Annotated in this window: 51 protein-coding genes and 1 other RNA gene (1 of these 52 cut by a window edge); 22 read left to right on the forward strand and 30 right to left on the reverse strand. The window is 74.4% G+C overall.

All coding sequences use genetic code 11. The annotated features are described in order from the left end of the window. Window positions 1–34 precede the first annotated feature (34 nt). Window positions 35–1207 (reverse strand): kynureninase, encoded by a 1173-nt coding sequence (kynU, locus tag ACWEMJ_RS17025; protein ID WP_452137897.1) that lies wholly within the window; start codon window positions 1205–1207, stop codon window positions 35–37. A 68-nt stretch (window positions 1208–1275) separates the two neighbouring features. Next, a complete protein-coding gene (locus ACWEMJ_RS17030; RefSeq protein WP_452137842.1) occupies window positions 1276–2103 on the reverse strand; it encodes a tryptophan 2,3-dioxygenase in 828 nt (275 codons plus the stop codon). Between the two features lie 175 nt (window positions 2104–2278). On the opposite strand from ACWEMJ_RS17030, the gene ACWEMJ_RS17035 reads away from it, so the two are divergent. Then, window positions 2279–2704: an Lrp/AsnC family transcriptional regulator gene (locus tag ACWEMJ_RS17035; RefSeq protein ID WP_452137898.1), complete on the forward strand. Its 426-nt coding sequence runs from the start codon at window positions 2279–2281 to the stop codon at window positions 2702–2704. Window positions 2705–2716: 12 nt separating this feature from the next. On the opposite strand, the gene ACWEMJ_RS17040 is transcribed toward ACWEMJ_RS17035, so the two are convergent. Then, on the reverse strand, window positions 2717–3034 hold the full coding sequence (locus ACWEMJ_RS17040; RefSeq protein WP_452137843.1) for a barstar family protein: 318 nt from the start codon (window positions 3032–3034) through the stop codon (window positions 2717–2719). Window positions 3035–3152: 118 nt separating this feature from the next. Here ACWEMJ_RS17040 and ACWEMJ_RS17045 point away from each other — a divergent pair, with 118 nt between their 5' ends. From ACWEMJ_RS17045 to ACWEMJ_RS17055, 3 genes are all read left to right on the forward strand, one after another. Then, window positions 3153–3716: a DoxX family protein gene (locus ACWEMJ_RS17045; protein WP_452137844.1), complete on the forward strand. Its 564-nt coding sequence runs from the start codon at window positions 3153–3155 to the stop codon at window positions 3714–3716. A 27-nt stretch (window positions 3717–3743) separates the two neighbouring features. Further along, a complete protein-coding gene (locus ACWEMJ_RS17050) occupies window positions 3744–4262 on the forward strand; it encodes an FxLYD domain-containing protein (protein ID WP_452137845.1) in 519 nt (172 codons plus the stop codon). Between the two features lie 269 nt (window positions 4263–4531). Then, on the forward strand, window positions 4532–6337 hold the full coding sequence (locus ACWEMJ_RS17055; RefSeq protein ID WP_452137846.1) for a glycosyl hydrolase family 18 protein: 1806 nt from the start codon (window positions 4532–4534) through the stop codon (window positions 6335–6337). A 104-nt stretch (window positions 6338–6441) separates the two neighbouring features. On the opposite strand, the gene ACWEMJ_RS17060 is transcribed toward ACWEMJ_RS17055, so the two are convergent. Then, window positions 6442–7005 carry a MarR family winged helix-turn-helix transcriptional regulator gene (locus ACWEMJ_RS17060; RefSeq protein ID WP_452137847.1) on the reverse strand — a complete coding sequence of 188 codons (564 nt, stop codon included), beginning with the start codon at window positions 7003–7005 and terminating at the stop codon, window positions 6442–6444. A gap of 141 nt (window positions 7006–7146) precedes the next feature. Between ACWEMJ_RS17060 and ACWEMJ_RS17065 the strand changes: the two genes are divergently transcribed. Then, window positions 7147–8421, forward strand: coding sequence for an MFS transporter (locus tag ACWEMJ_RS17065; protein ID WP_452137848.1), 1275 nt, complete (start codon window positions 7147–7149; stop codon window positions 8419–8421). A 103-nt stretch (window positions 8422–8524) separates the two neighbouring features. Here the strand turns inward: ACWEMJ_RS17065 and ACWEMJ_RS17070 are convergent, their stop codons facing one another. Beyond that, complete coding sequence (locus ACWEMJ_RS17070; RefSeq protein ID WP_452137849.1) at window positions 8525–9574, reverse strand: DNA polymerase III subunit beta family protein; 1050 nt, start codon at window positions 9572–9574, stop codon at window positions 8525–8527. A 244-nt stretch (window positions 9575–9818) separates the two neighbouring features. On the opposite strand from ACWEMJ_RS17070, the gene ACWEMJ_RS17075 reads away from it, so the two are divergent. Both ACWEMJ_RS17075 and ACWEMJ_RS17080 read left to right on the forward strand, forming a co-directional pair. Then, window positions 9819–11402 carry a dolichyl-phosphate-mannose--protein mannosyltransferase gene (locus ACWEMJ_RS17075; protein ID WP_452137850.1) on the forward strand — a complete coding sequence of 528 codons (1584 nt, stop codon included), beginning with the start codon at window positions 9819–9821 and terminating at the stop codon, window positions 11400–11402. 274 nt (window positions 11403–11676) lie between these two features. Then, window positions 11677–12264, forward strand: a complete 588-nt coding sequence (locus ACWEMJ_RS17080; RefSeq protein ID WP_452137851.1) for a TMEM165/GDT1 family protein — start codon at window positions 11677–11679, stop codon at window positions 12262–12264. 19 nt (window positions 12265–12283) lie between these two features. On the opposite strand, the gene ACWEMJ_RS17085 is transcribed toward ACWEMJ_RS17080, so the two are convergent. Then, window positions 12284–13522 (reverse strand): peptidoglycan-binding domain-containing protein, encoded by a 1239-nt coding sequence (locus ACWEMJ_RS17085; RefSeq protein WP_452137852.1) that lies wholly within the window; start codon window positions 13520–13522, stop codon window positions 12284–12286. A gap of 95 nt (window positions 13523–13617) precedes the next feature. Then, the gene (locus ACWEMJ_RS17090) at window positions 13618–14571 is read right to left on the reverse strand and encodes an AraC family transcriptional regulator (protein WP_452137853.1); all 954 of its coding nucleotides are present in this window, start codon (window positions 14569–14571) and stop codon (window positions 13618–13620) included. 103 nt (window positions 14572–14674) lie between these two features. Between ACWEMJ_RS17090 and ACWEMJ_RS17095 the strand changes: the two genes are divergently transcribed. After that, on the forward strand, window positions 14675–15199 hold the full coding sequence (locus tag ACWEMJ_RS17095; protein WP_452137854.1) for an anthrone oxygenase family protein: 525 nt from the start codon (window positions 14675–14677) through the stop codon (window positions 15197–15199). Window positions 15200–15208: 9 nt separating this feature from the next. Here the strand turns inward: ACWEMJ_RS17095 and ACWEMJ_RS17100 are convergent, their stop codons facing one another. The 4 genes from ACWEMJ_RS17100 to ACWEMJ_RS17115 form a co-directional block, all read right to left on the reverse strand. After that, complete coding sequence (locus ACWEMJ_RS17100; protein WP_452137855.1) at window positions 15209–16354, reverse strand: methyltransferase domain-containing protein; 1146 nt, start codon at window positions 16352–16354, stop codon at window positions 15209–15211. 4 nt (window positions 16355–16358) lie between these two features. Continuing rightward, window positions 16359–16517 (reverse strand): hypothetical protein, encoded by a 159-nt coding sequence (locus ACWEMJ_RS17105; protein WP_452137856.1) that lies wholly within the window; start codon window positions 16515–16517, stop codon window positions 16359–16361. A 143-nt stretch (window positions 16518–16660) separates the two neighbouring features. Beyond that, window positions 16661–17503 (reverse strand): helix-turn-helix domain-containing protein, encoded by an 843-nt coding sequence (locus ACWEMJ_RS17110; RefSeq protein WP_452137857.1) that lies wholly within the window; start codon window positions 17501–17503, stop codon window positions 16661–16663. Beyond that, window positions 17500–18252: a DUF6879 family protein gene (locus ACWEMJ_RS17115; RefSeq protein WP_452137858.1), complete on the reverse strand. Its 753-nt coding sequence runs from the start codon at window positions 18250–18252 to the stop codon at window positions 17500–17502. Before ACWEMJ_RS17115 ends, ACWEMJ_RS17110 begins: the two co-directional genes overlap by 4 nt. A gap of 149 nt (window positions 18253–18401) precedes the next feature. Between ACWEMJ_RS17115 and ACWEMJ_RS17120 the strand changes: the two genes are divergently transcribed. The 4 genes from ACWEMJ_RS17120 (at window position 18402) to ACWEMJ_RS17135 (ending at window position 22093) form a co-directional block, all read left to right on the forward strand. After that, on the forward strand, window positions 18402–19034 hold the full coding sequence (locus ACWEMJ_RS17120; RefSeq protein ID WP_452137859.1) for an RNA polymerase sigma factor: 633 nt from the start codon (window positions 18402–18404) through the stop codon (window positions 19032–19034). Continuing rightward, entirely contained in the window at window positions 19031–20065 is a 1035-nt protein-coding gene (locus tag ACWEMJ_RS17125; RefSeq protein ID WP_452137860.1) for a CU044_5270 family protein, read from the forward strand. The genes ACWEMJ_RS17120 and ACWEMJ_RS17125 overlap by 4 nt, the downstream gene beginning before the upstream one ends. A 47-nt stretch (window positions 20066–20112) precedes the next feature. Then, a complete protein-coding gene (locus ACWEMJ_RS17130; protein ID WP_452137861.1) occupies window positions 20113–20427 on the forward strand; it encodes an antibiotic biosynthesis monooxygenase family protein in 315 nt (104 codons plus the stop codon). A gap of 214 nt (window positions 20428–20641) precedes the next feature. Continuing rightward, window positions 20642–22093, forward strand: a complete 1452-nt coding sequence (locus tag ACWEMJ_RS17135) for an alpha/beta hydrolase (RefSeq protein WP_452137862.1) — start codon at window positions 20642–20644, stop codon at window positions 22091–22093. Window positions 22094–22106: 13 nt separating this feature from the next. Here ACWEMJ_RS17135 and ACWEMJ_RS17140 read toward each other — a convergent pair whose 3' ends face one another. The 6 genes from ACWEMJ_RS17140 to ACWEMJ_RS17165 form a co-directional block, all read right to left on the reverse strand. Beyond that, window positions 22107–22943 carry an ECF transporter S component gene (locus tag ACWEMJ_RS17140; RefSeq protein ID WP_452137863.1) on the reverse strand — a complete coding sequence of 279 codons (837 nt, stop codon included), beginning with the start codon at window positions 22941–22943 and terminating at the stop codon, window positions 22107–22109. Further along, the gene (locus tag ACWEMJ_RS17145; RefSeq protein ID WP_452137864.1) at window positions 22940–24544 is read right to left on the reverse strand and encodes an ABC transporter ATP-binding protein; all 1605 of its coding nucleotides are present in this window, start codon (window positions 24542–24544) and stop codon (window positions 22940–22942) included. Before ACWEMJ_RS17145 ends, ACWEMJ_RS17140 begins: the two co-directional genes overlap by 4 nt. Then, window positions 24541–25680 carry an energy-coupling factor transporter transmembrane component T gene (locus tag ACWEMJ_RS17150; protein WP_452137865.1) on the reverse strand — a complete coding sequence of 380 codons (1140 nt, stop codon included), beginning with the start codon at window positions 25678–25680 and terminating at the stop codon, window positions 24541–24543. The genes ACWEMJ_RS17145 and ACWEMJ_RS17150 overlap by 4 nt, the downstream gene beginning before the upstream one ends. A gap of 2 nt (window positions 25681–25682) precedes the next feature. Then, complete coding sequence (locus ACWEMJ_RS17155; RefSeq protein WP_452137866.1) at window positions 25683–26360, reverse strand: SCO2322 family protein; 678 nt, start codon at window positions 26358–26360, stop codon at window positions 25683–25685. Then, window positions 26357–27814, reverse strand: a complete 1458-nt coding sequence (locus ACWEMJ_RS17160) for a prenyltransferase/squalene oxidase repeat-containing protein (RefSeq protein WP_452137867.1) — start codon at window positions 27812–27814, stop codon at window positions 26357–26359. Before ACWEMJ_RS17160 ends, ACWEMJ_RS17155 begins: the two co-directional genes overlap by 4 nt. 233 nt (window positions 27815–28047) lie before the next feature. Further along, window positions 28048–28713: a TetR family transcriptional regulator gene (locus ACWEMJ_RS17165; RefSeq protein ID WP_452137868.1), complete on the reverse strand. Its 666-nt coding sequence runs from the start codon at window positions 28711–28713 to the stop codon at window positions 28048–28050. Window positions 28714–28947: 234 nt separating this feature from the next. Here ACWEMJ_RS17165 and ACWEMJ_RS17170 point away from each other — a divergent pair, with 234 nt between their 5' ends. Genes ACWEMJ_RS17170 through ACWEMJ_RS17180 form a run of 3 tightly spaced genes read left to right on the forward strand, consistent with a single transcriptional unit; the run spans window position 28948 to window position 32130 of the window. Beyond that, window positions 28948–30267, forward strand: coding sequence for a glycosyltransferase family 4 protein (locus ACWEMJ_RS17170; protein WP_452137869.1), 1320 nt, complete (start codon window positions 28948–28950; stop codon window positions 30265–30267). A 46-nt stretch (window positions 30268–30313) separates the two neighbouring features. Next, window positions 30314–31054, forward strand: a complete 741-nt coding sequence (locus ACWEMJ_RS17175; RefSeq protein ID WP_452137870.1) for a class I SAM-dependent methyltransferase — start codon at window positions 30314–30316, stop codon at window positions 31052–31054. Then, complete coding sequence (locus ACWEMJ_RS17180; RefSeq protein ID WP_452137871.1) at window positions 31051–32130, forward strand: prenyltransferase; 1080 nt, start codon at window positions 31051–31053, stop codon at window positions 32128–32130. The genes ACWEMJ_RS17175 and ACWEMJ_RS17180 overlap by 4 nt, the downstream gene beginning before the upstream one ends. Before the next feature lie 151 nt (window positions 32131–32281). Here ACWEMJ_RS17180 and ACWEMJ_RS17185 read toward each other — a convergent pair whose 3' ends face one another. From ACWEMJ_RS17185 to ACWEMJ_RS17200, 4 genes are all read right to left on the reverse strand, one after another. Next, entirely contained in the window at window positions 32282–33232 is a 951-nt protein-coding gene (locus ACWEMJ_RS17185) for a hypothetical protein (protein WP_452137872.1), read from the reverse strand. A 205-nt stretch (window positions 33233–33437) separates the two neighbouring features. Then, on the reverse strand, window positions 33438–34406 hold the full coding sequence (locus tag ACWEMJ_RS17190; protein ID WP_452137873.1) for an N-acetylmuramoyl-L-alanine amidase: 969 nt from the start codon (window positions 34404–34406) through the stop codon (window positions 33438–33440). Between the two features lie 7 nt (window positions 34407–34413). Continuing rightward, a complete protein-coding gene (locus tag ACWEMJ_RS17195) occupies window positions 34414–35775 on the reverse strand; it encodes a hypothetical protein (protein ID WP_452137874.1) in 1362 nt (453 codons plus the stop codon). A gap of 225 nt (window positions 35776–36000) precedes the next feature. Continuing rightward, window positions 36001–36660 (reverse strand): class I SAM-dependent methyltransferase, encoded by a 660-nt coding sequence (locus ACWEMJ_RS17200; protein WP_452137875.1) that lies wholly within the window; start codon window positions 36658–36660, stop codon window positions 36001–36003. A gap of 202 nt (window positions 36661–36862) precedes the next feature. Here ACWEMJ_RS17200 and ACWEMJ_RS17205 point away from each other — a divergent pair, with 202 nt between their 5' ends. Then, window positions 36863–37942, forward strand: coding sequence for an alcohol dehydrogenase catalytic domain-containing protein (locus ACWEMJ_RS17205; RefSeq protein ID WP_452137876.1), 1080 nt, complete (start codon window positions 36863–36865; stop codon window positions 37940–37942). Window positions 37943–38067: 125 nt separating this feature from the next. On the opposite strand, the gene ACWEMJ_RS17210 is transcribed toward ACWEMJ_RS17205, so the two are convergent. The 4 genes from ACWEMJ_RS17210 to lanL all read right to left on the reverse strand — a co-directional run bounded on the left by ACWEMJ_RS17210 (window position 38068) and on the right by lanL (window position 43604). Next, complete coding sequence (locus ACWEMJ_RS17210; protein ID WP_452137877.1) at window positions 38068–38220, reverse strand: hypothetical protein; 153 nt, start codon at window positions 38218–38220, stop codon at window positions 38068–38070. 566 nt (window positions 38221–38786) lie between these two features. Then, window positions 38787–38930 (reverse strand): VenA family class IV lanthipeptide, encoded by a 144-nt coding sequence (locus ACWEMJ_RS17215; RefSeq protein ID WP_452137878.1) that lies wholly within the window; start codon window positions 38928–38930, stop codon window positions 38787–38789. Window positions 38931–39105: 175 nt separating this feature from the next. Then, on the reverse strand, window positions 39106–40935 hold the full coding sequence (locus ACWEMJ_RS17220) for an alpha/beta hydrolase family protein (RefSeq protein ID WP_452137879.1): 1830 nt from the start codon (window positions 40933–40935) through the stop codon (window positions 39106–39108). Continuing rightward, the gene (gene lanL, locus ACWEMJ_RS17225; RefSeq protein WP_452137880.1) at window positions 40932–43604 is read right to left on the reverse strand and encodes a class IV lanthionine synthetase LanL; all 2673 of its coding nucleotides are present in this window, start codon (window positions 43602–43604) and stop codon (window positions 40932–40934) included. The genes ACWEMJ_RS17220 and lanL overlap by 4 nt, the downstream gene beginning before the upstream one ends. 558 nt (window positions 43605–44162) lie before the next feature. Between lanL and ACWEMJ_RS17230 the strand changes: the two genes are divergently transcribed. Genes ACWEMJ_RS17230 through ACWEMJ_RS17240 form a run of 3 tightly spaced genes read left to right on the forward strand, consistent with a single transcriptional unit; the run spans window position 44163 to window position 46939 of the window. Continuing rightward, a complete protein-coding gene (locus tag ACWEMJ_RS17230; RefSeq protein ID WP_452137881.1) occupies window positions 44163–44999 on the forward strand; it encodes a Nif3-like dinuclear metal center hexameric protein in 837 nt (278 codons plus the stop codon). A gap of 37 nt (window positions 45000–45036) precedes the next feature. Continuing rightward, window positions 45037–45780: a zinc ribbon domain-containing protein gene (locus tag ACWEMJ_RS17235; RefSeq protein ID WP_452137882.1), complete on the forward strand. Its 744-nt coding sequence runs from the start codon at window positions 45037–45039 to the stop codon at window positions 45778–45780. Window positions 45781–45784: 4 nt separating this feature from the next. After that, window positions 45785–46939 carry a bifunctional RNase H/acid phosphatase gene (locus ACWEMJ_RS17240; RefSeq protein ID WP_452137883.1) on the forward strand — a complete coding sequence of 385 codons (1155 nt, stop codon included), beginning with the start codon at window positions 45785–45787 and terminating at the stop codon, window positions 46937–46939. A gap of 26 nt (window positions 46940–46965) precedes the next feature. On the opposite strand, the gene yaaA is transcribed toward ACWEMJ_RS17240, so the two are convergent. Then, window positions 46966–47766 carry a peroxide stress protein YaaA gene (gene yaaA / locus ACWEMJ_RS17245; protein ID WP_452137884.1) on the reverse strand — a complete coding sequence of 267 codons (801 nt, stop codon included), beginning with the start codon at window positions 47764–47766 and terminating at the stop codon, window positions 46966–46968. Between the two features lie 141 nt (window positions 47767–47907). On the opposite strand from yaaA, the gene ACWEMJ_RS17250 reads away from it, so the two are divergent. The 3 genes from ACWEMJ_RS17250 (at window position 47908) to rnpB (ending at window position 51282) form a co-directional block, all read left to right on the forward strand. Beyond that, on the forward strand, window positions 47908–49362 hold the full coding sequence (locus tag ACWEMJ_RS17250) for an RNB domain-containing ribonuclease (protein WP_452137885.1): 1455 nt from the start codon (window positions 47908–47910) through the stop codon (window positions 49360–49362). A 42-nt stretch (window positions 49363–49404) separates the two neighbouring features. Continuing rightward, window positions 49405–50868: an MFS transporter gene (locus ACWEMJ_RS17255; RefSeq protein ID WP_452137886.1), complete on the forward strand. Its 1464-nt coding sequence runs from the start codon at window positions 49405–49407 to the stop codon at window positions 50866–50868. Window positions 50869–50881: 13 nt separating this feature from the next. Further along, an RNA gene (rnpB, locus tag ACWEMJ_RS17260) (RNase P RNA component class A) lies at window positions 50882–51282 on the forward strand. Between the two features lie 285 nt (window positions 51283–51567). Here the strand turns inward: rnpB and ACWEMJ_RS17265 are convergent. From ACWEMJ_RS17265 to ACWEMJ_RS17280, 4 genes are all read right to left on the reverse strand, one after another. Next, on the reverse strand, window positions 51568–52536 hold the full coding sequence (locus ACWEMJ_RS17265; protein ID WP_452137887.1) for a hypothetical protein: 969 nt from the start codon (window positions 52534–52536) through the stop codon (window positions 51568–51570). Between the two features lie 213 nt (window positions 52537–52749). Then, on the reverse strand, window positions 52750–54135 hold the full coding sequence (locus ACWEMJ_RS17270; RefSeq protein ID WP_452137888.1) for an ABC transporter substrate-binding protein: 1386 nt from the start codon (window positions 54133–54135) through the stop codon (window positions 52750–52752). A 67-nt stretch (window positions 54136–54202) separates the two neighbouring features. Further along, window positions 54203–55087 (reverse strand): carbohydrate ABC transporter permease, encoded by an 885-nt coding sequence (locus ACWEMJ_RS17275; RefSeq protein WP_452137889.1) that lies wholly within the window; start codon window positions 55085–55087, stop codon window positions 54203–54205. Continuing rightward, on the reverse strand, window positions 55084–55978 hold the 3' portion of the coding sequence (locus ACWEMJ_RS17280) for a carbohydrate ABC transporter permease (RefSeq protein WP_452137890.1). It continues 17 nt past the right edge of the window; 895 of the gene's 912 nt are visible here — the last part of the coding sequence; its start codon lies beyond the right edge, outside the window; its stop codon occupies window positions 55084–55086. The genes ACWEMJ_RS17275 and ACWEMJ_RS17280 overlap by 4 nt, the downstream gene beginning before the upstream one ends.

Raw genomic sequence — 55978 nt, forward strand, 5'->3', positions numbered from 1 at the left:
GGCTCCCCGCGCGGGGAGCCGGCCGTCCGGCGTGTCAGGTGACCTCGCCGCGCCGGGCGAACCGGTCCTCGCGCCACTCGCCGGAGGCCAGCACCTCGCGCAGCGCCGCCGCCGCGTCGTGCACGTCCGTCCGGGACAGGTACAGCGGGGTGAAGCCGAACCGCATCAGGTCGGGCGCCCGGAAGTCGCCGATCACGCCGCGGGCGATCAGCGCCTGGACGATCCGGTAGCCCTCCGGGTGCCGCAGCGCCACCTGGCTACCGCGCCGCTCGGGCTGCCGGGGCGTCACCGGCACCACGTCCAGGTCGGACGTCAACTCCAGGAACAGGTCGGCGAGTTCGAGGCTCTTGGCGCGCACCGCCGCCGGATCGGCCAGCTCCCACACGTCGAGCGCGGCCTCCAGGGCGGCCAGGCCGAGCACCGGCGGCGTGCCGGTGAGGAAGCGGGTGACGCCCTCGGCGGGACGGTAGCCCGGCTCGAAGTCGAACTGCCGGGCGTGGCCGAACCAGCCGGTCAGCGGCTGCCGGGCCGCCGCGTGGTGCCGCTCGGCGGCGTACAGGAACGCGGGCGCGCCGGGTCCGCCGTTCAGGTACTTGTAGCCGCAGCCGACCGCGAAGTCCGCGCCCGCCGCGTCCAGTTCGATCGGCAGCGCCCCGGCGGTGTGGCACAGGTCCCAGACGGCGAGCGCGCCCGCGCGGTGGATGCGCTCGGTGACGGCTGCCATGTCCAGTAGTTCGCCGGTGCGGTAGTCCACGTGCGACAGCAGCACCACGGCGGTGTCCGCGTCCAGCGCCTCGTCCAGCCGGGCCGCCGAGTCGATCAGCACCGGGCGGACGCCCGGGTGCAGGCCGGCCAGGCCGTCCGCGATGTACAGGTCGGTGGGGAAGGCGCCGCGCTCGGCGACCAGCGCGCTGCGGCCGGGGCGCAGCCGCAGGGCCGCGCCGAGCACCTTGAACAGGTTGACGGAGGTGGAGTCGCAGACCACCACCTGGCCGGGGGCGGCGCCCAGCAGGTGCGCGCCGAGGCGGTCGCCGAGCCGGCCGGGCTGGTGGAACCAGCCGGCGTCGTTCCAGGACCGGATCAGGCCGGTGCCCCACTCCTCGGCCACCACCTTCGCCAGGTGGCCGGGGGTGCGGCGGGGCAGCGCGCCGAGCGAGTTGCCGTCCAGGTAGAGCACGCCCTCGGGCAGCGTGAACTGCTCGCGCATCGGGTGCAGCGGGTCGGCGGCGTCGCGGGCCGCGCAGTCCGCGCGGGTGGGGACGGCGGTGTGCGTTGTCACAGTTCGTTCCTGACTGACCACAGTTCGGGGAAGACGTCCTGGTCGGCGGAGTGCTTGAGCCAGCTCAGGCCGCTGGAGCCGCCGGTGCCGGGCTTGCCGCCCATGGTGCGCTTGACGGCCGAGTAGTGGCGCTGGCGCCAGCGGGTGACCCGCTCGGCGGTGTCGAGCAGCGCCTCGCCGAGCCGCGCCAGGTCGGCGAGCGCGGGGTCGGTGTAGACGGCCCGCCAGGCCGCCTCGACGGCCTCGTCGTGCTCGCGGCGGGCGGCGGCGGGGCCGGCGGGTATCTCCAGGCCGCGCCGGGCGAGGACGGCCAGCGCCTCGTCGTAAAGGCTGGGGGTGCGCAGCTCGGTGAACAGCTCGTCGTACTCGGCGGGGGAGTCCTGGTACATGGTCAGCAGGCGTTCGCTCTTGTTGCCGAGCAGGAACTCCAGCCGCAGGAACGCCGAGGACTGGAAGCCGGACGCCTCGCCGAGCACCGGCCGGAAGGCGTTGAACTCGTTCGGGGTCATCGCGGCCAGCAGGTCCCAGGAGGAGACCAGCACGTCCTGCACGTGCTGCCCCCGGCGCAGCGCGGCCTGCGCGCCGGTCAGGTCGTCCTCGCGCAGCGCGGCGCGGGCGGTCGTCCACTCGCGGTGCAGCAGGTCGAACAGCAGCTCCATCACCTGGGTGGTGACGATGAACGTGTACTCGGAGGGCTCCGCGCTGCGGGGCTGCTGGAGCGAGTGCAGCTCGGTCAGGCGCACGTACTGGGCGTACGGGGTGGACGCGTCGGGTGCCTGGTCGCTGCCGAACCGCAGGTGGGGCCGGTGGGTCTGCCGGGTCATGGCCGGTACCTCCTGGTCGCGCCCGCCCCGGGGTGCGGCGGACGCCACCATTGTGCGGCGCGGCGGCCTGCTCTTGAATGGGCGTCGTAGCCCGATCGGCGGCCGCTGCCTGTCGTTCGAAAGGCACTTCGGGCGAATCGCCTGACGAACACAAAGGAGCCCGATCTTGGACGCGGTGGACCGGCTGCTGCTGGCCGAACTCCAGGCCGACGCGCGGCTGTCGTACAACGAGCTGTCCCGCCGGGTGAACCTGTCGCCGCCGGCGGTGGCGGAGCGGGTGCGCCGGCTGGAGTCGGACGGCGTGATCACCGGCTACCACGCGCACCTGGACCCGGCGAAGGCCGGGGCCGCGGTGATGGCGCTGGTGACGGTGCAGTGCTACGGGCCGCGCTGCGTGCTGCGCGACCCGGAGGTGGCGCACTGGCCGGAGGTGTTCCAGCTGCACCGGGTGACCGGCGGCGCGTGCTGCGTGCTGCTGGTGGGCGTCCCCGACATGCCGGCCTTCGAGCGGCTGACCGACCGGCTGGGCGGCTACGGGCAGCCGACCAGTTCGATGATCCTGTCCAGCCCGGTGCCGTGGCGGGCGATCCAGGCGTCCTGAGCACGCGGGCGGTCAGCGCAGCCGGACGGTGACGCCGCCCTGGCGCAGCACGTCGAGGACGGCGTCGAAGTAGGAACGTTCCTCCTCGTCGGGGCCGATCACCCGGCGGGTGAGCGCCTGGGCGGAGACCAGGGCGTCGCGCCAGATCAGCACGAACGGCGGCTCGGGGGTGTAGCCGCCGCGCAGCACGTCGGCGAGGGCGTCGAGGTTGCTGCCGTAGTAGCCGCGGGGGGCGTGCACGGCGCGGCCGAGTTCGGCCCACAGGGTGGGTTCGTCGGTGACCCGGCGGCCGTGCAGGACGTACTCGGGCGGCTGCGGTGCGGTGGGCATCGGGAGTCTCCCTGCGGGTGGGTCGGGTCGCCCGGATGGGTTCGCCGGGTCGAAGGGCGGCGGTGCGCGCGCTGGGATGGGCCCTACACGTCTTCTCCTCCACCCCAGGGGCAACACCATGACCAGTCTGCACCGCACCGATCTCGGCTTGTTGGCACTGCGCACGGTGGTGGGCGGTGTCCTGTTCGCGCACGGCGCCCAGAAGCTGTTCGGCTGGTTCGGCGGCGGCGGCCTGGAGGGCACCGCGCAGGCCATGGAGCAGATGGGCTTCGAGCCGGGCGAGCGCAGCGCGCTGGCGGCGGCCCTGGGCGAGGCGGGCGGCGGCGCGCTGCTGGCGGCGGGCCTGGCCACCCCGGTGGCCGGGTCGGTGGTCGCCGGGACGATGGCCGGCGCGATCGCCGTGCACTACCCGGCGGGCTTCTTCGCGCACGGCGGCGGCTACGAGTACCCGGCGCTGCTGGGCGCCTGCGGCCTGGCGCTGGCGGTGTCCGGCCCGGGCTGCTACTCGCTGGACGCGGCCTCCGGGCACACGCTGGGCCGCCCATGGATGGGCGTGCTGGCGTTCGCGGCGAGCGCGGCGGGCGCCGTCGCGGTGGTGTCGCGCCGTCAGGACGTGCTGCGCGGGCGGGAGGCCCGGGCCGCCGACGAGGCGACCGGCGAGAACGGCACCGGGCTCTCCTGAGCACCGCGACGGGACAGGGAGATTCACATGGAGCGACGGTTGCGGACGGCGGCGGCCTGGACGGCGGCCGTGCTGCTGGGCTCGGCGGCGCTGGCGGGCTGCACCTCGAACGGCAAGCCGTCGGCGGAGGTGTCCTCGGCCTTGCAGAACGCGACGTCCGCGCTGGCCTCGGCGGCGGCGTCGGCGACCGCGAAGATCGGTTCGGCGGCGGCCTCGGCGGGCGAGTCCGCGCGGGCGGCGGCGTCCTCGGCGCTGGCGGACGTCAAGGGCGGGCTGAACGCGACCGGTGACGTGGCGCTGGGGTCGGCGACCACCGACGCGGACGGGAAGCTGTCGGTGCCGCTGACGGTCACCAACCACGGCTCCCAGCCTGGCAAGTACACGATTCAGGTCAACTTCGACGACGCCTCGGGGAACCTGCTGGACGCCACCGTGGTGAACGTGCCGGAGGTGGCCGCGGGGGCGACTGCGCAGGCCACGGCGCGGAGCAACCGTTCGCTGAACGGTCCCGTGACGGCTGTGGTGGCCAACGCCCTGCGGTACTGACCGGACACCGAACCTTAAGCGTGGCGTAAGCGTCAGATCCCGCTCTTGACGCCCGAGTTGGTCTAGTCCATTTTACTTGGCAGGTGCAGGGAGCCCCTGGGCCGGCGCTGGTGGTTCAGACCACCGGCGCCGGTTCGGCTTATCCCGGCACTGGCGTTATTGCAGGCCAACGCTCGATTCCCCTGTCATGCCCCCTGGCTGTGCGGCCCCACCTCGCACGGTTCGCACCCGGGTTTGTCAGGACCCCCACAACCAGGAGTCACGCAGCCATGCTTCGTACCGTTACCCCCGAGTCGCCCTCGCGGCGGCGCCCCAAGGGCTGGGCCGCGCTCGCGGCCGGCACCGCGGCCTCCCTGCTGCTCGGCGGCACCCTCGCGCTGTCCGGCGGCACCGCCCAGGCGGCCCCCACCAACTCGACCGGCGCGCCGGCCACCAGCGGCGGCATCAAGGTGGCGTACTTCGACCAGTGGTCGATCTACACCAACGCCTACTACCTGAAGACCATGAACGACACCGGCGCCGCCGGCAAGCTCGACTACCTGATCTACGACTTCGGCAACATCGACCCCACCAACCTCACCTGTTTCGAGGCCAACAAGGCCGCGTCGCAGAACGAGGACGACCCCAACGCGGGTGACGGCGCGGGCGACTCCTTCGCCGACTACCAGAAGAGCTTCGGCGCCGACATCTCGGTCGACGGCGTGGGCGACACCTGGAACCAGCCGATCGTGGGCAACTTCAACCAGCTGAAGAAGCTGAAGGCGAAGAACCCCAACCTCAAGGTGCTGCTGTCGATCGGCGGCTGGACCTACTCGAAGTACTTCTCCGACGCCGCGGCCACCGACGCGTCCCGCAAGAAGTTCGTGTCCTCCTGCGTCGACCTGTACATCAAGGGCAACCTGCCCCAGCAGGGCGGCTACGGCGGCCCGGGCACCGGCGCCGGCATCTTCGACGGCATCGACATCGACTGGGAGTATCCGGGCGGCAACGGCCACACCGGCAACCACTCCTCGCCCAACGACAAGCAGAACTTCACCGCGCTGCTCGCCGAGTTCCGCAGCCAGCTGGACGCCCAGGGCAAGACCGACAACAAGACCTACAGCCTCGCGGCCGCGGTCGGCGCCGGTCAGGACAAGATCAAGTACGTCGAGACCGACAAGATCGGTCAGTACCTGACCTTCCTCGACATCATGACGTACGACATGCACGGCGGTTGGGAGGCCAAGGGCCCGACCAACCACCAGGCGCCGATCTACACCAACCCGAACGACCCGATGAACCCGCTTCCGGGCGGCAACGGGAAGTACTCGCTGGACAACGCCATCAAGGCGTACACCGTGGGTGACCCGCAGTACGGCATCCCCGGCGGCTTCCCGGCGAAGAAGATCAACGTCGGCGTCCCGTTCTACTACCGCGGCTGGACCGGCGTCACCGCCGGCAACAACCACGGCCTGTTCCAGCCGGCGACCGGCCCGGCGGCCGGCGGCAGCTACTCGGGCAACGTGGCCGGCATCAAGATGTTCAAGGAGCTGAACGGCTTCGTGGACAACCCGGCCTACACCTACTGGGACGACGCCGCGAAGGCCGCGTACTTCTACGACGGCACCACCTTCTGGTCGGGCGAGAACGCCCAGTCGATCCAGGCCAAGCTGGACTACGCGCACTGCAACGGCCTCGGCGGCTCCTTCGCCTTCTCGATGTACGACCTGGGCACCCAGACCGCGCTGTTCGACAAGATGGTGAGCGCCACCAACGGCTCCGCCGCGAACTGCCCGGCCGCCCCGACCGGCTCGGCCTCCCCGTCGACCTCGACCTCGGCCTCGCCGTCGACCTCCGCGTCGCCGTCCACCTCGGCCTCCCCGTCGACCTCGGCCTCGCCGTCGCAGTCGGCCTCCCCGTCGCCGTCCACCGGCGCCTGCTCGGCCGCCCCGAGCTGGAACGCGGGCACCGTGTACGCCACCGCGACCAAGGTCTCCTGGAAGGGCCACTACTACACCAACAAGTGGTGGACCACCGGCGAGGACCCCAGCCTGAGCGGCCAGTGGGGCACCTGGACCGACAACGGCCCGTGCTGAACCCGCGCTGACTGACAGCTGAACGACCTCTCGAACGACGAGGGGCGCAGGGAGATCCCTCCCCGCGCCCCTCATCGCGTTTTCCGCCGTGCGGGAGGTGGCGGTCAGCAGGTCAGGTCGTCGGTGCGGCCGAGGGCGTCCGGCTGGGACTCCTCGATCCGGCGCAGCATCCGGGTGAGGGTGGCGGCCAGCTCGGGGCGGGCCTCGGCGGTGACGTCCCGGAGCACGTCGGCCTCGAAGACGGCGGCCATCCGCATCAGCTCGATCCACTTGTCGCGGCCGAGCGGGGTGAGCTCGATGATCACCCGGACCCGGTTGGCCTCGTCGCGCTCGCGGGTGACCAGGCCCTCGGTGACCATCCGGTCGATCCGGTGGGTCATCGCGGCCGGGGTCAGGCCGAGCCGCTTGGCGAGCTCGCCCGGGCCGAGCCGGTACGGGCTGCCGGCGAACACCAGCGCCTTGAGCACCTCCCACTCGGCGTTGGTGATGCCGAGGGTGGCCAGCTGGCGGCCGTAGGCCACGTTCATCCGGCGGGCGAGCCGGGAGAGGGTGGAGACGATGGTCTCCACCTGGGGGTCCACGGTGGGGAATTCCCGCTGGTAGAGGGCCACCTGCTCGGCGATGCCGAGTTCTGTGGGTGTGGCGGGCTCCGCTCTGCGTGCGCTCATACGGTCATTCTTCCACGCATGGTGCAGCTGTTAAGCCTTTGACGCGTTAAGGTTTCCATGCGTAGACTTTAGGTCTGAAATCTTACGGGGTAAAGCGGCGGGCAGGGGCCCGGCTTTCGTCGAGTCTTCGAGGGGTGTCAAGTGAAGGAGTGGGGCGGCCGACTGCGTCGCGTCCAGATCGGCAATGCGCTGAGCGCGTTCGGCAGCGGCTTCACGCTGCCGTACATGTTCGTGTACGTGAACGAGGTGCGCGGCCTCGGCTCGGCGGCGGCCGGCGCGGTGTTCACCGTGTTCGCGCTGGCCGCGCTGGCCGTGCTGCCGTTCACCGGCCGCGGCATCGACCGGTACGGTCCGCGTCCGGTGCTGCTGGCCGGTACGGCGATGGCCGCCGCCGGCGCGTTCGCCTTCGGCCAGGCCGCGAGCACGCCCACGCTGCTGATCTCCTCCTTCCTGTTCGGCGCCGGCGTCACCACCTGCCAGCCGGCGCTCGCCACGATGATCGTCCGCTGCACCCGCAAGGCCGAGCGCTCCCGCGCCTTCGCGCTCCAGTTCACGCTGGTCAACCTGGGCATGGGCATCGGCGCGCTGGTCGGCGGCCAGATCGTCGACACCGCCGACCCGGCCAGCCTGACCAGGCTGTTCACCATCGAGGCGCTGACCTTCCTCGGGCTGGCCGCCGTCACCGGCACCGCGAGGATGCCCGCCGCCGAGGTCGAGCCGGCCGGGCCGGCCGGCGCCGGGAGCCGGGGCGGGCTGCGGGCGCTGGTCGCCGACAAGGCGATGCTGCGGCTGTGCCTGCTCGCCGGGCTGATCTTCTTCACCTGCTACGGCCAGTTCGAGTCCGGCGTCGCCGCGTTCGCGACCCACACCGTGGGCACCCCGGAGTCCACCCTGGGCCTGGCGATCGGCGCGAACGCGCTGACCATCGTGGTGCTGCAGATGTTCGTCGTCCGGATCACCGAGCGCCGCCGCCGCACCACCGCGATGGCCGCCGCCGGCGTGGTCTGGCTCGCTGCCTGGGGCATGGCCATGGTGGCCGGCCTGATCCGCGAGCAGGAGATGGCCGCGACGGTCGCCATCGTCGCGATCTACGCCCTGTTCGGCGTCGGCGAGTCGCTGCTGGCGCCGACCATGAGCCCGATCGTCGCGGACCTCGCGCCGGCGCGGCTGGTCGGCACCTACAACTCCGGCTACGCGCTGGTGAAGCAGATCGCCGTCGCGGTCGGCCCGGCCGTCGGCGTCATGCTGGTCGGCTCCGGCACCTGGCCGCTCTACCTGGCCTCGATGGCGCTGTGCACGCTGCTGATCGTCGCCCTCGCCGTTCGGCTGCGCGGCTTCCTGACGCCCGCGCAGGACAACGTGCGGGTGATCCAGGTGCCGCAGCGCGAGCTGCGGGAGCTGGAGGCGGTGGCCTGACGGGGCTGACGGGGCTGACGGGGCTGACGTGCCTGACGGCCCGGGGCCGCTCGGGCGGGAGGATCTCTCCCGGCCGGGCGGCCCTTCGTGTGTGGGGCAGGGGTCAGTGGCGGGTCGGCATCAGGAGGGAGAAGGTGTCCTCGCGGGACGGGAAGCGGATCGCCAACGGGGCGATGGGGCCGGTCAGTTCGAGGACGAGCTGGTCGGCGCCGCCCACCGCCTCCAGCAGGAAGTCGCGGTTGACGTGGACCAGCAGCTCGGTCGGGTCGGCGCCCGGGAGGGCGTCGGCGGCGGTGGCGGTCACGGCGGTGAGGGGGAAGTCGACGCCGTCCTGGGAGCGGGTGGCGGTGGCCGGCCCGGTGGCGGCCAGCATGGAGTGCAGCTGGTCGGCCGTGAGCGTCAGCCGGTGGGTGGGCTCCAGGCGGACCACCCGGCGGTAGTCCGGGAAGTCGTGCTCGGCGCCCGCGCCGGAGAGCTCGCGGCCGGCCGCGCGGATGGCGAACCGGTCGCTGTCGAGGACGAGTTCGGCCTCGGCGTCGTCACCGGCGTCGGTGAGCAGGGCGCGGGCCGCGTCCGCGAGGGCGGTCGGCAGCAGCGCGGAGGCGGCCGGGCCGTCCAGCGCGGCCGGGCAGTCGGCAACCGCCATCCGGTAGCGGTCGGTGGCGACCAGGCGCAGCACGCCGTCCTCCGCGTCCAGGAAGATCCCCGCCACGGCGGGCACCGAGGCGTCGGACGGGGCGGCGAAACGCACCGCGTCCAGGGCGGCTGCGAGGCGGGCGGCGGGGACGGTGAGACGGGTCTGCGGCATGGGAAACTCCCTGGAGTCGAGCAAGGCACGGACAGTGGAGAGTTCACGGCGGGCATCGGAGAGGCCGTCCTCCAGCCGGCGCAGGTGCGCGTCCAGCTCGGCGCGGGCCTCGGCCGGGGAGCCGGTGAGGATCCTGGCGATTCCCGCGAGCGGCATGCCGACACGGCGCAGGCGCGCCAGCAGGCGGGCGTCCGGCAGTTGCTCGTCGGCGTACCAGCGGTAGCCCGTGTGCGGGTCCACCACGGCGGGGGCGAAGATGCCGGCGCTGTCGTAGAAACGCAGGGCGCTGACGGTCAGGCCGGTGGCGCGGGCGGTTTCGCCGATGGTGCGCAACGTGTTCTCCACGGGAGGGACTCTGGGGGCTCGACCTGGTTGAGGGTCAAACGTAGCTGCGCGACAAGCGCCGGCGGGTCCGCGTGGGCGCTCGCACGTGCAGGTCGTTGTCGTGAGTCGCGATCTTTCCGACGAGTGCGTTCCCCTTCGCGCAGTTCCCCGCGCCCCTGTTGTGCTCTCCCCGGCTTCGCACCCTGGGCCGCTAGGATTTGCGACATTGCGGACATGTCGTCAACTTGCGGGCGGACGGGGAGATATGGCGCTGGCGGTCGAGGGGCGGCGGCGGGTGGGCGGTGCGGTCGGGGCGGGGGAGCGGGGCGGGTGGTGGGGGGCGGTGGGGGTGGCGGTGTTCGCGGGGGTGGTGCGGCTGTGGGGGCTGCCGTATCCGAACGCGTTCGTGTTCGACGAGACGTACTACCCGAAGGACGCGTGGTCGCTGCTGCAGCAGGGCTACGAGGGAGTCTGGCCGGACAACGCGAACCAGCTGATCCTCGGGGTGCCGCAGGTGATCCCGCTCAGCGCGGAGCCCGCGTTCGTCGCGCATCCGCCGCTCGGCAAGTGGGCGATCGCGGTGGGGGAGCACTTCTGGGGGCTGCACCCGTTCGGCTGGCGGATCGTGGTGGCCGTGCTGGGGTCGCTGAGTGTGCTGATGCTGGCCAGGATCGGCCGCCGGCTGTTCCGGTCGACGCTGCTCGGGTGCGTCGCGGCGCTGCTGATGGGCGTGGACGGGCTGCAGTTCGTGATGAGCCGGGTCGGCCTGCTGGACGGGATCTCGGCGTTCTTCGTGCTGGCCGCGTTCGGGTGTCTGCTGATCGACCGGGACGGCGCGCGTGACCGGCTGCGGGCCGCGTGGGCGGAGGGCGGGCGCGCCGGGGACGAGGTGCGGCTCGGGGCGCGGCCGTGGCGGGTCGCCGCCGGGGTGCTGCTGGGGGCGGCGTGCGCGGTGAAGTGGAACGGGTTGCAGATCCTGGCGGTGTTCACCGTGCTGACGCTGCTGTGGGACCGGGCCGGGCGGCGGGCGGCCGGGGCGTGGCGGCCGTGGCAGTCGATGGTGCGGCGGGACCTGTGGCCGGCGGCGCTGTCGATGGTGGGCAGCGCGCTGGTGGTGTACGTCGCCTCGTGGAGCGGCTGGTTCGCGAGCAGCGGCGGCTACGACCGGCACTGGGCGGACGGCCGGGCCGGGCTGTCGCCGGAGCGGACGCCGCTGGTCGACGTCCCGCTGCCGCAGGTGCCGATGGGCTGGGTGCCCGCGCCGCTGCGCAGCCTGTGGCACTACCACGCGCAGATGTACGACTTCAATACCGGCCTGTCGTCCCCGCACGCCTACCAGTCGAACCCGTGGAGCTGGCTGGTGCAGGGCCGACCGGTCTCCATGTACTGGGAGCAGGTGGCGGACGGGCAGCGCGGCTGCCGTTCCGCGGAGGGGTGCGCGAGCCAGATCCTGGCGCTGGGCACCCCGTTCCTGTGGTGGGCGGCGTGCTTCGCGCTGGCGTACGCGCTGTACCGGTGGTTCTTCCGGCGGGACTGGCGGTCGGGCGCGATCCTGGCCGGGGTGGTCGGGATCTACCTGCCGTGGTTCCAGTACCAGCAGCGGACGATCTTCTCCTTCTACATGGTGCTGCTGGTGCCGTTCCTGTGCCTGGCGCTGGCGCAGATGCTGGGCGCGATGCTCGGTCCGGAGGGCTGCCCGCCGCGCCGCCGGCGGTGGGGGGCGGCCGGGGCCGGGCTGATCGTGCTGGCGGTCGTCGGCTGCTTCGCGTACTTCCTGCCGCTGTACACGGCGGAGGTGATCCCGATGTCCGAGTGGCGCGACCGGATGTGGTTCACCAGCTGGATCTGACCGCCCGCCGCAGGTGGGGCCACGGGCCGGGACGGGCAGTGGCCGGCGTCCGGTAAGCTCGGTCCGTTGTTGAAGGGGAGTAGCCCTCCACCGGACCGTCGACATACTGGCCCGTCCCTCGCGGACGTGCCCGGCGCCCGGGGCACCTCGCGGGGTGTCGGCGAGACCTTCGGCCGCAGTGCTGTGACCATGACCAGTGCTGCCGGGCCGAGGCGTCCCCTTCCACGGGTGCCCGGTGCCACGGCGGCCCGAGACCGAGAGACCTCCGTATCCGATGAACAGTCTGACCATCGCCGCGCTGACGTTCGGCATCATCTTCCTGTCCGAACTGCCGGACAAGACCGCCCTGGCCAGCCTGGTCCTCGGCACCAAGTACCGGGCGAGCTACGTGTTCGCGGGCATCGCCGCCGCGTTCGCCGTGCAGGTCGCGCTCGCCCTGGTCGCCGGCAGCCTGCTGGCGCTGCTCCCGCACCGCTGGGTGGAGGGCGTCACCGGCCTGCTGTTCCTGATCGGCGCCGGCATGCTGCTGTGGCACAAGGAGGAGGAAGAGGAGGAGGGCGAGGGCAAGGAGCCGAAGAACAGCTCGTTCTGGCGGGTCTCCGCCACCAGCTTCGCGATCGTTGCCGTCGCCGAGTTCGGCGACCTCACCCAGATCATGACCGCCAACCTGGCCGCCAAGTACGCGAACCCGCTGGCCGTCGGCCTGGGCTCCTGGCTGGCGCTGTGCGCGGTCGGCGGCATCGCCATCGTCGGCGGGCAGAAGCTGCTGCGGCACGTGCCGATGAAGGTCATCGTGCGGATCGCCGCGCTGGCGATGATCGCGCTGGCCGGGTTCAGCCTGTTCAAGGCGATCACCGGCTGACGCCGGTCGACAGTCGCGGTCAGCAGTCCGGGTTCTGGGCGGCGGCCTCCAGGGCGGCTCGGGTTCGTTCGTCGTAGACGCCCTTGGTGTTCTTCAGCCCGCTCCGGCGCTGGAATTCGGACAGCAGGCTCTGGGTGGCCAAGCCGAATCCCGGGTCGCCGTCTCTGGTCAGGTCTCCCTTGAGCCAGTTGGGCGGGTAGCACAGGGCCGTCACCAGCAGGTGCTGCAACTGCGTCACCTCCGGCCCCGTGTCGTTCCGCTGCAGCGTGCGGCTCGGGGCGGACGAGGACGGCTGGGCGGTGGTCGGCGCGACGGTCGGCGGGGCCTGCGCGGCGGGGGTGGTCGGGGCCGTCGTCGGGCGGGCGGTGACGGTCTGGGACGGCCGGGCGGAGACCCGGGTCGGCGACGGGCTGTCGGCGCTCGCCGACGGCTCGGTGCTCGGCGGTGCGCTCGGCGTGGTCTCCGGGGACGGGGCCAGGCCGGTCGGCGCGGGCAGCGCGTGGTCGACGGAGTCCGGCGAGGCGGACAGCAGCATGGCGAGGATCACCGCCAGCGCGGTCACGCCCACCGCGCCGCCCGCGATCACCAGCCGCTTGCGGTCGGCGCTGCGCCGGCGTTGCGCGCGGCGCTCGGTCCGGCCGGCGGGCCCGGCCGGCTCGTCCTCGTGGAAGTTGAACATGCCCAGGTCGGTCGGCGCGGGCGGCCCGGCCGGGCCTGCCGGGACCGGGGGCAGCAGGGCGGTGGCCGGTTCGGGACCGGTCGGCACCGGCGGGATCAGCGCGGTCGGCGGCTCGGGCTGCGGCTGCGGTGGCGGGACCACCCGGCCCAGCGGGATCGGCGGGCCCTGCTCGGTCTGCACGAAGCGGCCCGGCCCCTGCGGGGGGACGGGCGGCAGCAGCTGTGTCGCGGCGTCCGACGGCGCGGGGGCCGGCGCGAACGGGCTGGCCGCCTGCGGAACGTGCGGCGGCCGGCCGGGCACCGGCGGCGGAACGGCGCCCGGTGCGGACGGCTGCGGCGGGACGAACGGCGGCTGCTCGGTGGCCAGTTGGGCGGTGATCGGCTGCACCGCGGGCACCACCCGGGTGGCGAACGGGTCGCCGGCGTCCGCCACGGGCGTCCCGGCGACGTACGGGCGCACCAGCGGCGGGGCGTCCAACGGCGGGAGGACGGCGGTCTGTTCGACCGGGGAGACGGCGGGGCACGCGCAGCTGCCGGCCGGTCCCGCGGTGCCGCAGCGGGGGCAGCGGTCTGCCGACATCGGCCGGTCCTCCTCGGGTCGCAGATCGAACGGGGTGATTATGCAGGACCATCCCACGGGGCAACAGGGACGGCCGGGGCAGGGGTGCCCGATGGTCAGCCGGCCGCCACCGTCACGGCCGACTGCTCGCGGTGCTGCTGCGGGCTGACCCCGCGCACCCGCTTGAACGCGGCGCTGAGGGCGAAGCCGCTGCCGTAGCCGACCCGGCGGGCGACCGCGGTGAGGGTGGCGTCCGGTTCGGCGAGCAGGTCGGCGGCCTGGGCGAGGCGCCAGTTGGTGAGGTACGTCATCGGGGGTTCGCCGACCAGGTCGGTGAAGCGCCGGGCCAGCGCGGCCCGCGAGACGCCCGTCTCGGCGGCGAGGTCGTGCACCGTCCAGCCGCGTGCCGGGTCGCTGTGCAGCAGGCCCAGGGCGCGGCCGACCACCGCGTCGGCGTGCGCCCGGTACCAGGCCGGGGCGCGGCCGGCGTCGCGGGAGAACCAGCTGCGCAGGGCGGAGATCAGCAGCAGGTCGAGCAGCCGGTCCAGCACCGCTTCCTGGCCCGGCTCGTCGCGTCCGATCTCGGCCTCCAGCAGGGCGATCAGCGGCGAGCTCCACTCCTCGGCGGGCAGCCGCAGCACCGGCGGAAGTGCCCGCAGCAGCCGGCCGCTGACCTCGCCGTGCAGCTGGTAGGTGCCGCTGAGCAGCACGGTCGCCGCGTCCCTGGCGGTGCCCCAGGTGCGCACGCCCTGGTCGAGTTCCTCGCACAGCCGCTCGCCGCCGGGGGTGGCCGACACCTGGCCCGGGTGGATCACCACTCGGGGCGCGGTCTGCGGGCGGTCGGCGACGGTGTACGGCTCCGGGCCGCGGACGATCGCCAGGTCGCCGGCGCGCAGCGGCACCGGCGGGCCGTCGTCCGGGACGATCCAGCCGTCGCCGCGCACCGTGGTCAGCACCGTCAGCGGCGCCCGGTCCTCGATCCGGATCGCCCACGGCGGGTCGAACACCGACCGCAGCAGGAACGCCCCTTGGGCCCGGGGGCCGGTCAGCAGTGCGGCGAGCGCGTCCATGGCGGCCAGCGTAGACGCCCGGCGCCCGGCCCTGGACGCTCGCGCATGCCAACGAGCTTCCGGGCCATGGATCTTGAGGCCCGCCGCCGGTTGACTCCTCCCCATGACCACACGAACGGGGGCCCACGGCATGGCAGTTCTCCGCACACTGACGCTGATCGGCGCGACCCTGGCCACCGGGCTCTGCGCGGGCCTGTTCTACTCCTACGCCTGCTCGGTGATGCCGGGCCTCGCCAAGGTCGACGACCGCGCCTTCGTCGACACCATGCAGCGCATCAACGTGGCCATCCTGAACGGCTGGTTCATGCTCACCTTCCTCGGCGCGCTGCTGCTCGTCGTCGCCGCGGGCGTCCTCCAGTGGCGCGGCGGCGACCGCACCGTGCTGCTGTGGATCGGCGCCGCCGCCGTCCTGTACCTGGCCGTGCTGGTCATCACCGGCGCGGTCAACGTCCCCCTCAACGACCGGCTGGCCGCCGCCGGCGACCCCTACCGGCTGACCGACCCCGCCGCCGTCCGCGCCGCGTTCGAGGACACCTGGGTCCGCTGGAACCTCGCCCGCGCCGTCACCGGCACCGCCGCCTTCGCCTGCCTGACCTGGGCGCTCACCCTCTCCGGCCGAAACTCCTGACGGCACCGGTCAGTCGGGGCGGACGGTGTGCGTGCCGTCGGGGGCGACGGCGAGCTCGAACCGCTCGAAGCCCGGCCGGCCCAGGCCGTCCCACCACCGCCACGCGGACTCCACCTCGTCCCACAGCCGGCGCGGGCCGGACTGCACCACCTCGAACTCCGTCCGCCCCGGCTCCCAGTCGGCCGTCGCCCAGGACGTGACGGCCGTGTCGTGCAGCCACAGCGTGTAGGAGCCGTCCGGGTAGCGCTCCGTCAGCGGGAAGGCCGACGGCACCCGGACGCCGATCGCGAACATGGCGGCCCAGTCGCCGAGCCGGTCCGGTGACAGGCCCGTGGTGGAGCGGACGCCGTCGGCGGGCCACGGCCCCGACAGGTAGGCGAGGCTGCCCGGCCGGGGGCTGCGCTGGGCACGCAGCCGCATGAACGCGGAGGACCGGACGAAGCGGCCGCGGGCGCTGCCGTCCTGCTGGACCGTCAGCCGCGCGACCGCCTCGCCGCCGTAGCCCGGCCCCCAGGGCACGACGATCACCGCACCCGGGCGGCACTGCCCGATCCAGGCGGCGGGAACCTGCCGGACCGAGCAGGTGGCGAGCACCCGGTCGAAGGGCGCGCCCGGCGGGTGCCCTCGGGCGCCGTCGCCCACGACGGCGGTGGGCGCGTACCCGGCGCGGGCCAGCCGGTGGCGGGCGGCGGCGGCCGTGGCCCGGTCGACCTCGACGGTGGTGACCTGCGCCGAGCCGAGGCGGTGCGCGAGCAGCGCGGCGTTCCAGCCCGTGCCGGTACCGATCTCCAGCACGCGATGGCCGTCCCGGACGTCCAGCGCCGCGAGCATCGAGAACACCATGGTGGGCATCGAGCTGGACGAACTCGGCGTCCTGCCCCTGGTGCCGGCGCCGTGCGCCCCGTCGTCCCACTGCGTGGTCAGCGGCACGTCCGCGTACACCGCCCGCCACCAGGCCGCCGGATCGTCCCGCCGGTTCACCGCGCCGCCCTGCCGCACGCCGTCCGCGGTGCCCGGCCACACCGTGTCCGGGACGAACAGGTGGCGGGGGACGGCGTGGTACGCCGCGAACCAGTCGGGCTGCAACGAGCCGTTGGCGATGAGCGCGGAGGCCAGCCGGTCGCGGCCGGCCTCCGCCGGATGACGTGCCGTCACCACCTCAGCGCCCCTCCGCCGGGCCCTGGCCGTCCGAGGTGTTCCCGCCCTCGTCACTGCCGCCGCCGCCGTGCTTGTTGCCGCTGTTGCTGTCGTCCTGCGGGCTGCCGCCGGTGCCGTCGCCGGTGCCGCCGGCGTGTCGGCCGTCGTCGAACGTGGGCATGGTGCCTCCTTGGCGCGCTGATGGTCGGACGGGGACTCCCGCCCGATGCTCACGCTAGGTGCCGGGGTGTGCGCGGCAGGTGGCCGATTCTCGGTGATTCTCCTGCGGGCGCGGGGAATTCGCCTCCTTGCGCAGGTTCGGGCTCAGGGGGCGCCCAGGGCCTGGCGGCAGCGGGAGATCACCCGCTGGGCGGCCGGGCCGTGGACCGCCGCGCGGCTCAGTGACTCCCACACCCGCAGATGGAGTGCCACGCTGTCCGGGTCGTCCAGCCAGAGTTCGGCGTGCCAGTCCTCGGCGATGACCAGGCGCTCGTCGTGGATCCAGAACCCGTTGGCGGGAGGCAGCTCGACCGGGGCGTCGAACGGGACGATGCCGAGCGTGACGTTGTCGAGCCCGATCACGCCGCTGAGTCGGTCGAGTTGGGCGGCCATGACGTTCGGCGGGCAGATCCGGGCGCGCAGGGCCGCCTCCCACATGACGATGTGGAACCGCTTTCCGCGCCGGTACAGCAGCTCCTGGCGGCGGACCCGGGCCTGCACCGCCTCGTCGATGTCGCGCGGGGAGCGGTGCAGGCGGACGTAGGCCTCGAAGATGTGGCGCGCGTAGTCGGGGGTCTGGAGCAGGCCGACGATCATCGCGCCCTCCCACGCTCGCAGTACGGACGACGACTCGCACTCGACCGTCAGCCGGTCCTGCACCGGCCGGTGACCGGCCGCCAACTGCCTTCGCCAGGACCGGGATTGCGTCTCGAACGCACGAAGCCGCGCCGAGAGTTCGGCCGCCGCCCCCGGCTGCCCGGCACCCTCCGCCCAGGCCCGCAGGTCCTCGTGGGTGGCGGTCTGGCGGCCGGTCTCCAGCTTGCTGACCTTGGACTGCGCCCAGCCGAGCCGCTCGGCCAGTTGACGGCCTGTGAGACCGCCCTCGGCCCGCAGCTCACGGAGCCGCAGACCGAGGGCGTATCGGGCCTGTTGGAAATCGGTGCTCACTCGCCGGACGGTACACCGGCCCGGAACTCGCGATGCGGCACGGCGAAGTGCCAGGCGGCGTCCCGCTCCTGGCAGGCCCGGTTGACCCGGACCGGGTCGGTGATCAGCTCGACGTCGGTCAGCAGGTCGTCGTCGGAGAAGTGCAGCAGGGCGATCACCCGGGAGTCGAACACCCAGGCGTCCTCCAGCGGCAGGCCCAGCCGGTCCGCGTCCTCCCGCCACAGGTAGCGGACGTCCTCGCCCACCGTGCCGATCTGCTCGGCGTTGTCGAGCAGGTAGCGCTGGCCGAGGGTCGGCGGGTTGTCCATGATCCGCACCCGCTCGAAGCGCTTGCCCTGCGCCGACTGCGCACGACGGTTGCGGGCCCAGGCATCGTCCATGTCCCAGCCGGGATCCTCGCCGGCCACGAACCTGCGGTAGGTCTCGGTCTCCTGGTCGGACCGGTACTGGCGGCGGGTCTCCAGCCGGAACGCCGTGTGCCGGAAGGTGTGGAACATCGACTCGAACTCGTCGTAGCCGATCAGCACCCGCTCGCGCTCGGCGGCGCGCGGCGCGAAGTCCGTGAGCAGGACGCGGGGCACGGTCACGAAGCCCTCGCCGGGCTTGACGTTCCGCAGCTGGGCGATCTCGGCCGGGTCCGTGACCAGGTCGCCCTGCACGATCACCTGCCCGCTCTCCTCGTCCTCGTACAGCGTCGGGCAGCCGTTGTGGCCGGAGTTGCTGCCGATGTAGCGCAGTCGACGGGTCATGTCTGTTCCCCTTCTGGTGGCGGACGGCGTCAGGATGCCCGTGGGTGGGGGCGGGCGGGGGACTGATTCGCGAATATTCGTCCGGGGGTGAGGTGGGTCATGGGAACCCGGGGTGCGGGGGTGGACAGCTCATAGGGGTGATCACAGATATGCGAACCCGGGTGCGGGCCGGGGATCCGAGGGTGTTCGGGGAGTTGTTCGACCGGTATGCGCGGGGGGTCTACAACCACGCGTTCCGGCTCACCGCGGACTGGTCGGTGGCCGAGGACGTCATGTCGGCGACGTTCCTGGAGGCGTGGCGGCTGCGCGGACGGGTGGCCGAGGAGGGCGGGTCGCTGCGGCCGTGGCTGCTGGGGATCGCGACCAACCTGGCGCGCAACCAGTGCCGGGGCAACCGGCGTTACCGGGCGGCGGCCGCCGCGTTCGCCGCGAGCGGGGCCTCGGTGGGGGAAGTGCCCGACCACGCCGAGGAGGTGGCCGGGCAGGTGGACGACCGGCGGCGGATCGCCGCCACCGTCACGGCCATCGGGTCGCTGCGGCGCACCGAGCGCGAGGTGCTGATCCTGTGCCTGTGGGAGGGCCTGGAGTACGCCGAGGCCGCCGAGGCGCTCGGCGTCCCCGTCGGGACGGTCCGCTCCCGGCTCTCCCGCGCCCGCGCCAAGCTGCGCAAGCTCGCCCACGCGGAACTGGCGGCCGAAAGCCGGGAACTCGCCCGCCGCACCCGACAGACAGAGAGGGACCGCGCGATCGCGGTCCGGCCCGTACCGGAAGGACAACGATGAACACCAGCCCCTACCGGCCCGAGGTCGACGGCCTCCGGCCGACCGCGGAGCGGAATCTGCCGGCGGGCCGCCACCGGTTCCACAAGGAGCGACTGATGGCCCAGATCCACGAAGACCTCGACGCCCAGGCCCGTCCCGGCCCGGTGCGGCGCAACCCGTTCCTGCGCCGCGCGATCCTGCTCCCCGCGGCGGCCTGCGCCCTGGCGGGCGCCGTCGCGGCCGGAGCGGTCCTGCTCCCGCACGCCGACGCGGACCGCTCCGTCGCCGCCGGCCCGGCGCTGACCACCACCGTCGACGACGCCGACCCGAAGGGAGCCGTCCAGCTGCTCGACCGGATCTCGCTGGCCGCCGAGGAGGCCCCGGGCCAGGCGGCGCGTCCGGGCCAGTACGCCTACATCGAGTCGAAGACCGCCGGCCTGAAGGTGGAGAACGTCAACGGCGAGTACGTCCAGTCGGAAGTCCCGCTGCACACCCGGCAGATGTGGATCTCGTCGGACGGCGGCCAGGGCTGGATCGCCGAGCCCCAGCAGAACGTGGACAGCCCCCTGAGCGTGCTGCGCGTCGGCCGGATCGAATGGCCGAGCCGGCAGTACCTGGCGTCCCTCCCCACCGACCCCGACGCGCTGCTGAAGAAGATCCGCGAGGAGATCGCGTTCGACGGCACGGACGCGGAGGCGTTCATGGCGATCGGCACCCTCCTGGAGTTCAGCCGGCTCCCGGCCCCGCTCACCTCCGCGCTCTACAAGGCCGCCGCCGAGATCCCCGGCGTGGCCGTGGTGAACGACGCGACCGACGCCATCGGCCGCCACGGGGTCGCGGTGGCCCGGCTCAACGAGAAGAACGGCCAGCGCTCCGAGTGGATCTTCGACCGGTCGACGTACGCGCTCCTCGGCGCGCGCACCGTCCAGGTCGGCAAGCCGGCCAAGGACCAGGTCCAGTTCAAGCGCGGCACGGTCCTGTCCACCACGGCCATCACCGAGCGCGCCGTCGTGGACGAGATGAAGCAGGCCCCGGCCGACACCAAGGCCTGACCGGCCGCGGCCCGGCCGGACGCTGTGAGGTGGGGCAGGATGGCGGCATGAGCGTTGTGAAGATCAATGTGCTGACTGTCCCTGCTGAGCAGCGGGAGGTGTTGGAGCAGCGGTTCGCCGCGCGGGCCGGGGTGGTGGAGAACTCGGACGGGTTCGAGTGGTTCGAGTTGCTGAGGCCGGTGGAGGGAACGGACCAGTACCTGGTGTACACGCGCTGGCGCGACGAGGAGTCGTACCGGGCGTGGGTGGAGGGGCCGAGCAGGTCGGCGCACCAGGGTGGCGGCGAGCGGCCCAAGCCGGCGGCGACCGGGTCGGAGCTGTGGTCCTTCGAGGTGGTGCAATCCGCCGGCGGGAAGGCGTAAGGCGCAAGGGGAGGGGGTCGGTCTCGGCGGAGGCCGGCCCCCTTCGCGGTGCTGGAGGAGGAGGCCGGGTGGGAGCGTGGCCGGGGGTCGGCCCCCGGGAGGTACGCCGGAGGTCGGAGGGCGGGTCCGTGCTGTGGGAGTACGGGGTGCGGGGGTGGCGGAACGGAGACTGGAGCTGTTCCGAGGCACTGACTACTCCGTACAGAGGGCTGGCATGGTTCTGCGAAACGGGCGAACGATTCTGTTGTTGACGGCCGTGCTGGCGGCGCTGACGCCGACGACGGCGTTCGCGGCGGGGGACGGGCTGCAGCGCTTCGAGCGGCAGGAACTGCGGTGGGAGCGCTGCGAGTTGGCCGGATCGGCGGCCGAGTGCGCGACGGTGGAGGTGCCGCTGGACTACGCGAAGCCGACGGGGCGGACGATCGACGTCGCGATCTCGCGGGTGCGGGCGCAGAGCGCGGAGAAGCGGCACGGGGTGCTGCTGATGAATCCCGGAGGGCCGGGCAGTCAGGGGCTGACGATGCCGGTGGAGATGGAGCCGCTGCTGCCGGCGGAGGTGCGGGCGAGGTTCGACCTGATCGGGTTCGACCCGCGCGGGGTGGGGCGGAGCACGCCGCTCGACTGCGACCTGACGGAGGACGAGCGCAGCGTCCAACACCCGTACCGGGAAGCCGAGTTCGACAAGGACGTGGCGCGGGCCCGATCGGTGGCGGACAAGTGCTGGGCGAAGGCGGGGGACGTCCTGCCGCACCTCACCAGCCGCAACACGGCGCGCGACATGGACGTCGTCCGGGCGGCGCTGGGCGAGCGGCGGATCTCCTACTTCGGGTACTCGTACGGGACGTACCTGGGCGCCGTCTACACGCAGCTGTTCCCGCAGCGCGCGGACCGGTTCGTGCTCGACAGCGCGCTCGATCCGAAGCTCGCCTGGCGGGAGACGTTCCGGGGCTGGTCGTCGGCGGCCGAACTCGCCTTCACCCGGTGGACGGAGTGGGCCGCCGAGCGCGACGCGACCTACGGGCTGGGGGCCACGGCGGCGCAGGTGCGCACGACGTTCTGGGAGCTGGTGGAGCAGGCCGACCGGACGCCCGTGCCGACCGAGGACGGCAGGGGCATCGACGGCGACGCCATCCGTTCGGGGTACCGCGCGTTCGTGCAGGTCGAGGCCGTCACCCCGTGGATCGTCGCGCTGAAGGCCGCGGCGGCGGGCGGACCGGCGGTGCCCGCCGGGCCGGAGCCCACCGTGGACGCCAACATGGCGGCCGTCACCTGGGCGGTGTTCTGCGGCGACACCCGCAGCTGGCCGCGCGACCCGGAGCAGTACCGGCGCGACGCGATCGCCGACCGGGCCAGGTACCCGCTGGCCGGCGACCTGGGGGCGAACGTCCAGCCGTGCGCGTTCTGGAAGTCGGCGGCCGTCGAGCCGGCGACGGTGGTGAACAACGGCGTCGGCGCGCTGATCGTGCAGAACCAGTGGGACCCGCAGGCGACGCTCGCCATGGCGCAGGGCATGCGGCGGGCGCTGCACGGCGCGCGGATGGTCACGGTGGCCGGCGGGCAGGGCCACGGCGTGGTGGTGGCGGGCCCGTCCTGCGCGGACGGCGCCGTCGCACGCTACCTGACCACGGGACGGCTGCCCGCGCACGACGTGACCTGCGGGGGTTAGGCCCTGTCCGGCCCTAGCGGAACGCGGCGCGCCGGGTGGCGCGGCGCAGGGTGCGCAGCAGCGGGCCGCCGACGGTGAGGCAGAGGACGGCGGTGAGGGCGGCGCGGGGGAGGTCCCAGCCGAGGGAGGTGGTGAGGCAGTAGAGGGCGAAGCGGGCCAGGTTGGCGGGCAGCGGGTCGCCGGGGACGAAGGAGATCGAGGTGGCCAGCCCGCCGATGTAGGGCCAGCCCTGGAGGTTCATCACCACGCCGTAGCCGACGGCGGAGAGGGCGCCGTAGGCCGCGAGGAGGAGCAGCTCACCCCGGCCGCGCAGCCGGGCGGCGCCCGGGAGGAAGCCCGCGCCGAGGCAGACCCAGCCCATGGCGAGCATCTGGAACGGCAGCCACGGCCCGACGCCGCCGGTCAGCAGGCCGGAGGCGAACATCGACAGCGCGCCCAGCACGAAGCCGAAGCCGGGGCCGAGGGCGCGCCCGGACAGCACCATCAGGAAGAACATCGGCTCCAGGCCGGCGGTGCCGGCGCCGAGCGGTCGCAGCGCCGCGCCGGCGGCGGCGAGGACGCCGAGCATGGCGACGGCCTTGGCGTCCAGGCCGGGCGCGCCGGTGGCGGTGCGGCCCTCGGAGAGCTGCGCGACCAGGACGGCGAGCAGCAGCGGCAGCAGCAGGGCGAACAGCCAGGGCGCGTCGGCGGAGTGGCCGACCAGGTCGGAGTCGCGGGCGGCGAGCAGCGGCCAGCCGAACGCGGCCACCCCGACCGCGGAGACCAGGGCGAGCGCGACGACCGACCGCCGCCCGAGCGGGACGGGCCGGGCGAGGTCCCGGGCGGGCCCGGCGAGATCCCGGGAGGTCATGGCAACTCCCTGAGCGCGGCGGCGACTTCGGGGACGGTGAGGTACGGCGGAAGGATCTTCGCGGTCTGCGGGGCGAAGGTCGGCGAGGCCAGCACGACCTCCGGGGTCGGGCCGTCGGCGACGATCTCGCCCTCGGCCAGGACGGCCGTGCGGTGGGCGAGTTCGGCGGCGAGCTCGACGTCGTGGGTGGCCAGCAGGACGGCGTGGCCCTCGGCGGCGAGGGTGCGCAGGATCTCGACCAGGCGGGCCTTGGCGGCGTAGTCGAGGCCGCGGGTGGGCTCGTCCAGCAGCAGGAGCGGCGGGCGGGCGGCGAGCACCACGGCGAGCGCCAGGGTGAGGCGCTGGCCCTCGGACAGGTCGCGGGGGTGGCAGTCGTCGTCGATGCCGGGGAGCAGGGCCGCCAGCAGGGCGCGGCAGGTGCCGGGTTCGGCGCCGGCGTCCTGGTCGGCGGTGGCGCACTCGGCGGCGACGGTCTCGGCGTACAGCAGGTCGCGCGGGTCCTGCGGGACGAGGCCGACGGAGCGGATCAGGTCCTTGGGGCGGGACTTGTGCGGGGTGAGGCCGTTGACCCGGACGCTGCCGGAGTCGGGGGCGTGCAGGCCGACCAGGCTGCCCAGCAGGGTCGACTTGCCCGCGCCGTTGCGTCCCATCAGTGCGGTGATCTCGCCGGGGAACAGGGCGAGTTCGACCCCGCGCAGGGCCGGGACGGGTCCGCGCGAGACCACCAGCCGGGTGGCGGTGGCGAGCGCGGGGGCGGTCGGCCGGTCGGCGGGCGGGGCGGCGGGTCCGGGCAGCCGCTCGCGCAGCGCCGCCGCCCGCCGCCGGGCGTCGCGGACGGTGAGCGGCAGCGGCTCCCAGCCGGCCAGCAGCCCGAGGTCGACCACCGGCGGCCGGACCGGCGAGCGGGCCATCAGCGCCGCGGGGTCGCCGAGCACGGGGGGCTCGCCGGGGCCGGGCAGCAGCAGGACCTGGTCGGCGTACTGGACGACGCGCTCCAGCCGGTGCTCGGAGAGCAGCACGGTGGTGCCGAGGTCGTGCACCAGGCGCTGCAGGACGGCCAGCACCTCCTCGGCGGCGCCCGGGTCGAGCGCCGAGGTGGGCTCGTCCAGCACCAGCACCTTGGGGTGGACGGTGAGCACCGAGCCGATCGCGACCCGCTGGCGCTGGCCGCCGGAGAGCGCGGACAGGGCGCGGCCGCGCAGCTCGGCGAGGCCGAGCAGGTCGAGGGTCTCCTCGACGCGGCGGCGCATCACGGCCGGCGGCAGGCCCAACGACTCCATGCCGTAGGCGAGTTCCTCCTCGACGGTGTCGGTGACGAAGTGCCCGGCCGGGTCCTGGCCCACCGTGCCGACCACGTCGGCGAGTTCGCGCGGCCGGTGGGTGCGGGTGTCGCGTCCGGCGACGGTGACCCGGCCCTCCAGGACGCCGCCGGTGAAGTGCGGCACCAGGCCGGAGACGGTGCCCAGCAGGGTGGACTTGCCGGCGCCGGACGGGCCGACCAGCAGGCAGAGTTCGCCCTCCGGAACGGTCAGGTCGACACCGCGCAGGGCGGGTTCGGCGGCGTCGGCGTACCGCACGCCGACCTGCTCGAAAGTAATCACCGGTTACTCCGGGGCGGCTCGGGGGTGACGAAGGCGGGCAGCAGGCCGATCAGCGCGGCCGCGGCGGGCAGCAGCGGCAGCCGGGGCGCGGTCGGCGGCACCACCGACGGCGTCAGGGCCTCCGGCCAGCGGCCCGCGTACCAGATCAGGGCGGCCGCGACCAGCGCGCCCGAGAGGGCAGTCAGCCACTCCGGGAGCGCCCAGGGGTCGGGCCGGTAACGCGTCCGGACGGAGCGCCGGTTGCCCAGCGCGAGCCCGGCGGCGGACGCGGCGACGCCCGCCAGCAGGACGGGCAGCGCCCAGGCGTGGCTGCCGGCGGTGAGCAGCCCGTACGTCGCGGCGCACACCCCGAGCAGCCCGGCGAGCGTCAACGCGCCCGCCGCGCGCACCAGTCGGCGCGGCACCTCGGCGGTGCGGCCGAAGCCCCGGGTGTCCATCGCCGCGGCCAGCGCCACCGAACGCTCCAACGCGCCCTCCAGCACCGGCAGTCCGACCGACAGCACCGCCCGCACGCCCCGGTCGGTGCGGCCGCGCAGCCGCCGCGCCGCGCGCAGCCGCCGGACGTCCGCGACCAGGTTCGGCGCGAAGGTCATCGCCACCACGGCCGCCACGCCCGCCTCGTACAGCGCGCCCGGCAGCGAACGCAGCAGCCGCGACGGGGAGGCCAGCGCGTTCGCCGCGCCCACGCAGGCCAGCAGCACCGCCAGGCGCAGGCCCTCGTACAGCGCGAACAGCACGCCCTCCAGGCTCACCGAACCGCCCAGCCGGACGCCCTGCGCCCAGGCGGGGAGCGGGAGTTGGGGGAGGGTGAACAGGACGTGGGTGCCGCCGACGGGGGAGCCCAGCACGATCGCGAACACCACCCGGGCGGCCAGCACCAGCAGGCCCAGCCGCAGGAACGCCGCGTACGAGCGGGCCCACGGCGCGTCGCCGCGCCGGGCGGCCACCACGAACCCGGCCACGGCCAGGATCAGCAGCAGCAGCACCGGGTTGGTGGTCCGGCTGGCCGCCGCCGCGAGGCCCAGCGACCACAGCCACCAGGCCCCCGGATGCAGCTGCCTGGGCAGCGAACGGCTGTGCACCGCCCGGGAGTTGGCCGGGCCGGGGGCGTCGCGGCGCAGACGGTCGACGGACATGGTCAGCGGGTGCGGCGGCGACGGGCCTGCCAGAGCGCGCCCGCGCCCAGCAGGACCACCACGCCGGCCCCGGCGATCACGCCGACGGCCGGACCCCCGTCGCCCTTGTCGGCCGAACCGCCCGACCGCGCGACCGGGTCGGCGCCGGCCGCGACCTGCTCGCCGCAGCCCGCGCGCGGGTAGCCCGCGATCGCGCACAGCAGCCCGGCGGAGTCGTAGCGCAGCGGCGGGGCCACCGCGGCCAGCACCTCCGCCGAGTTCGCGGCGGTCGGCACCGAGGCGCACAACGACCGTGCCTCGGCGGGCTGTTCACCGTTCGGGGCGTCCTTCGCGGTGCCGAAGTCGAGCACCACGGCGACCCGCTTGTGACCGCCGCTGGGCGCGGTGTTCGCGCAGATCGCCGCGAAGTCGGCGGCCGGCGCCGGACGGGGCGCGTCCTGGCCGCCGTCCGGGCTGAGCACGAACCGCCAGCCGTCCACCGCGCCGTCCGCCGGCACGTTCCCGGTCGGCCCGACCTGCTGGAACGACCAGCCGTCCGGGCCGCCCTTCCAGAACGACCAGTACCGGTAGTCCGCCGCGTACGCGGCCCCGGCGGCCGGGCCCAGCGTCGACACCAGCGCGCCGAGCGCCGCGAGCAGGACCACAACGGCCCTGACGGGCAGGGCAGTTCGGCCGGTCACCGGTCCTGCTCCGGCTGCTCCGCCGGCGCGGCGGCGTCGGCGGCGAGCTGGTTGTGGCGGCGGCGGTTGAGGCTGAGCAGGACGCCCGCGCCGACGCCGACGAACAGGCCGACGCCGATCAGCCAGCCGGCCGAGAAACCGCTGTTCTCGTCGGGCTCGGTGATCGCCGAACCGGGCGCGCGGGTGGCCTGCGGGTCGCCGACGGCGGGGCCGACCTTCGGCTTCGGGCCGGAGTCGACCAGCAGCTGCACCATGTTGGCGCCGCCGAAGTTGTAGGGGTCGAGCTTGGCGGCGCGGGCGGTGAGCACCAGGGTGGCGGCCGCCGCCGGGTCGGTGCCGCTCCTGCCCTGCGCGGCCCAGGCGTAGCCGTTGCCGGCCAGCCAGTCGGCGGCGCTGGCGGCCTGCGCGGAGTGGCCGGAGGCGACCAGGCCGAGCACCGACCAGGCGGTCGAGTTGTAGTCGGCGGTGGCCGCTGCGCCGGGGGTCTCCAGCAGCAGGCGCTGCCCGCCGGCGGCGAGCTTCCCGGTCAGCCAGGCGGCGTCCGCCTCGGCGGAGTCGGCGTGCGCGACCGGGCCGTCGCCCGGGGTGTCCGGGCAGCTCAGGGCCTTCGGCGCGGCGTCCTTGCGGTCCGCGGTGGTGACCGGCAGGCGCCCGCCCGCGGAGGCCAGCAGGGCCTGGGCGGAGGCGAGCGTGTTGGGGGCGGCCGGAGCGCCGGAGACCGGCTGGTAGACGAACGCGCCGCGCTGCTCGGCGGGCGCCCAGCAGCCCAGCTGGAAGGAGGCCAGCCCCTGGTAGGCGGACTGCCCGCCGGGGACGGCCGTGCCGGCCGGGTCGAGACCGGCGGCCAGCAGCGCGTTCACCACCAGGGCGGTGGAGTTGGCGTCACCGGGGGCGCCCGGGTTGTAGGACCAGGTGCCGTCCACGGTCTGCTGGGCGCGCAGCCAGTCGGTGCCCCGGGTGACCTGCTGCTTGTGGTCGCCGAGCACGGTGAGCGCCTGGACGGCCATCGCGGTGGCGTTGGAGTCCTCGGTGGCCGGGACGCAGGCCGCGCCCTCGGCCCGGTACGACGGCCAGCCGCCGTCCTCGCACTGCTGGTCGAGCAGCCACTTCACGGCGGCGTCGTCGGGCTCGACCTTCTCCTGGTGCAGCGCGATCAGCGCCAGCGACTGCCGCCACACGCCGTCGTACTGCGGGTCGCCCTTGCCGTACAGCCCGGCCGGCACCCCGGGCGCCGCCGTCGGCGAACCGGAAGCGGAGCCGGACGCCGAACCGGAGGCCGAGGCCGAACCGGACGCCGGACCCGAGGCGGAGCCGGACGGGGGCGCCGACGCCGAGCCGGATGCCGACGCGTCCGCGGAGGGGGAGGCGGGATCGGCGAGCGCGGGCGCGGCGGCGGCGCCGGCGAGCAGGGCGCCGGCCAGCGCGGCGGCGCCGAGGCGGGCAGCGGTCAGCATGGGGAGAAGCCTTTCGGGAGCGGTCGCAGCGGGCCCGTGCGGGCCGCCCGTGGACCCACGACGGAGGAGGGCCGCTCGTCTCCGGCCGGGCAGTCCGACTGCGCCGCGCCCCGGCGAGGGGCGGCGGCTCACGGTTGCGGGTCAGTGCCGGAATCGCACCGGCTTCCCCCGGCCTCGGAGGCGATGTGAAGTTGTCGGCGGACCGGTGGGGGCCGTCCCGCGCCTGAAGAACTCTAGCCGCCGACCGCCGCGGCACCCCCGGGAGGTGGTGGAACGGGTTGCAGTTCGCGCGGGGTGTCGACGTCCGAGGCGAGGGTGAGCAGCCGCGCGGCGGTGTGCAGGTCGGCCCGGACCTCGGCCAGCGAGGCCCGCCCCGACAGCCACGCCAGCAGGGTGGCGTGCCAGGTGTGGGCGACCACCCGCAGCGCCGCCTGCTGGCCGGCGGTCGGCGGGTCGGGCAGCCGGGCGGCCTCCAGCACGATGGCGGAGGTGACCTGGGCGACCTCGTCCACCTCGCTGCCCACCGAGCGGTCCGCGAAGGACAGCGCCCGCACCATCGCCTCCGCCAGCCGGGGTTCGCGCTGCAGCGCGTGGAAGGCGTTGGTGAGCGCCTCGGCCACCCGGGCCGCCGGGTCCGCGCCGGTCGGCGGACGCCGCCTCACCTGCTCGTGCAGCCGTTCCAGCTGCTCACGCATCACCGCGACCAGCAGGTGCACCTTGGACGGGAAGTAGCGGTACAGGGTGCCGAGCGCGACCTGCGCGCCCTCCGCGACCTCGCGCATCTGCACCGCCTCCAGCCCGCCCCGGGCGGCCAGCGCGGTGGCCGCCCGCAGGATGCTCCGGCGGCGTTCGGCCTGGCGCGGCGTCAGCGTCCCGTCGGCGGCGGCGTTCGCGGTCACGTTCACTCCCGGGGCGGAGGATCGAAGGACGGGTGGGCGGCAGGCGGTCGCTCGGCGTGGCGTGAATCACCTGCCACGGCTCCTGACGGCAAGCTACGGCCCGGTAATCTTCGAGGTCTCTCGTTGTCCGCTTTCCCCGACGGCGAGCCTGCACCACTGTGAAACGTGATCTACTTTACCGGTCGGCGGCCCGCTCCGTCGCCGGTCCCGGTGAGTAGGGAAGAGGGGCCCCGGATGACCGCGTTGCCGCCGCCGTCGCTGCGGATCGCCCTGCTGTCGTACCGCGGCGACCCGTTCTGCGGCGGCCAGGGCGTGTACGTGCGCCACCTGTCCCGGGAGCTCGCCCGGCTCGGCCACCACGTCGACGTGATCGGCGCCCAGCCGTACCCGGTGCTGGACGAGGTCGAGGGCCCCGGCTCGGTGCGCCTGGTGGAACTGCCCAGCCTCGACCTGTACCGCGCCGACGACCCGTTCCGCACCCCCGCAGCCGGCGAGTTCCGCGGCCCGGTGGACCTGCTGGAGTACGCGGTGATGCGCACCGGCGGCTTCCCCGAGCCGCTGACCTTCTCGCTGCGCGCCCGCCAGTACCTGGCCCGACACAAGGGCCGCTACGACGTGGTGCACGACAACCAGACCCTCGGCTACGGCCTGCTCGGCCTGGCCCGGCACGGCTTCCCGCTGGTCACCACCGTCCACCACCCGGTCACCGTGGACCGGCAGTTGGAGATCGACGCGGCCGCCGGCCGGCTGGAGCGGCTCGGCAAGCGCCGCTGGTACGCCTTCACCCGGATGCAGCAGCGGGTGGCGCGCCGGCTGGAGCACGTCATCACCGTCTCGGAGAGCTCCCGCGGCGAGATCGCCGAACACCTCGGCGCCGCCCCGGGCCGCATCTCGGTCGTCCCGATCGGCGCCGACACCCGCCTGTGGTCGCCGTCCGCCGACATGGTCCGGGTGCCCGGACGGATCGTCACCACCTCCAGCGCCGACGTCCCGCTGAAGGGCCTGGTGCACCTGGTGGAGGCGCTCGCCAAGGTCCGCACCGAACGCGACGCCCACCTGGTGGTGGTCGGCAAGCCGCAGAAGGACGACGGGCCGGTCGCCGAGGCGGTGCGCCGGTTCGGCCTGGAGCGGCACATCGAGTTCCGCACCGGGCTGACCGACGCCGAACTCGTCGACCTGTACCGCTCCGCCGAGGCCGCCTGCGTCCCCTCGCTGTACGAGGGCTTCTCGCTGCCCGCTGCCGAGGCGATGGCCACCGCCACCCCGCTGGTCGCCACCACCGGCGGCGCCATCCCCGAGGTCGCCGGACCCGACGGCGAGACCTGCCTGGCCGTCCCGCCCGGCGACGCCGGGGCGCTCGCCGCCGCGCTCGGCCGGCTGCTCGACGACCCCGAACTGCGCGCCCGGCTCGGCGAGGCCGGACGGGCCCGCGTGCTGGACCGGTTCACCTGGGCCCGCGCCGCCGAACTCACCGCCGACCGCTACCGGGCCGCCATCGCCACCGGCGCGGGCGCCGCCGCCCGCTCCGGACCGGGCTGGCGCTACGTCGGCTGACCGACCGTCAACAGCCGTACCACCCTTCGTGAATGGGAGCCCCGCAGTGCTGACCGTCGACTTCTCCCGCTTCCCGCTCGCCCCAGGCGACCGGGTGCTCGACCTGGGCTGCGGCGGTGGCCGGCACGCGTTCGAGTGCTACCGGCGCGGCGCCAACGTGGTCGCCCTCGACCAGAACGGCGAGGAGATCGCCGAGGTCCGCAAGTGGTTCGCCGCCATGGAACAGGCCGGCGAGGCGCCCGCCGGGGCCAGCGCCACCGCGATGGAGGGCGACGCGCTGAACCTGCCGTTCGACGACGACACCTTCGACCGGATCATCATCTCCGAGGTGATGGAGCACATCCCCGACGACAAGGGCGTGCTCGCCGAGATGGTCCGCGTCCTCAAGCCCGGCGGGCTGCTCGCCGTCACCGTGCCCCGCTACCTGCCGGAGAAGATCTGCTGGGCGCTGTCCGACGAGTACCACGAGGTCGAGGGCGGCCACATCCGCATCTACAAGGGCGACGAGCTGGTCGAGAAGGTCCGCGGGGCCGGCCTGGAGCCCTACGGCAGCCACCACGCGCACGCCCTGCACTCCCCGTACTGGTGGATCAAGTGCGCGATGGGCGTCAACAACGACAAGGCCCTGCCGGTGCGCGCCTACCACCAGCTGCTGGTCTGGGACATCGTCGGCACCCCCGTCATCTCCACCCTCACCAAGGCCGCCGAGAAGGCCCTCAACCCGGTGCTCGGCAAGTCCTTCGTCGTCTACGCCAGCAAGCCGCACCAGCCGCGGGCCGGCGCGTGACGGCCGCCGTCCCCGCGGCCCTGCTGCTGGACGGCGTCCTCGACGCCGACCAGGCCGCCGACACGGTGCGCTCGATCCTCGCCCACCAGCAGCCCGACGGCGCCATCCCGTGGTTCCACGGCGGCCACCTCGACCCCTGGGACCACACCGAGGCCGCGATGGCCCTCGACACCGCCGGCGAGCACGCCGCCGCCGAAGCCGCCTACCAGTGGCTCGCCGACCGGCAGAACCCCGACGGCTCCTGGTACGCCGCCTACGCCTACGGCCAGGACGGCGTCCCCGACGGCACCGCCACCGACCGCGCCCGCGAGACCAACTTCTGCGCGTACCTCGCCGTCGGCGCCTGGCACCACCACCTGTCCACCGGCGACGACCGCTTCCTGGACCGGATCTGGCCCACCGTCAGCCGCGCCCTCGACCACACCGTCCGGCTGAGCCTGCCCGGCGGGGCGATCGCCTGGCGGCAGGACGAGGACGGCACCGCCGCGACCGACGCGCTGCTCACCGGCTCCTGCTCGATCCTGCACGCGCTGCGCTGCGGACTCGCCGTCGCCGACCACCTCGACCGGCCGCAGCCCGACTGGGAGCTGGCCGCCGGACGCCTCCAGCACGCCATCGCCCGCCACCCCGAGCGGTTCCTCGACAAGGACCGCTACTCGATGGACTGGTACTACCCCGTCCTCGGCACCGCGCTGCGCGGCGAGGACGCCACCCGCCGGCTGGCGGCCGACTGGGACCGGTTCGTCGTCCCCGGCCTCGGCGTCCGCTGCGTCAGCGACCGGCCGTGGGTCACCGGCGGCGAGAGCGCCGAACTCGCCCTCGCGCTGTGGGCCGCCGGGCAGTCCGACCGGGCCGTGGAGATCCTCCGCTGGATCCAGCACCTGCGGCACCAGGACGGGTCGTACTGGACGGGCTACGTCTTCGAGGACGACGCGATCTGGCCCGAGGAGCGCACCACCTGGACGGCGGGCGCGCTGCTGCTCGCGGTCGCGGCGCTCGGCGGCGACCACGCGACGGTCAGCGTGTTCGGCGGGGAGCACCTGCCGAGCGGGATGGCCGTCTCCGACTGCTGCTGAACGTTCCGGGACGGGCCTTCGGCCGGTGTCCGCCATGCAGAAGGTCCGCCCGAGGAGGGGAGTTCCCTCCTCGGGCGGACCTTTTGGCGTGAAAGGGGTTGCTCGCGCAGTTCCTCGCGCCCCCGGGTGCGCGCTCGGGCGCGCCCGGGCGTCAGCCGCGCTGGATGCCCGTGGTGTCGTTCAGCACGCCGTGGGTGCCGTCGGGCAGCTGCGCGACCAGGGCGTTGCCGCGCTGGTCGACCGCCAGGTACCAGGTGCCGGGGACCAGTTCGCCGACCGGCGGGGCGGCCGGGTTGTCCTTGTTGCCCAGCTGACGGACCGCCGGGACGGCGAACCAGAACGGGGCGAACGGCGCGGCGGCGGCCTGCGGCGGAACCTGGTCCTGAATGGCCGGCTGGACGGCGGTGGGCTGCTGCGCGACCTGCTGCGCGGCGGGGGCGGCGGCCTGCGCGGGCGCCGGGTAGCCGTAGCCGCCGGCCGGCTGGCCGCCGAACTGCTGGGCGGCGGGCACCGCCTGCTCGGCCTGCGGCTGCTGCTGGCCGGGGAACGGCTGCTGCTGCCCGCCCGGGTAGCCGTACGCGCCGGGCTGACCGGGCTGGCCCGGCTGGCCGCCGTACGGCGGGAACGGCTGCGGGACGGTCGCCGCCGGGCCGGCGGCGGGCATCAGCGGGCCCTGCAGGGCCGGGACCAGCGGACCGGCGATCACCGCACCCGCCAGCACCAGGGTGGACAGCAGCGACAGGTAGGCGCCCGCACCGTTGGTGAGGGCATCCGGGGTGCCGAGCAGCGTCCACAGGCAGCCCCAGAACGAGATCACGGACAGCGCCGTGCCCCACTGGTCCAGCCGCAGACCGGCCACCTGCTTGTTGCCCCAGCTCTCCTTCTGCAGCCGGAACAGCACGACCAGCGCCGCACCGACCAGGCCGGTCAGCACCACCGACGGCAGCAGCGGGAACAGGCCCGAGGCCCAGGCGTTCGACGACGGCGGGCAGAGCCGGCCGGAGCAGTCGAACTTCCGGAAGGGCAGGAAGGACGAAATCAGGAGCAGTACTGCCGCACCGGCGACGGCGGCGTCTCCCCTGGTGAGAGCGCGCAGGTTCACTGACGTTCCCCTCATTGGTGTAGTCGTGGTCGGCGGGCGGTGACCGAGCCCCCGTGGTACCGGAGCGGTACGACGGGTCAAAAGCCTAGGGCCAAGGCGACGCCATGTGCACAGCGCCCTCCGGATCCGGTACGAACCGGACAGACCGGAAGTGCGTCCGGCACGGGACAGGACAGGTACGGAAACGGCGGGTCTGGGTAGCTGCTCACCCCGTCAGATAGCTGGTCAGTGCATCGGCGACGGCCTGCGCGGCGCGCTGGCGCCACTCCGGGTCGGACATCCGCTTCGCGTCGCCGGTGTTGCGCATGTTGCCACACTCGATGAACACCTTCGGGACCTTCGACAGGTTGAGTCCGCCCAGGTCGGTGCGGGTGTCCAGGCCCTGCTGGCCGATGTAGCTCGACGTCGGCTCGCCGGTGCCCGCCTTGAACGCGTCGCGGAGCAGCACCCCGAGCCGGTGCGACGGGTCGACGATCGCGGCGGTGTCGGCCGGGCCCGCCACCACCCTGCCGGGCATGATCACGTGGAAGCCGGTGCCGGACGCCGGCGCGCCGTCCGCGTGGACGGAGACCGCCGCGTCCGCCTTCGCCTCGTTGCCGATCCGGGCCCGCTCGTCGATGCACGGGCCCCACGGCCGGTCGCCGTCCTGGGTGAGCACCACCTTCGCGCCCCGGTCCTGCAGGATCTGCCGCGCCCGGTGCACCACGTCCAGGGTGAAGTCGGCCTCCGAGTAGCCCGCGTCGGTGGACGTGCCGGTGGTGTCGCACTCCTTGCGGCCGCGGCCGATGTCCACCTGCCGGTTGATCTCGGAGGTGTGCTTGACGTTGCCCTGGTTGTGGCCGGGGTCGAGCAGCACCGTCCGCCCGGCCAGCGGCCGGTCCGCCGCGCTCGGGGACGGGGCGGGCGAGGAGGGCGCGGGCGCGGACGGGCTGTCGCCCGGGGCCGGGGAGTCGGCGGAGGCGTCCAGCGGGGCGTCGCCCGCCGCGTGGTGCGGGGACAGCGACGGGTGCGCGGTGACGTCCCGCGCGCTGTTCGCGACCGCCTGCCAGCCCAGCCAGCCGATCAGGCAGACCGGCAGCACCACGCTCGCCAGCTTCACGGCCGGCCGCAGGCGCGCGGTGCGCCGCTCCGGGGCGGGGAACGCGTCGGGCTCGGCCGGGGGCGGGGCGGTCACGACGTCCTCAGATCCTGTCCCAGGTACGCGCCGTCAGACCGTACGTGTCGGCGATCGGCTTCCACTTCGCCACGAAGTCCTTCTTCGACTGGGTGGCCTGCGGGTTGAGGTCGTTGGCGCGGGCCAGATCGGCGGTGCTCGGCGCGGCGTTGTTCGCGCAGCCCTGCGAGGCGACGGTGCGCGCCCACGCCGCGTACGCCCGGTCGATGTCCCCGGACTGCTGCCAGGCGTCCTTCAGCTTCGCCACCGCCTCCGGGCCGCCCGGCAGGTTGTCGGTGTGCAACTCGGCCAGCTCGGCGAGCAGTTGGTCGCGCTGCTGGGCACCGGTGTCGAACACCTTCGCCGCCGCGTCGATCTCCGCCTTCGGCGGGCAGCTGCGCACCTTCGCCACCGCGTTGCCGATCGGCGCCTTCGCGTTCTCGCCCTTCGTCAGCAGCGCGTCCAGCGCCTTCGCCTGACTCGCCGCGCCCGGGCCGGCCGAGGCGGAGCCCGACGGCGACGCGGACGGCCCGGCGCTGCCCGACGCGGACGGCGACGGCGCGGCGCTGCCGCCCGTACCGCCCTGGGCCGGGGCGGGCGCCGGGGCGGAGCTGCCGCCCTTGGCCTGGCCCGGGTCGCTGCTCCCGCTGTTCTTCACCGCCCACACCACGCCGACGCCGATCACCGCCACCAGCGCCACCGCCACACCGATCAGCACCGGGGTGCGTCGGCGCCGCGGGTCGTCGTCGTAGTCGAACTCCGGCTCCTGGCCGCCGTAGCTGCCCGGCCCGTTCGCGAACTGCTGCTGACCGCCGTAGGAGGGCGGGGGGCCGCCGAACTGCTGCTGGCCGTACGGCTGTTGGTCGAACGTCTGCTGGCCGCCGAAGCTCTGGCCCGGGGGCTGTGGCGGCGGGAACTGCTGGCCGCCGAAGGTCTGCTGGCCGCCGAAGGAGGGCGGAGGGGCGCCGAACTGCTGCTGGCCGTACGGCTGTTGGTCGAACTGCTGCTGGTCGAACGTCTGCTGGCCGCCGAAGCTCTGGCCGGGCGGCTGCGGCGGCGGCGGGAACTGCTGGCCGCCGAACGTCTGCTGGCCGCCCTGCGGAGGCACCGGCGCGGCGGGCGGCTGCGCGGGAGCCGGCTGCGGGGCGCGGGCCGGGGTGGCCGGGCCGGGGGCGGCGGCGGTCGGTGGCGTCTGCGGCGGGGCGGCCGGCGGAGGCACCGGGGCGGCGGGCGCGACGGGGCCGGCCTCGATCTTCGGCAGCGGGATCGCCGTGGTGGGCGGGCCGGCGGCCGCCGGGTCGTCCGCCACCGGCCGGCGGACCCAGCCGCCCGCGCCGTTGTTCGCGGTCGGATCCCACACCGCTCGCGCGGCCTTGCCCTGTTCCGTCATGCGCTTCCCTCGCCCCCGCCCACTGACCCGCCGATGCCTGCCCGCTGTCCGTCCGACCGTGCCCCGCACCGGCCGTCCGCCGTCTGCCGCCCCGACACCGTACCGGCCGTCGGCGCGGCGGGTCACGGCGGTGCCGCAACGCGTCGCGGTGGGGACGACGCCGCAGCGGCGGTGATCGTTCCCGGGTCGCGGGGGAAAAATGGGGCCGCGCGGGACGGCGGCGGGTCAGGCGGCGGCGCGGCGCAGCACCCGCAGCGAGCCCGTCACCGAGACCTCCTCGAAGCCCTCGTCCAGCGCCCGCAGGTACACCCGGTACGGGGCCTGGCCGCCGTCCGCCGGGTCGGGGAACACGTCGTGCACCACCAGCAGGCCGTCCTCGGCCAGGTGCGGGACCCAGCCCAGGTAGTCGCCGGTGGCGTGCTCGTCGGTGTGCCCGCCGTCGATGAACACCAGCGCGAGCCTGCCCTGCCACACCGCCGCGATCTGCGGGGAGCGGCCGACCAGCGCCACCACGTGCGGCTCCAGCCCGGCGGCGTGCAGGGTGCGGCGGAACCGCGGCAGGGTGTCCATCAGGCCGACCTCGGGGTCCACCAGCGTCGCGTCGTGGTACTCCCAGCCGGGCTGCTGCTCCTCGGAGCCGCGGTGGTGGTCGACGGTGAGCGCGACCGTGCCGGCCCGGCGGGCGGCGTCGGCCAGCAGGATCGCCGAACGCCCGCAGTAGGTGCCGATCTCCAGCACCGGCAGCCCCGTCCGGGCAGCGGCCTCCGCGGCGGCGGCGTACAGCGCCAGCCCCTCGTCCTCGGGCATGAACCCGGTGGCGGCGCGGAACGCGGCGAGCACCTGCGGGTCGGGGGTGGCCGGGGCCGCGGGGGTGTGGTCGGTCATCGGGCGCTCCTGCCGGGCTGGTGGGGGACTGACCAGGACCCTACTGGATGGTAGGAAAGCCCCTCACGGGCCTCCGGGCCGGACGAGGGCTGCCGCACGGCGGGGGCGATGCGCTATACAGAGGGCCGTTCCGCCCCAGTAGAACGCGTTCCACCGCCTTCCCACCGGCCTCCGGTGGCACCCTCACCCCCGGGAGCACCCCGTGCGCGCAGCGATCCTGCACCAGACCGGACAGGACACCCTGGACGTCCGCGACGACGTCGAGGCGGTCGGCTTCGGACCCGGCCGGGTCCGGGTCCGGCTGCACGCCGCCAGCCTCTGCCACTCCGACCTGTCCGCGATGGCGGGCGTGCTGCCGCAGCCCGCGCCGTTCGTGCCCGGCCACGAAGGCGCCGGCGAGGTGGTCGAGGTCGGCGAGGGCGTCACCGGCCTCGCCCCCGGCGACCGGGTGGTGCTGTGCTGGATGCCGCCCTGCGGCGACTGCCCCGCCTGCCGGCGCGACCAGGCCCACCTGTGCGTCGCCTCGCTGCGCCGCCTGTCCACCCCCGCCTTCCGGATCGGCGGGCACACCGACGCGTACGGCTTCTACAGCACCGGCGCGTTCGCCGAGGACGTGGTGGTCGCCGCCGACGCGCTGCTGCCGGTGCCCGCCGACCTGCCGTACGACCTGGCCGCGCTGATCGGCTGCGGCGTCACCACCGGACTCGGCGCCGCCGTCAACACCGCCCGGGTGGAGCCCGGTTCGGCCGTCGCCGTGATCGGCGCGGGCGGCGTCGGCATCGCCGCCGTCCAGGGCGCCCGGATCTGCGGCGCCGCCCGGATCACCGTCGTCGACCCGGTCGCCGCCCGGCGCGAACGGGCCCTCGGCTTCGGCGCCACCCAGGCGATCGCCCCCGAGGACCTCAAGGCCGCCGCCCGGAGCGTCCCCGGCGGCGGCTTCGACTACGTCTTCGAGGCGGTCGGCCGCTCCGCCACCGTCCGGGCCGGCTACGACGCCGCCCGGCGCGGCGGCGCGGTGGTGGTGATCGGCGCCGGCGCGGCCGACGACCAGGTCTCCTTCAGCCTGGGCGAGCTGTTCTTCAACGAGAAGCGCCTGCTGCCGTCCATGTACGGCGGCGGCGACGTCCGCCGCACCGCCGGCCGGGCCGTCGACCTGTGGCGGGCCGGCCGCCTCGACCTGGCCGGGATGATCACCCACCGGCTGCCGCTCACCGAGGTCAACGAGGCGATCCGGCAGATGCGCAGCGGCGAGGCCCTGCGCACCGTCCTCACCTTCGACTGAGCGCCGCGCGGCCGGTGCGGGGACGGCCGACGCCCCTGGTCCCGTCAGGACGGTGACGGGGCCAGGGGCGTCGGCGGTACGGGGTGGTCGTGCGGCGGGCCGTCGGGCCCGCGCCGGCCGGGACGTCAGCGGCGGTGGCGGCCGTGCGGGTCCGCGTCCGCGCTGTCGTCGCTGGCGGTGGTGCCCCGGTGGCGGCCGTGAGCCACGCCGTCGGCGGTCTCGTCGGCGCCCGGCGCGCGGTGGTCGTGCTCGGTGGTGTCGGCGATGGACTCGGACATCTGGTCAGTTTTCTCCGTGCGAATGAGCGGTCTCTGCGGAAGGTGCACCGGCCCGCCTCGGCGCGCCGGTGTGCCCGGGACCCGGACAGCAGGAAGCCGGCCGCCCTCGTGGTCGGCCCGCGCGGGGGCCACGATAACGGCCGAATCGGATCGGAGCCTACCCAAACCGCTGCGCGTCGCGCCCCGGAACCGCCGACCGGCGCCCGTCGTCCGCACCCCGCCCCTCCCGGGTCCCGGGCGCCCGGTGACGGCCGGCCAAGTCCGGCGCGGCCGAGGCGGTTTGACGGCTTTGGAGGTGTTTGCCCGATGATGCGCGTCGGACCGGCAGCCCGGACGGGGTGCTGACTCGGCCGCGTCGAGCACCCCGGGGCTGCCGGTCCGGCGGATGTCCCGCGGTCACCGGGTTCCGGACCGCGACGGGCGGTCCGGGCAGGGCCGCGGCCGGTGCCGCCTCAGGTGGTTCCGACACCGTCGGGGCGGCCGGCCGGCCCTGCGCGATCCGACTCCGGGCCGCGGGCCGGGCCCGCCCCGCGAGGGGGACGGACCCGGCCCGGGCGGGCCCGAGGTCAGGCGATGGTGAAGACCAGGCAGGTCAGGACCAGGCAGGTGAACTGGCACCCGCCGCCGTGGCCGCCCAGCTCGACCGACTCCAGCTCCGGCAGCTCCTGCAGGGCGGCGAGGTCGGTCTCGAACGCGGTCATGTTCTCCATGGTGTTTCCTCCCCTATGGGTTCTCGTCGGACACGGACATGTCCGACGACCGCGACGGAAAGCGTTTTCCCGTCGCAGGTCCGGCCCCGCCGACCGCGCTCCCGGCCGCAGCCGGGCAGGCCGGCGGGCCCCCGCGCGCGGCGGGAAGTCTCGGGTGGGCTCCGGGCCCGGTGGATCAGGCGGGTCTGCCGGTGCGCAGGAAACCCGCCAGCAGCTCGTGCAGCACCGCCGCGCCCTCCTCGGCGAGCACCTCGTGCCCCGCGCCGGCCGCCTCCACGTAACGGAAGTCGACGCCCTCGATCCGGCCCAGGCGCAGCAACTCGTGCCGCAGCGACCGGGATTGACCGACCGGCACCACCTCGTCCCGGTCGCCGTGCACCACCAGCAGCGGGGTGCGCAGCCGGTCCGCGAGCCGCAGCACGTCGCGCGGGCCCCGGGCGTCCTCGATCGGAAGGTCGCCGCCGAGCCGGACGGTCAGCGCCCGCACCGGTGCCGACGCCTCCGCCAGCAGCCGGCCGCCCGACAGGAACGGCGCCACCACCGCGCACCGCGACACCGCCCCCGCCGGGGCGTGCGCCGTCGCCAACAGCGCCAGGAACGCGCCGTAACTCACCCCGAACAGCGCCGGCGGCTCCAGGCCCGCCGCCGCCCGCCGCTCCGCGATGCCGGTCAGCAGCGCCAGCACGTCGTCCAGGTCGGGCCCGCCCCACGCGCCGCGGATCGCCGTCGCGAACTCCGCGCCGTACCCCGTCGAACCGCGCTGGTTCGGGGCGACCACCGCCAGGCCCTGCGCCGCCATCCGCTGCAACGCCGGGTCGAACTCCAGCCGCCACGCGTCCGCCGGGCCGCCGTGCAGCGCCAGCACCAGCTGCGGCGCCGACAGCCACCGCTCGCCGCCGTACACCACCGCCTCCACCGGCCCGGCCGGGCCCGCCAGCTGCACGCAGCGCGCCGGCCGCCACCCGCCGCCGTCCCCGGGCGCGGCCGAGCCGTCCACCCGCCAGCCGGCCGGGTCCGCGTCCACCGTGGCGAGGCAGGCCGGACGGTCCGGCGCCGAGTACGGCATCCGCAGGCCCGCCGACGACCAGTGCCCGATCGCGCCGAACCGCCCCGGCGGCACCGGCAGCGCATCGAGCCGCCCGCTGCCCGGCTGCCACAGCACCAGCTCGGACGACGCGCCGTGGTCCACCTGGAGCGCCACCCGGGGCTCCGTGCCCGGCCCGTCCGGTGCGAGCGCGACCGGCCGCAGCAGCCGGCCCGGCCGGTGCAGGCATTCCGGGAAGCGCACCGGCTCCGCGCCGCCGATCAGCGCCCAGCCCAGCCGGTCCACGCCCGGCGCGTCACTGCGCAGCATCCCGAAGCCCGTCACCGGGTCGAACAGCACCAGGCGGTCGTTGCTGCTCCCGCCCAGCTCCAACAGCGGTGTGGTGACGCCCAGTCGGAGATCCAGCACGACGGTCTTCACCGTTCCGTCGGCCACCCGGTCCAGCGCCAGCAGCCGCCCCGCCGCGTCCAGCCACACCCCGCCGCCGTACAGCCCCGGCAGTTCGGCCACCTGGCGCGGCGCGGAACCGTCCGCCGCCAGCAGCCACACCGTGGTCACCGGACGGGTGTCGGTGCCGAGCAGCACCGCGACGGGGGCGTCCGCCGCACCGGCCGGACCGGGCGTCGCCAGCAGCCGCAGGCCCGGCGACCGCAGTGCGGTGAGCGGGAGTTCGGCGGCCGGACCGTCCGCGAGCAGCACCAGCTCGTGCCGGTCGCCGTCGTGCCGGCACACCAGCACCCGCCCGTCCGGCAGCGCCGCCAACTGCGAGCGCAGGCTCTCCGCCCGCCCCGCCAGCGCGCGCGGCACCGCCGGGCCCCGCTCCGGCAGCCGCCAACTCTCCACGTACCAGCCGCCGTCGGCCCCCGCCGCCAGGCAGGCGGCGTGCGAGCCGTCCCCGGAGAAGGTGAAACTCAGCCGCCGCAGCGCCTGCGCGGCGGTGCGCGCCGTCGCCGTGCTCATCGAGGACCTCCAGCGGGGTGGCGGGGCAGCGGGGGTGCGGCGGGCGGCTCCGGGTCGGACCACAGGCGCGGGCCCGGGTGCCGGAGGCGGAGCAGGAAGGCGAGCGGGCCGGCGGCGCCGGTGCCGTAGGCGGGGGTGCTGCCGGTGCCGGTCTCGTCGGGCAGGACCAGCAGGCCGTCGCGGCGGGCGGCCCGGGCGGCGATCAGCCGGGCGAGCCCCTGGGCGCCGCGGTGGAAGCGGTCGTCGCCGGTGGCGTGGGCCAGGTCGAGCAGGAACTCGCCGTTGCCGGCCAGCCCGTGGCAGGCGGAGACCCCGCTGTGCCAGCGGGCGTTCAGCACGGCCAGCCCGGCGGCCCGCGCCAGCCGGTGCGCCCGTTCGTCGCCGGTGGTCTGCCAGTACCGGACCAGGAAGCTGCCGACCCCGGACGAGCCGCTGCACCAGTGCGCCAGCCGGACGTGCGCCGGGTCGCCGTGGCTCTGCGGCCACCATGCGGCCTCGCCGTCCCACCGCGCGGTGGCGGCCAGGGTGTGGGCCGCCGACCGCGCCCCGGCCAGCAGCTGCTCGGCGGACGGGTCGCCGGTCTCGGTCAGCCGGTTCGCGCAGGCCAGCAGGAAGGCCGCGATCCCCGCCACCCCGTGCGCGTGGCCGAGGTGCACCGCCCCGGCGAGGGCGGAGTCGAAGTCGGCGGGCACCGGCCAGACCGTCCCGTACGGCTCGGTGCGGGCGGCGGCCAGCAGGCTGCGGGCGCACTGCGCGGCGCGGTCGAGGAACTGCCGTTCCCCGGTGGCGCGGTGGGCACGCAGTTGGAGGAGGCCCGCTCCGGCGGCGCCGTGGCAGACGTCGGGGTTGGGCCAGTCGAGCGGGACGTCGAGGGCCAGGGTGCGGGCCCGGGCGGCGAGCGCGGGGTCGTCGAGGGCGTCGGCGGCGTCCAGCAGTGCCCAGGCGGTGCCGGAGCGGCCGAAGTGCAGGCCGGGCAGCACCACGGGCTCGGCGGCGGCGCGCCGTTCGATCCAGTCGGCGGCCAGCGCGGCGGTGGAGCGGGCCGACTCGCGGACCGGGTCGGGCAGCGGGGCGAGGCTCGCCCGGGCCAGCACGGCGAGCACGCCGGCGGCGCCGTGCTGCACGTTGCACGGGTCGGTGAGCTGCCCGGCGGGGACGGTCGGCCACAGCCGGTCGGGCCGCTGCGGGTCGGCGGTGGCCGCCAGCCGGCGCAGCCCGTCGTGCAGCAGCCGCTCCGGCGGCGGCGGGGCCACGGGGGCGACCGGGCGCGGGCCGGCGGCGAGCGCCGCGCGGACCCGGTCCGGGCTCCAGCGCAGCTCGGGGTCGTCGGCGCGCAGCCCGAGCACCAGCGGGGCGAGCCGGCGCGCGGTGGAGCCGGTGCGGGCGGCGGCGGCCAGCCAGGCCGTCGGGGCGCCGTCGCCCGGCAGCAGCGGGTCGTGGCCGGTGGCGAGCAGGAAGAGCAGACCGCCGAGCGCGTACAGGTCGGCGGCGGGCGCGGCGACGGCGGAGCGGTGCGGGCCGGACTGTTCGGGGGCGCGGTAGCCGGGCGTGCCGGCGGTGCCCGCCGACGCCCCGGCGGGGACGGCGAGTTCGAGGTCGACCAGGCCCACCGTGCCGTCCGGCCGGACCAGCACGTTGCCGGGGGAGAGGTCGCGCAGCACCAGCCCGCGCCCGTGGACGCGCTCCACCAGGTCGAGCAGGGCCGTCACCACCGGCCCGGCCTCGGCCCAGGCGACGTCGGGCGTGCCGTCGTGCCGCAGCCGGGCGGCGACCCAGCTGCCCAGGGCCTTGCCGGGGAGGCGCTCCTGCACCAGGAAGAGCGAGTCCTGCTGCTCGACCAGGGCGTGCACCCGCGGTGTCAGACCGGTGTCGGCCAGTCGGCCGAGCAGCTCGGCCTCGTGCCGCAGCGCCGCGCGGGCGTCGGTGCCGGACCGGTCCACCTCGATGTGGGCGCGGGCCTGCTTGACCACCACCTCGTCGCCGGTGGCCGGGTCGGTGCCCAGGAAGACGCCGCCCTTGGCGCTGTGCCGCAGCGCGGCGGTGAGCGCCCAGCGGCCGTCCAGCAGCACCCCGGCCCGCCGGCCGCGGGCCGCCGGTGGCGCGGGAGTGGACGATCCCGCCCCCTCGACGGGGTCGGCCACCCACGGCGGGCGGCGGTAGGAGGCGGTGCGGACGTCCTCGACCGGCTCGCCGCCGGGCCCGCGCAGCATCGAGCGGTAGGCACCGTCCGGGCCGAGCAGCGCGCGGGCGGCGAAGACGCCGTAGCGGTAGTGCACCAGGCTGCCGGGGCGGTACGGGCGGTCGGAGAGAATCGCCGGGCCGGGCATTCCCGAGGTGGCCCGGTGGAGTTCCGCGGCGAGCCGGCGGAATTGCTCGTCGCCGTCCGGATAGACGGTGATGAATTTTCCGGCCGAAGCCCGGTCGCTGTTGCGGGAATTGATTTCGTGCACGCGCTCCCGGTCGGCGGCGAACTTGAAGGCGCACGGATCCTCGGCGAGCACCGCGGCGACGGCGGCCAGTACCTCGGCGGCGGCCGGGGAGGCGGCGGAGACGTGCAGCTTCCAGCCCTGCGCGGGCAGTTCACGGCCGGGCGGCCGCACCGTGCACCAGAAGCCCTCGACCGCGACCGTCCAGTCGCCGTCGCCTCCCCGGGCCCTGCTGCCGGTCACGGCCGCCCGCGCCACCTCCACCAACGTGCCGTCCCTGCCCGGCCCGTCGTCGACCGGCGCCGGCCCCCCTGCCCTGCGCAGCGGTGTGCCCGCCCCCATCTGCTTCACACCCCTTCGCGGTGGACTCGACCGGCTCACGGTCCGTGGAAGTCACGAGAGGCTCGCCCGCGCCGGGCGAATTCCCTCGGGTTCCTGCGGACTCCTTCGGGAATTGCGGCCGGTCGCTCTTTTCGACCCCCCGGTCGAGGCAACTCTCGTTCGCAGGACTGAAGTTACTTTCGGTACGGGGGTGACTCAACACCGGCCGGGTCACTTCACTCTTAAGGGTGATGAGATTTGGTTTTCGAATATGTTCGGCCGGGTCGGTGTGGGCGGGGGTTTCCGCGCACCGGCGGCCGCCCGGCGGGCGCGGGCCGGCGAAACCCGCTGTCCGGGCCGCCGCCCGCCGGGCCCCGCCGGGTTGACGTGCAGGTGTGCGGCCCGTCCGCAGCACGGGTGCCGGGCGGCGGCGGGACGGGCCCGGCCGGGCGGGGCCGTGACACGCGGTAGTCTCGACAGGTGCCGAAACTGTCCGACGTCATCGCCGTGCTCGAAGAGATCTACCCCCCGCAGTGGGCGGAGTCCTGGGACGCGGTGGGCCTGGTCTGCGGCGATCCCGAGGCCGAAGTGGGCCGGGTGCTGTTCGCCGTCGACCCCGTGCAGGCCGTCGTGGACGAGGCCGTGGAGTGGGGCGCCGACCTGCTGGTCACCCACCACCCGCTCTACCTGCGCGGCACCACCACGGTCGCCGCGACCGGCTTCAAGGGCCGGGCGGTGCACACCCTGATCAAGCACGACATCGCGCTGCACGTCGCGCACACCAACGCCGACCACGCCGACCCGGGCGTCTCCGACGCCCTCGCCGAGGCCGTCGGGCTGAAGGTCACCGGCCCGCTGGTGGCCGACCCGACCGACCCGGCGGGCCGCCGGGGCAGCGGCCGGATCGGCGAGCTCCCGCAGCCGATGACGCTGAGCGCGTTCGCCGCCCGGGTCGCCGCCGGGCTGCCCGCCACCGCGGCGGGCGTGCGCGCCGCCGGCGACCCGGAGCAGCAGGTGCGCCGGGTCGCGGTCTGCGGCGGCTCCGGCGACTCCTTCCTCGCCGAGGCCCGCAAGGCCGGCGTGGACGCCTACCTCACCGCCGACCTGCGCCACCACCCCGCGTCCGAGGCCACCGAGGCCGCGCCGGTCGCCCTGGTCGACGCCGCGCACTGGGCCACCGAGTGGCCCTGGCTCACCCTCGCCGCCCGCGAGCTCACCGGCCGCGCCGACAGCCGCGGCTGGCCGCTGGAGACCCGCGTCTCCACCCGGGTCACCGACCCGTGGACGGCGCACGCGCCGATGCCGTACGCCCCCTGACCTTCCCGCCGAACCAACTCAACAGGAGCCCAGCCGCGTGAACGCCGCGCCCGCCGACCAGATCCGCCTGCTCGACCTGCAGGCCATCGACTCCCGCCTCGACCAGCTGGCCCACCGGCGCCGCACCCTGCCCGAGCACGCCGAGATCGACAAGGCCACCGCCGACCACACCGCCCTCAAGGACCTGGTGGTCGCCGCCCAGGCCCAGCTCGGCGACACCACCCGCGAGCAGACCAAGGCCGAGGCCGACGTCGAGCAGGTCCGCGCCCGCGCCGCCCGCAACCAGCAGCGGATGGACTCCGGCGCCGTCACCTCGCCGAAGGACCTGGAGAACCTCCAGCACGAGAACGCCTCGCTGGCCAAGCGCCAGGGCGACCTGGAGGACGTGGTGCTGGAGGTGATGGAGCGCCTGGAGTCCGCGCAGACCCGGGTCACCGAGCTCACCGCCCGCCTGGAGCACTCCGCCGTGGTCGTCGCCGAGGCCGAGGGCCGCCGCGACGCCAAGTTCGCCGAGATCGACGCCGAGGCCGAGAAGGTCCGCCGCGACCGCGAGGCCGTCGCGGGCGTGATCCCCGCCGACCTGATGAAGGTCTACCTGCGCCTGCGCGAGCAGCAGGGCGGCGTCGGCGCGGCCCGCCTGTACCAGCGCCGCTGCGAGGGCTGCCGCACCGAGTTCTCGATCACCGAGTTCAACGCGATCAAGGCCGAGCCCGCCGACAAGGTGCTGCGCTGCGAGAACTGCGGCCGGATCCTGGTCCGCACCGGCGAGTCGGGCGTCTGATCCGGTGGCCGGAGCCCAGTTCATCGTCCAGGCCGACGGCGGCTCCCGGGGCAACCCGGGGCCGGCCGGCTACGGTGCGGTCGTCCTCGACGCCCGCACCGGCGAGATCCTGGCCGAGGCCGCCGAGTACATCGGCCGCGCCACCAACAACGTCGCCGAGTACAAGGGCCTGATCGCCGGACTCCGGGCCGCGCGCGAGCTCGACCCGGACGCCCGGATCCTGGTCGAGATGGACTCCAAGCTCGTCGTCGAGCAGATGTCCGGGCGCTGGAAGATCAAGCACCCCGACATGCAGCCGCTCGCCGCCGAGGCCCGCGGCATCGCCCCGCGCGGCAGCGTCGAGTACAAGTGGATCCCGCGCGAGAAGAACAAGGAAGCCGACCGGCTCGCCAACGAGGCGATGGACGCCGGCAAGCAGGGCCGCCAGTGGGAGCCCAAGGCCCGGCCCGCCGCGCCCGTCGCCGCCCCCGCGGCGGACGAGCCGCTGCCCGCCGCGCCCGCGCCCCGGGCCGGCTGGGCCGCACCCGCCGACCTCGGCACCCCCACCACGCTGGTGATGCTGCGGCACGGCGAGACCCCGCTCACCCCGCTCCGACAGTTCTCCGGCTCCACCGGCAGCGACCCCGGCCTCTCCGAGAAGGGCGTCTGGCAGGCCGAACGGGCCGCCGAGGCGCTCGCCGCGCGCGGCACCGTGCAGGCCGTCGTCTCCTCGCCGATGCTGCGCTGCCGGCAGACCGCCGAGGCCGTCGCCCGCCGACTCGGCCTGGAGGTGCGGATCGAGGAAGGCCTGCGGGAACTCGACTTCGGCGCCTGGGAGGGCCTCACCTACGCCGAGGCGCTGGAACGCCACCCGGACGACCTCAACGCCTTCTTCACCTCCGCCAAGGCCAAGCCCACCGGCAGCACCGAGTCGCTCACCACCCTCGCCCACCGGGCCGGGCAGGCCCGCGACAAGATCCTCGCCCGCTACCCCGGCAGGACCGTCCTGGTCGTCTCGCACGTCAGCCCGATCAAGACCCTGGTCCGGCTCGCCCTCGGCGCCCCGCCGGACGCCGTGCACCGGATGGAACTCGCCGCGGCCTCGCTGTGCGCCGTCCAGTACTACAGCGACGGCAACGCGTCGCTGCGGCTGCTCAACGACACCTCGCACCTGCGCTGACCGCACCGTCGTGGTGGCGGAACGTCTCAGTGGACGTCCGTCACCACGACGTCCAGCTGCCACGCCTTGCGGGCCGTGCCGCGCGCCGAGACCTCCACCCGGTACCCGAGCTGCGCCAGCGCGTCCACCAACTCGCCCGGCAAGGACGGCTCCAGGCCCGCCACCAGCAGGTCGCGCACCAGGCGGCCCTTGGTCGCCTTGTTGAAGTGGCTGACCACGGAACGCTTCACCACCCCGTCCACCACGCGCTCCTGCAGCACCCGCACCGTCACCGTCCGGCCCGCCACCTCGCCGGACGGCCTCCACGCCGCCGCGTACGCCGAACTGCGCAGATCGAGCACCGGGCCGTCCGCGGCCTCCTGCGGGAGCACGCCGTCCATCGCCGACCGCCAGTACGGCCCCAGCGCGCCCAGCGGCGGCAGCTTCACACCCATCGCGCAGCGGTACGACGGGATCCGGTCGCCGATCCGCACCGCACCCCACAGGCCCGAGAACACCAGCAGCGAACGCTCCGCCCGGGCGTACGCCGGCCCGTCCAGCTTCGCCAGGCCCAGGTTGTCGAACAGCACCCCGGTGTACACCTCGCCGGCCGGCCGCGCCCCCGCCGTCAGCAGCCCCGCGTTCTTCGCCACCTCCCCGCGCAGGCCCTTGCTCAGCCCCAGCACCTCGGCGGCCCGCTCCTCGTCCCCCGAGCACAGCTCCACCAGCGCCGCCAGCGCCTTCTCCCGCGCTCCCGTCAGCCCTGTCAGCGAGAGCCCCGCCACCTCGACCGGCGCCCCCGCCTCCGGCGCGGCCTTCCCCTCCGACGGCGGCAGCAGAACCAGCACGACGACACCTCTCCACGACTCACGGCAGACCCCGACAACCCTAACGACCGGCCGCCCCGCGCCCCGAATCCCGCACCGCCCGCCGGCGCCCGGGAGGCGACCCGTCTGCCGAGAACCGCCGCCGCGTCCTACGCTGCGACCATGCCGCGCCGACACCTCAGCGTCCGGGCCGCCCAGACCGCCAGGATCAACACCGAACTCGCCGACCTCAGAACCCGCCTGGAGATCCGCACCGACTGGCCGCCGGCGGTGCTCGCGGAGGCCGACCGGGCCGCCGCGCTGCCCCGCCTGCCGGAGTTCGACGCCACCGACCTCGACCTGTTCACCCTCGACCCGCCGGGCTCCCGCGACCTCGACCAGGCCATGCACCTGACCCGCCGCGGCACCGGCTACCGGGTGCACTACGCGATCGCGGACGTCGCCGCCTACGTCGCCCCGGGCGGCGCGATCGACGCCGAGGCCGGCCACCGCGTCCAGACCCTGTACTTCCCGGACGGCGCCGTGCCGCTCCACCCGGCCCGGCTCTCCGAAGGCGCGGCCAGCCTGCTGCCCGGCGAACTCCGCCCCGCCGTGCTGTGGCAGCTCGACCTGGACGCCGACGGCGCACTCCTCCTCGCCGACCTGCGCCGCGCCCTGGTGCGCTCACGCCGCCGCCTGGACTACGCCGCCGTCCAGGACCGCATCGACGCGGGCGCCGCCGACGGGCAGCTCACCCTGCTCGCCGAGATCGGCCGCCTGCGCGAGGCGCAGGAGCAGGCCCGCGGCGGCGTCAGCCTGCCGATCCCCGAGCAGGAGGTGGCGGCCGCCAACGGCGGCTACCGGCTGCACTACCGCGCGCCCCGGCCCGCCGACGGCTGGAACGCGCAACTCTCGCTGCTCACCGGCATGGCCGCCGCCGAACTCATGCTGGACGCCGGCATCGGCCTGCTGCGCACCCTGCCCGCCGCCCCGGAGTCGGCCTACGCGCGGCTGCGCCGGGTCGCCGCCGCACTCGGCGTGCCCTGGCCGGACGGGCTGCCCTACCCGGAGCTGATCCGGTCCCTCGACCCGGCCCGCACCGCCGACGCCGCGTTCCTCAACGAGTGCACCGGCCTGCTGCGCGGCGCCGGCTACCACGCCTTCGACACCGCCCGGGGCACCGCGCCGCCCGCCGACCCCGGCCACGCCGCGCTGGCCGCCCCGTACACCCACTGCACCGCGCCGCTGCGCCGGCTCGGCGACCGGTACGCGCTGGAGATCTGCCTGGCGGTCGCGGGCGGCGTGGACGTCCCGCCCTGGGTGCGGGAGGCGCTGCCGCTGGTGCCCGCGCTGATGGAGGGCGGTGACCGCCGGGCGCACGAGGTGGAACGCGCGTGTGTGGATCTGGTGGAGGCGGAGTTGCTGCGCGACCGGGTGGGCGAGGAGTTCCCGGCGGTGGTGGTCGACGTGGACGAGCGCCGGCCGACCGTCGGCACGGTGCAGCTGCGCGAGCCCGCGGTGGTCGCCAAGTGCGACGCGGCCGACCGGCTGCCGCTGGGCCGCCGGGTGACCGTCCGGCTCACCCTGGCCGACCCGGCCACCCGCGCCGTCCGGTTCGCGCTGGTTCGGGAGGCGTGACGGCCCCTCAACGGCGGTCGGGGCCGGTGCGATGATCGGAGGATGAGCCGATCGAGTGCCGTCCCCGACCGTCGTCACCGGCTGATCGTCCTGGCCGTCTGCTGCCTGAGCCTGTTCATCGTCGGCCTGGACAACACCGTGGTGAACATCGCGCTGCCCGCGATCCGGCGCGACCTGGACGCCCCGGCCTCCGGTCTGCAGTGGGTGATCGACGCCTACACGCTGGTGCTGGCCGCGCTGCTGATGCTGTCCGGGTCGGTCGCCGACCGGATCGGCCGCAAGCGGGTGTTCCGGGCCGGGCTGCTGCTGTTCGTGCTGGGGTCGCTGCTGTGCAGCCTGGCGCCGGGCCTGGGCTGGCTGGTGGCCTTCCGCGCGGTGCAGGCGGTCGGCGGGTCGATGCTCAACCCGGTGGCGATGTCGATCATCACCAACACCTTCACCGACCGGCGGGAGCGGGCGCGGGCGATCGGCGTGTGGGGCGGCGTGATCGGCATCAGCATGGCGCTCGGGCCGCTGATCGGCGGGTTCCTGGTGGACCGGGCCGGCTGGCCGTCGATCTTCCTGATCAACATTCCGGTGGGGCTGGCGGCCTTCGCCCTGACGCACCGGTACGTCCCGGAGTCCCGGGCGCCGCGGCCCCGCCGGCTGGACCCGGTCGGCCAGCTGCTGATGGTGCTGCTGCTGGGCTGCGGCACCGCCGCGATCATCGAGGGCCCGGGCCACGGCTGGACCTCGCCGCTCATCCTGACCCTGGCGGCGGTCGCGCTGCTCGCGCTGCTGGTGTTCCCGTTCTGGGAGCGGCGGGTGCCGGAGCCGCTGATCGACCCGAGGTTCTTCCGCAGCGCCCCGTTCGCCGGGGCCACCGTCACGGCGGTGTGCGCGTTCGCCGCGCTGGCCGGGTTCCTGTTCCTGAACACCCTGTACCTGCAGAACGTCCGGCAGTACACCCCGGTGGTGGCGGGCCTGTGGACGCTGCCGATGGCCGGGCTGACCCTGCTGACCGCCCCGCTGTCCGGCCGGATCGTCGGCAGCCGGGGCCCGCGCCTGCCGCTGCTGGTGGCCGGCGCGGCGATCGCCGCCAGCGGGGTGCTGCTGACCGGGCTGACGGCCGACTCCCCGGCCCTCCTGCTGCTGCCCGCGTACGCGCTGTTCGGGCTGGGATTCGGCATGGTGAACGCGCCGATCACCAACTCGGCGGTCTCCGGCATGCCGCTGGCCCAGGCCGGGGTGGCCGCCGCGGTCGCCTCCACCAGCCGGCAGGTCGGCCAGTCGCTGGGGGTGGCGGTGGTCGGCACGGTGGTCGCCGGCGCGGTCGCCTCGGCCGGCGACTTCCCGTCCGCCACCCACGCCGGCTGGTGGATCGTCGCCGGCCTGGGCGTGACGGTGTTCGTGCTGGGCCTGGTCACCACCACCCCGTGGGCGGCCGGCACGGCGGCCCGGGTGGCGGCCCGCCTCGACCGGGAGCCGGGCGGCGTACAGGGAGCCCCCGCGGAGCGGCTACCATGACCATTACGGCGGACGAGCCGGCCGGGCGGTCGCGTCGGGTCCCTTCGGGGCCCGCCGAGGAACGTCCGGGCTCCACAGAGCAGGGTGGTGGGTAACGCCCACCCGGGGTGACCCGCGGGACAGTGCCACAGAGAACAGACCGCCCACCGCCTCGGCGGTGGGTAAGGGTGAAACGGTGGTGTAAGAGACCACCAGCGACCGAGGTGACTCGGCCGGCTCGGTAAACCCCACTCGGAGCAAGGTCAAGATCGACACCCTCGGGTGTCGTGCGCGAGTGTTCGAGGGCTGCTCGCCCGAGCTCGCGGGTAGACCGCACGAGGCTGTCGGCAACGGCAGCCCTAGATGGATGGCCGCCTCCCCGGGCCGCGCAAGCAACCCGGGAGACAGAACCCGGCGTACAGGCCTGCTCGTCCGCCGCCTTCGGGTTCTCCGCCCGCCTTCCGGGCTCTCCGTTCGCCCCCGGGTTCTTCCTTCGCGGGAATTGCGTGATCGTGTGCCAACTCTCCGTGATTTCCCGCTGGTTTTCCGGAATGGGTCACGGTCTGTCCGCATTTGATTCGCCAGCGTACAGTCAAGTTTTTGACGGTCCGGTGCAGGGCATTTCCCGACCGCCACGCACGGCGAAGGGGCGGTCACCTTTCGGTGACCGCCCCTCACGCATTACCGGACTGCCTCAGGCCCGAAGGGCCCGAGGACCGGTCAGGCCTTGCCCCAGGTGCCGGTGGACCACAGCGCACCGCCGTTGGTCGGGCCGCCGCCCTGGCGGTAGACGACGATGTTGCCGTCCGACTGGGTCTTCAGGTACGCACCCGGGTTGCCCCAGGTGTTGGAGCTCCAGTACAGCTTGTTCTCGTCGGCCACGGCGAAGGCGCCGTCCGAGGTCTGGACCGCGACCGCGCCCGGGTGCCCGTAGGTGCCGGACGCCCAGATGACGCCGCCGTCCTTCTTGCGGTACGACACCAGGTTGCCGTCACCCTGCTGGATCAGGATGGTGGTGCTCGACTCCAGCCACATGTTCTCGACCAGGCCCTGGACCTCCGGGGTGCCCTGGAGGCTGTCCGCCGGCTGGTCGATCCACTCGCCGTTGACGAAGGCCGGGAAGAAGCCGGTGTTGTTGCGCCACACGGTCTTCAGGTTGGCCTCGTCCCAGACGAGCAGCTCGCCGGCGTCCAGGATGAACGAGGCGCCCGTCTTGCCCCAGGTGCCGGTGGACCACAGGGCGCCGCCGATGCCGTCGCCGCCACCCTGCTTGTAGACGACGAAGTTGCCGTCGGCCTGCATGACGGCGTAGGCGCCGCTGTTGCCCCAGGTCTTGCTGTTCCACAGCACCTGGAGCTGCTTGCCGTTGTCGGCGACCAAGTAGAGCACCAGGTTGCCGTCGGGCTGCATGGTCAGGGTGCTGTAGCCGACCTTGACGCTCTCGCCCGACTTCAGCATGTCGCCGGTCTTGAACTGGGCGTACAGCGGGGTGACGACGGCCGACTTCGGGGCGGCCGCGGCCGTCTTGGCCTGCTTCGAGAGCTGCGACAGGTTGCGCTCGACCGGCGCGATCTTCTTGACGTTCACCTTCGGCGTCGGGGCGGCAGTGGCCCCCGGCACCGTGGCGGCAGTGACAGCGCCGACACCGATCAGCAGCGCGGCGGCGCGCATGAGCGTGCTCTTACGCACGTGTCCCCCTCTAAGAGAATGGCTGGAGGTGTGATGAATCCAGCGGAGAATTCATACACCCGAGCGCGGACAGTCTTACAGGCGGGGTGGGGGTTGCGTGCAGAATTTTCCCAGGAAGTGTCAGAGGCCTTTCGGGGCAAAGCCGAAGGGCCCCGACGCACGATGGCGTCCGGGCCCTTCGATACCTGACGATCCGATCGGATTTGCCCGGGATCAGCCCACCGAGGAGTTGTAGCTCTCGATGGCGGGCTGGAGTTCCTTGGCGGCGTCGGTCAGCGCCTGCTGGGCGGTCTTGGTGCCGGCGATGGTCTGCTCGATGGCGGTCTCCACGCCCTTGCGGGCCTGCGGCATGACGCCGAGCAGGCAGCCGGCCGTCGCGCTGGTGGGCTTGGTGGCCTTCAGCTGCTCGATCGCGGTCTGGAACTGCGGGAACTTGCCCACCCACTCCTTGTCGGCGGGCAGCTCCAGCGCCTTGGTGTTGACCGGGAAGTAGCCGGTGCCGGTGTGCCAGACGGCCTGCTGCTCCGGGGAGGTGAGGAACTTCTCGAACTCCCAGGAGGCGCGCTTCTGGGCGTCCGAGTGGCCCGGGCCGGAGATCCACAGCGAGGCGCCGCCGATGATCGGGCCGCCCTGGTCGCCGGCGGCGGTCTTCGGGAACGGCGCGGTGCCGACGGTGAACTTGGCGGCCTCGGTGTAGCCGCGCAGCACGCCGGTGGACTCCAGGTGCATGGCGACCGTGCCGGCCTTGAACGCGGCCTGCGCGTCCGGGGTCTGACGGCCCGTGTTGGCCGCGTAGCCGCCCTTGACCAGGTCGGCCCACCACTGGACGATCTCCGCGCCCTTGGCGGAGTCGAAGGCCACCTTGCCGGCCTTGCCGCTGCGGCCGTTGTCGGAGTCGCAGTACAGCGCGCCGTTCTCGGCCAGCAGCTGCTCGACGAACCAGCCGTAGATGGCCGCGCCGAAGCCGTACCGGACGGTCTTGCCGCTGTCGTCCTTCTTGGTCAACTGCTTGGCCATGTCGCCGAGTTCGGCGAGCGTCGTGGGCGGCTTGGCCGGGTCGAGGCCGGCCTCCTTGAAGGCGTCGTCGTTCAGGTACAGCAGCGGCATCGAGGAGTTGAACGGCATCGACTGCAGCTTGCCGCCGACCGAGTAGTAGTTGCGGATGTTGGCCTGCAGGTCGTCCAGCGAGTAGCCGTCCTTGTCGGCGAACGCCTGGGCCGGGACGGTCTGCTTGGAGTCGATCATGAAGCGGGTGCCGATGTCGTAGACCTGCACCACCGCGGGCGTGGCCTTCTGCTGCACCGAGGCCTTGTACTTGGCGATGAGGTCGTCGTAGGTGCCCTGGAACAGCGGCTTGACCTCGATCCTGCCCTGGTGCGCGGAGTTGAACTGGTTCACCAGGGCGGTCAGCTGCTCGGCGTTCTTGCCGGTCATCGAGTGCCAGAACTCGATCGTGGTCACGCCGGACGCCTGGTCCAGCGCGGAGGCGGCCGGAGCGCCGGACTCGTCGGAGGAGCCGCCGGAGCCGCTCGAACTGCAGGCGGTCAGGGCCAGGCCGGACACCAGCAGCGCGGCGAGCGCACGGGCACTGATCTTCACGGGTTCTCTCTCTTCTGCGAGGGTGGTACCGGGAACGGTGGTGAGAGCAGGACGGGTCGAGCGGCGGTCAGCGGACCGCGCCGGCGGTCAGGCCGCGGACGATGAACCGCTGGCCGAACAGCACCAGCGCCAGCGTGGGCAGCAGCGACAGCACCACGCCGGCCAGGATCAGACCGGGGTCGGCCATCTCGGAGTCCCGCAGCGAGGACAGGCCGATCTGCAGGGTCTGCATGTTGGCGGTGCGGGTGATGATCAGCGGCCAGAAGTACTGGTTCCAGGAGGACAGGAACACGTAGATGGCGAGCGCGGCCAGGGCCGGCTTGTTCAGCGGCACCAGGATCCGCCACAGGAACCGCCAGTGGCCCGCGCCGTCGATCCGGGCGGCGTCCCGCAGCTCGGCCGGGAACTGCCGGAACGACTGCCGCAGCATGAACGTGCCGAACCCGGAGGCCAGGAACGGCAGCACCAGGCCGAAGTAGGTGTTGCCCATGCCCCAGCCGGACAGCGTCAGGTAGTTGGGGATGATGATGGCCTCCCACGGCACCATCAGGGTGGCCAGGAACAGGCCGAACACCACGGACCGCCCGCGCATCGGCAGGAACACGAAGGCGTACGCGGCGAGCACCGAGGTGAACAGCTGCGCCAGCGTGATCAGGCCCGCCACCAGCAGCGAGTTGCCGTACTGGCGCACCAGCGGGATGGCGTGCACGGCGCCGGAGAAGTTCTCCCCGGTGATCGAGTGCGGCACCATCGCGGGCGGGTAGCTGGCGATCTCGTCCGGGCGCATGAACGCGCCGGCGAAGACGTAGTAGACCGGGAAGGCGACCGTCAGCACGGCGACGGCGAGCACCGCGTAGACCCCGGCCCGGCCCAGCCGGGCGCGGAGTCGCAGCGGCGGCCGCGCCCGGCGGGGCGGGTCGGTGACGGCGGGCGTCTCGGTGAGAGTGCTCATGCGTAGTGCACCTTCCGCTCCAGGACCCCGAACTGCACGGCCGTGCAGCACAGCACGACCGCCATCAGCACCACGGCCTGCGCGCTGGCGGTGCCGAAGTCGCTGGAGCCGTAGGCGAACGCCTTCTCGTACACGGAGTAGACCAGGGTGCGGGTGGAGCCGTCCGGCCCGCCCTTGGTGAGGATGTGGATCTGGCCGAAGCTCTGCAGCGCGTTCACGGTGGAGATCACCACCAGGAAGAACAGGCTGGGCCCGAGCATCGGCACCGTGATCGAGCGGGCCAGCCGCAGGCCGGACGCGCCGTCCAGCCGGGCGGCCTCCAGGACCTCGCCCGGGATCGAGCCGATGCCCGCGGACAGCACCAGCACGTTGTAGCCGAGGTTCATCCAGATCGTGGAGATCGCGATGGACAGCAGCGCGTACCGGGAGTCGGTCAGCCAGCCCACCGGGCCGAGGCCGAGGTGCGACAGCAGGCCGTTGAGCACGCCGCTGGCCGGGTTGTAGAACACCGAGAAGACCACCGAGGCGCTCGCCACCGAGAACGCGAACGGCAGCGCGAAGGCGGACCGCAGCTGCCGCACGCCGCGGATCCGACCCTCCATCAACAGCACCAGCAGCAGCGCCCCGAGGACCCCCGGGACCACCGTGAACAGCACGAACAGCGCGGTGGTGAGCAGCGTGCTGCGGAAGTCCGACGAGGACAGCAGGTCGGTGTAGTGCTTCATCCCGACGTACTTGGAGGGCGCGCCGAACAGGTCGTTGGCGTGCGCGCTCAGGTAGAAGGTGCGCCCCAGCGGATAGAGGATGAAGAGCGCGAAGACCACTACCGAGGGCAGCAGGAACGCCCAGGCGAGCCCGTGCTCGCCGAGTCGGCGCCGCGGCTCGGGTGGG

The organism is Kitasatospora sp. NPDC004531 (genome assembly GCF_053602195.1).

Bases quoted from the DNA above. Each gene is read 5' to 3' on its own strand.
- kynU (WP_452137897.1), bottom strand. From the start codon at position 1,207: ATGCGCGAGCAGTTCACGCTGCCCGAGGGCGTGCTCTACCTGGACGGC.
- ACWEMJ_RS17030 (WP_452137842.1), bottom strand. From the start codon at position 2,103: ATGACCCGGCAGACCCACCGGCCCCACCTGCGGTTCGGCAGCGACCAG.
- ACWEMJ_RS17040 (WP_452137843.1), bottom strand. From the start codon at position 3,034: ATGCCCACCGCACCGCAGCCGCCCGAGTACGTCCTGCACGGCCGCCGG.
- ACWEMJ_RS17045 (WP_452137844.1), top strand. From the start codon at position 3,153: ATGACCAGTCTGCACCGCACCGATCTCGGCTTGTTGGCACTGCGCACG.
- ACWEMJ_RS17050 (WP_452137845.1), top strand. From the start codon at position 3,744: ATGGAGCGACGGTTGCGGACGGCGGCGGCCTGGACGGCGGCCGTGCTG.
- ACWEMJ_RS17055 (WP_452137846.1), top strand. From the start codon at position 4,532: ATGCTTCGTACCGTTACCCCCGAGTCGCCCTCGCGGCGGCGCCCCAAG.
- ACWEMJ_RS17060 (WP_452137847.1), bottom strand. From the start codon at position 7,005: ATGAGCGCACGCAGAGCGGAGCCCGCCACACCCACAGAACTCGGCATC.
- ACWEMJ_RS17075 (WP_452137850.1), top strand. From the start codon at position 9,819: ATGGCGCTGGCGGTCGAGGGGCGGCGGCGGGTGGGCGGTGCGGTCGGG.
- ACWEMJ_RS17080 (WP_452137851.1), top strand. From the start codon at position 11,677: ATGAACAGTCTGACCATCGCCGCGCTGACGTTCGGCATCATCTTCCTG.
- ACWEMJ_RS17085 (WP_452137852.1), bottom strand. From the start codon at position 13,522: ATGTCGGCAGACCGCTGCCCCCGCTGCGGCACCGCGGGACCGGCCGGC.
- ACWEMJ_RS17090 (WP_452137853.1), bottom strand. From the start codon at position 14,571: ATGGACGCGCTCGCCGCACTGCTGACCGGCCCCCGGGCCCAAGGGGCG.
- ACWEMJ_RS17095 (WP_452137854.1), top strand. From the start codon at position 14,675: ATGACCACACGAACGGGGGCCCACGGCATGGCAGTTCTCCGCACACTG.
- ACWEMJ_RS17105 (WP_452137856.1), bottom strand. From the start codon at position 16,517: ATGCCCACGTTCGACGACGGCCGACACGCCGGCGGCACCGGCGACGGC.
- ACWEMJ_RS17115 (WP_452137858.1), bottom strand. From the start codon at position 18,252: ATGACCCGTCGACTGCGCTACATCGGCAGCAACTCCGGCCACAACGGC.
- ACWEMJ_RS17120 (WP_452137859.1), top strand. From the start codon at position 18,402: ATGCGAACCCGGGTGCGGGCCGGGGATCCGAGGGTGTTCGGGGAGTTG.
- ACWEMJ_RS17125 (WP_452137860.1), top strand. From the start codon at position 19,031: ATGAACACCAGCCCCTACCGGCCCGAGGTCGACGGCCTCCGGCCGACC.
- ACWEMJ_RS17130 (WP_452137861.1), top strand. From the start codon at position 20,113: ATGAGCGTTGTGAAGATCAATGTGCTGACTGTCCCTGCTGAGCAGCGG.
- ACWEMJ_RS17135 (WP_452137862.1), top strand. From the start codon at position 20,642: ATGGTTCTGCGAAACGGGCGAACGATTCTGTTGTTGACGGCCGTGCTG.
- ACWEMJ_RS17140 (WP_452137863.1), bottom strand. From the start codon at position 22,943: ATGACCTCCCGGGATCTCGCCGGGCCCGCCCGGGACCTCGCCCGGCCC.
- ACWEMJ_RS17150 (WP_452137865.1), bottom strand. From the start codon at position 25,680: ATGTCCGTCGACCGTCTGCGCCGCGACGCCCCCGGCCCGGCCAACTCC.
- ACWEMJ_RS17160 (WP_452137867.1), bottom strand. From the start codon at position 27,814: ATGCTGACCGCTGCCCGCCTCGGCGCCGCCGCGCTGGCCGGCGCCCTG.
- ACWEMJ_RS17170 (WP_452137869.1), top strand. From the start codon at position 28,948: ATGACCGCGTTGCCGCCGCCGTCGCTGCGGATCGCCCTGCTGTCGTAC.
- ACWEMJ_RS17195 (WP_452137874.1), bottom strand. From the start codon at position 35,775: ATGACGGAACAGGGCAAGGCCGCGCGAGCGGTGTGGGATCCGACCGCG.
- ACWEMJ_RS17200 (WP_452137875.1), bottom strand. From the start codon at position 36,660: ATGACCGACCACACCCCCGCGGCCCCGGCCACCCCCGACCCGCAGGTG.
- ACWEMJ_RS17210 (WP_452137877.1), bottom strand. From the start codon at position 38,220: ATGTCCGAGTCCATCGCCGACACCACCGAGCACGACCACCGCGCGCCG.
- ACWEMJ_RS17215 (WP_452137878.1), bottom strand. From the start codon at position 38,930: ATGGAGAACATGACCGCGTTCGAGACCGACCTCGCCGCCCTGCAGGAG.
- ACWEMJ_RS17220 (WP_452137879.1), bottom strand. From the start codon at position 40,935: ATGAGCACGGCGACGGCGCGCACCGCCGCGCAGGCGCTGCGGCGGCTG.
- ACWEMJ_RS17250 (WP_452137885.1), top strand. From the start codon at position 47,908: ATGCCGCGCCGACACCTCAGCGTCCGGGCCGCCCAGACCGCCAGGATC.
- ACWEMJ_RS17255 (WP_452137886.1), top strand. From the start codon at position 49,405: ATGAGCCGATCGAGTGCCGTCCCCGACCGTCGTCACCGGCTGATCGTC.
- ACWEMJ_RS17275 (WP_452137889.1), bottom strand. From the start codon at position 55,087: ATGAGCACTCTCACCGAGACGCCCGCCGTCACCGACCCGCCCCGCCGG.